Source organism: Kocuria coralli, assembly GCF_008831305.1.
Classification (GTDB): Bacteria; Actinomycetota; Actinomycetes; order Actinomycetales; family Micrococcaceae; genus Kocuria; species Kocuria coralli.
Genome location: NZ_ML708611.1, coordinates 1 through 56,369, shown reverse-complemented (window position 1 = coordinate 56,369; position 56,369 = coordinate 1). Strand labels below are relative to the sequence as shown.

Here is a 56,369-nt window from a genome sequence, read left to right as displayed (position 1 = left end):
CGCCCGGACGGTGCCTGGCATGCCGAATGGCCTGCGGTGCGCGGCCTCCTGCGACTGGTGAGCTCGGGCGTGCTGCACTGCCAGGAGCTGGTCGAAGGGCTGCAGGTCTTCCCGGAGGCCATGATGAGAAACCTCGAGGCCGCAGGGCCGGGGGTGGTCGCCGAGCGCATCTCGGCGGTCCTGGCTCCCGTGGTCACCACCGCCGATCCCGGGATCAGCGGTAAGAGCGCGGTGCAGCGGGCGATCGGCGAGGGCGCGGGCGACACGACCTCGACTGTCGAACTCCTCCTGGGGCTCACAGAAGGGGCGCGGCTGCCGGACGGGCGCGCGGTGACCCGCGAACTCGTCGATGGGCTGTGCGATCCCGGCAGCTATACGGGGCTGGGCGACCACTTGATCGACGCGGCGCTGCAGCGATATGACCAGGACTGAAGGCGGGACGTCGCCCCGAGCCATGCGGGCCGGCGCCTGCGCATCACGAAGGAGAGAGAATCGATGACCGTTCCGGATATTCGCATCGTGGCCATGGAGGACGGAGGACAGCCGGGCTTGCCCACCGTCCTGATGGGGCCGTCGCTGGGGACCTCCGTGAGCAATCTCTGGGGGCCGGTAGCCGCGCGGCTGAGGGGGAGGGCCCGCGTCCTGGGCTGGGAACTGCCGGGCCACGGCGGCCGGCCGGCCGCCGTGGGGGGCTTCACGATCTCTGAGCTGGCGCAGGGGATCGTGTCCGCGCTGGACGGGATCCCGGAGCCCGACGGCGGAAAAAATGTAGAACATTCGTTCATTTATGCAGGCTGCTCCGCGGGAGGCTGCGTCGGGCAGCAGCTCCTCCTGGACCACCCGGACCGTGTCCGGGCCGCGGTGCTCGTGGCCACGGCGCAGCGGGTCGGGACGCCGGAGGGGTGGCGGGAGCGGGCCGAACTCGTCGCCACGGCCGGGACGCCCACCCAGGTCATCGGCAGTGCGAAGCGGTGGTTCGCCGAGGGGTTCATCTCCCGCGACGCCCAGGCCGGAACCGGCATCACCACCGCCCTGCTGCACGACCTGCAGGAGGCCGACCGGCACGGGTACGCCCAGGTCTGCGAGGCCCTGGCCCGGTTCGACGTCCGTGGCAGGCTGGGTTCCGTGGGGGTCCCGGTGACCGTGCTGGGCGGGGCGCAGGACGTCTCCACCACGCCGGAGGACCTTCAGGAGCTGGCCGCGGCCATCCCCGGAGCACGACGTGTCGAATACGACGGCGTCGCCCACCTCCCACCGGCCGAGGTCCCCGGCGAGGTCGCCGGTGAGATCGCCGCCATCATCGATACCGTGAGCTCCAGCGCAGCAGAGATCCAGGAAGGCGACCTCCGATGAACCAGGACCGTACCCGAGCCGAGACCCTCGCGGAAGGCATGCGAGTCCGCCGCGAGGTGCTCTCCGATGCCCACGTGGACCGAGCGGAGGGCGCCAAGAACGACTTCACCGAGGACTGGCAGGACTTCATCTCCCGCTACGCCTGGGGTGAGATCTGGACCCGGCCGGGGCTCGACCGGCCCATGCGCAGCGCGATCACCCTGACCGCCCTGATCGCCGGAGGCCACTGGGGCGAGTTCGAGATGCACGTCGGGGCGGCCCTGCGCAACGGGCTGACCCGCGAGCAGATCAAGGAGATCCTGCTGCAGTCGGCGATCTACCTCTCGGTTCCCGCCGCGAACAACGCCTTCTCCCATGCCCGGCGGGTCTTCGACGCCCTCGACGACGCCGAAACGGCGGACGCGCGGGACGACAACAGCACGCAGGAGTCCTGAGCCATGAGCCCTTCCTATCTCTACGACGCCGTACGGACGCCCTTCGCCAAGATCGGGGGCGGGCTGTCGACCCACCGCCCGGACGATCTCGCCGCCCATGTGCTCCGGGCGATGCTCCAGCGCGCCCCGTCGGCCGACCCCGCTGCGATCGACGAGGTGGTCTTCGGCAACGCCAACGGCGCGGGCGAGGAGAACCGCAACGTCGCCAGGATGGCCGCACTGCTGGCCGGTCTGCCCACCTCGGTGCCGGGCACCACGGTCAACCGCCTGTGCGGCTCCTCCCTGGACGCGGCCATGATCGCCTCGCGCCAGATCGAGGTGGGCGAGGCCGACCTGATGCTCGTGGGCGGCGTCGAGTCCATGTCGCGCGCTCCCTGGGTACTACCAAAAACCGAACGTCCGTTCCCGATGAAGGACCTTCAGCTGGCCAACACCACCCTCGGCTGGCGCCTGGTCAACCCGGAGATGCCGGGGGAGTGGACGGTCTCCCTGGGGGAGGCCACCGAGCAGCTGCGCGAGAAGCACGGCATCACCCGTGAGGACCAGGACGCCTTCGCGGCTCGCTCCCACCAGCTCGCGGCCCGGGCCTGGGAGGAGGGCCGCTACGACGATCTGGTGGTGCCCGTGGCGGCCAACACCAGACGCGGCACGGACATCGTCCGCGACGAGACCGTCCGGGCCGACTCCACGGCCGAGACGCTCGCAGGACTGCGTACGGTCTTCCGTGCCGAGAACGGCACCGTGACCGCGGGTAACGCCTCGCCCATGAACGACGGCGCATCGGCCGCCTGGCTGGGGTCGGCGGCGGCCGAAGAACTCCTGGGGATCTCGCCCCTGGCCAGGATCGCCGGCCGCGGGGCAGCGGCCAACGATCCCCAGTACTTCGGCGAGGCCCCCGTGGCCGCCGCCAACATCGCGCTGGAACGGGCGGGCATCGGCTGGGGCGAGGTCTCCGCCGTCGAGCTCAACGAAGCGTTCGCCGCCCAGGCCCTGGCCTGCATCCGGCAGTGGGAGATCGACCCGGGCATCGTGAACGCCTGGGGCGGCGCCATCGCGATCGGCCACCCCCTGGGAGCGTCCGGGCTCCGAGTCCTCGGCACGCTGGCCCGCCGCCTCAAGGCGCAGAACTCGCGCTGGGGAGTCGCCTCGCTGTGCATCGGCGTCGGCCAGGGCCTCGCGGTCGTCCTCGAGAACGAAGAGGCCGCCGGCTGAACCGGCCAGATCCACGGGCTCCCGCCGGGACGCTCACACCCGGACGCGGAGCCCATCCACCGACCAGAACGGACTGAAGAGGCACAGATGCTCAATATCGTCGAATCGGCGGCTCAGGCCGTCGCCCCCATCACCGATGGCGCCACCGTGATGATCGGCGGCTTCGGGGTGGCCGGTCAGCCCGTCGAACTGATCGACGCCCTGATCGACCAGGGGGCCACGGGCCTGACCGTCGTCAACAACAACGCGGGCAACGGTGACGTCGGCCTGGCCAAGCTGATCCAGCTGGGGCGGGTCCGCAGGATCATCTGCTCGTTCCCCCGCCAGGCGGACTCCCATCATTTCGACGCCAGGTACCGGGCGGGGGAGATCGACCTGGAGGTGGTCCCGCAGGGCAACCTCGCGGAGCGCATCCGTGCCGCCGGGGCCGGCATCGGCGCCTTCTTCACCCCCACCGGCTACGGCACGCCCCTGGCGGAGGGCAAGGAGGTGCGCGAGTTCAACGGCAGGATGCAGGTCCTGGAGCTGCCCATCACCGCGGACTTCTCGCTGACCAAGGCGGCCACCGCGGACGAGGCGGGGAACCTGGTCTACCGCAAGACCGCCCGCAACTTCGGGCCGATCATGGCGGCTGCCGCGGAGACCTCGATCGTCCAGGTCACCGACATCGTCGAGAGGGGCCGGCTGGACCCCGAGGCGATCGTGACCCCCGGTATCTACGTTGACACCGTCGTCCGGGTTCCCGGCCCGGCAGCGGGCTCCGACTGAGATACGGCAGGCAGTGCCATCCCCGTACCCGAGCAGAATCCTGAGAGGGAGACAACCATGACGAGCATGACCAAGGACCGCGCCCTGAGCCCCGACGAGCTGGCGCAGGTGGTGGCCGCGGACATCCCCGCCGGGGCCTACGTCAACCTCGGAATCGGGCAGCCGACCTCGGTCTCCAACTACCTGACGCCGGAGGACGACGTCACCCTGCACACCGAGAACGGCATGCTCGGCATGGGTGCGCAGGCCCACGGCGAGGAGATCGACCCGGACCTGATCAACGCCGGCAAGATCCCCGTCAAGGAGACGGACGGGTGCAGCTATTTCCACCACGCCGACTCCTTCGCCATGATGCGAGGCGGGCATCTCGACTGCTGCGTGCTGGGCGCTTTCCAGGTCGACCGCAACGGGAACCTGGCCAACTGGCACACGGGCAAACCCGACGCCATCCCGGCCGTCGGCGGCGCGATGGACCTGGCCACCGGCGCCAAGCAGACCTTCGTGATGATGACCCTGACCACCAAGAACGGCCAGCCCAAGCTCGTCGGGGAATGCACCATGCCGCTGACGGGGGTGGGCTGCGTCAACCGGGTCTACACCGATCAGGCCGTCTTCCTCATCGAGGGCGACGGCAGGGTCGTGGTCCGCGAGACCTTCGGCTGCGACGTCGAGGAGCTGCAGGAACTGGTCCCCTTCCCTCTCGAGCGCTCGGCATGACTGCGGAGCATCCGGCGCGTCCGGAGGAGCCGGAGGCCCTCCGCAGCGGCGGGCACTACGTCCAGTCTCTGGCGCGCGGTCTGGCGGTCATCGCGGCCTTCGATGCCGAGAATCCCAGCATGACCCTCTCGGACGTGGCCCGGCGGACGGGCCTGACGCGGGCCACCGCGCGCCGGTTCCTGCTCACCCTGGAGGAGCTGGGCTACGTCCGCAGCGACGGGCGCCGCTTCGAGCTCACCGCCAAGGTCCTGCAGCTCGGCTACTCCTACCTCTCGGCGCTGAGCCTCCCGGAGCTGGCCGCACCGCACCTGCGCGCCCTCTCCGCCACGGTGCAGGAGTCCTGCTCCATCGCCGTGCTGGAGGGACCGGACATCGTCTACGTCGCCCGGGTGCAGATGCGCCACATCATGAACGTCGCGATCTCCGTGGGCACCCGCTTCCCGGCCCATGCCACGTCCATGGGCCGGGTGCTGCTGGCGGGCCTGCCCGACGACGAGGTCCTCGCCCTGTGCGGCGAGCAGCTCAGGACACCGCTGTCCGCCCGCACGGTGTCCACCCCGGACCAGCTGATCTCCCGGCTGCGCGAGGTCCGGGAGCAGGGCTACGCCGTCGTCGACCAGGAGCTCGAACCGGGGCTGCGGTCCGTGGCCGTGCCCCTCGAGGACGCCGCCGGGAGGACCGTGGCCGCGGTCAACGTCTCGATGCGGGTGGGGGCCAGCCCGGCCGCGGAGGACCCCGGAAGGCTGATCCTTCCCCATCTGCGCGCCTGCGCCTCGGCGATACACGAGGACCTCGTGCGCGCCCCCTCGGGGTCGGGCCCCGCCCGCTGAGCGGGGGCTGGGCCGCGCGCCCGGATTCTGGTATGGTTGCCGGGATTGGCTCGATCACCCGTGTGATCGCATTCCAGTGGCAAATTGGACTCCGTCCCGAGGTACGCAGGTTGTACCTCAGTGCCACTTTTTTGTGTGTCCGCAGACGATTCATGACGGCGGTGCCCTGAAGATCGCCGCCATGATGCCTATGTGCCGGCAGGACGCCGTGCGCGGAGTGGTATCGGGTGGCGTAACTGCCGAAGACCAAACAGAGCGGTGCCGTTGAGGCCCGCCACCACCAGGAGACAAAGTGCCAACTATCCAGCAGCTGGTCCGCAAGGGCCGCAGCCCGAAGGTCGTGAAGACCAAGGCGCCCGCGTTGAAGGGCAGCCCCATGAAGCGCGGCGTGTGCACCCGTGTGTACACCACGACCCCCAAGAAGCCGAACTCCGCTCTCCGTAAGGTCGCCCGCGTGCGCCTCAACGGCGGCGTCGAGGTCACCGCTTACATCCCCGGTGAGGGTCACAACCTCCAGGAGCACTCGATCGTGCTGGTTCGCGGCGGTCGCGTGAAGGACCTCCCCGGTGTCCGCTACAAGATCGTCCGCGGCGCTCTCGACACCCAGGGTGTCAAGGGCCGCGGCCAGGCCCGCTCCCGCTACGGCGCGAAGAAGGAGAAGAAGTAATGCCTCGTAAGGGTCCCGCTCCCAAGCGCCCGCTCGTCGTCGACCCCGTCTACGGTTCGCCGGTCGTCACGCAGCTGATCAACAAGGTCCTCCAGGACGGCAAGAAGTCCACCGCCGAGCGCATCGTCTACGGCGCCCTGGCCGGTGTCGAGCAAAAGACCGGCGCCGAGCCGGTCGCCACCCTGAAGAAGGCCCTGGAGAACGTCAAGCCGGCCCTCGAGGTCCGCTCCCGCCGTGTCGGTGGCGCCACCTACCAGGTCCCGGTGGAGGTCCGCGCCGGCCGTTCCACCGCCCTGGCCCTGCGCTGGCTGGTCGGCTACGCCAAGGTCCGCCGCGAGAACACCATGACCGAGCGTCTCATGAACGAGATCCTCGACGCCTCCAACGGCCTCGGTGCCGCGGTCAAGCGCCGCGAGGACACCCACAAGATGGCCGACTCCAACAAGGCCTTCGCCCACTACCGCTGGTAATACCGGCCCCGCTGGTACCATCGGCCCGGTCTGCCGCCTGTGCAACCAGGCGACGGCGGCAGACCGCCGGCTACACCTCAGAAGGGACACACCGTGGCACTTGACGTGCTTACCGACCTCAAGAAGGTCCGCAACATCGGCATCATGGCCCACATCGATGCCGGCAAGACGACCACCACCGAGCGCATCCTGTTCTACACCGGCATCAACCACAAGATCGGCGAGACCCACGACGGCGCCTCGACGATGGACTGGATGGAGCAGGAGCAGGAGCGCGGCATCACGATCACGTCCGCGGCGACCTCTTGCTACTGGCACGACAACCAGATCAACATCATCGACACCCCCGGCCACGTGGACTTCACGGTCGAGGTGGAGCGCTCGCTGCGCGTGCTCGACGGTGCGGTCGCCGTGTTCGACGGCAAGGAGGGTGTCGAGCCGCAGTCGGAGACCGTCTGGCGTCAGGCCGACAAGTACGACGTCCCCCGCATCTGCTTCGTCAACAAGATGGACAAGCTCGGCGCGGACTTCTACTTCACCGTCGACACCATCATCTCCCGCCTGGGGGCCAAGCCCCTGGTGCTGCAGCTGCCGATCGGCTCCGAGTCCGACTTCGTCGGCGTCGTGGACCTGCTGTCCATGAAGGCCTTCGTGTGGCACGGCGACTCCAAGGGCGACGTCACCATGGGCGCCAAGTACGAGATCCAGGAGATCCCCGCCGATCTCCAGGAGCGTGCCGAGGAGTACCGCAACAAGCTCGTCGAGGACATCGCCGAGGCTGACGACGACCTCATGGAGAAGTACCTGGGCGGCGAGGAGCTGACCGTCGCGGAGCTCCAGGGCGGCATCCGGAAGCTGACCATCAACTCCGATGCCTACCCGGTGCTGTGCGGCTCCGCGTTCAAGAACCGCGGCGTGCAGCCCATGCTCGACGCCGTGATCGACTACCTGCCCTCGCCGCTGGACGTCGACGACGTCCAGGGCCACGCGGTGAACGACGAGGAGGAGGTCATGACCCGCCCGGCGGACTCGACCGCCCCCTTCTCGGCGCTGGCCTTCAAGGTCGCCACCCACCCGTTCTACGGCACCCTGACCTACACCCGCGTGTACTCGGGCAAGGCCCGGGCCGGCGAGCAGGTGCTCAACTCGACCAAGGGCCGCAAGGAACGCATCGGGAAGCTGTTCCAGATGCACTCCAACAAGGAGAACCCGGTCGACGAGATCCAGGCGGGCCACATCTACGCGGCCATCGGCCTGAAGGACACCACCACGGGCGACACCCTGTGCGATCCGGCGAACCCGATCGTCCTCGAGTCCATGTCCTTCCCGGCACCCGTGATCTTCGTGGCCATCGAGCCCAAGACCAAGGGCGACCAGGAGAAGCTGTCCACCGCCATCCAGAAGCTCTCGGCGGAGGATCCCACCTTCACCGTCTCCCTGAACGAGGAGACCGGGCAGACCGAGATCGGCGGCATGGGCGAGCTCCACCTGGACATCCTGGTGGACCGCATGAAGCGCGAGTTCAGGGTCGAGGCCAACGTGGGCAAGCCGCAGGTGGCCTACCGCGAGACCATCAAGAAGGCCGTCGCGAAGGTCGACTACACCCACAAGAAGCAGACCGGTGGTTCGGGTCAGTTCGCCAAGGTGCAGGTCTCCTTCGAGCCGATCCCCCTGGACGCCGAGGAACTCTACGAGTTCGACAACGCCATCACCGGTGGCCGCGTCCCCCGCGAGTACATCCCCTCGGTGGATGCCGGCATCCAGGACGCCATGCAGCTCGGCGTGCTGGCCGGATACCCGATGGTCGGCGTCAAGGCCACCCTGGTCGACGGCGCCTACCACGACGTCGACTCCTCGGAGATGGCGTTCAAGATCGCCGGCTCCATGGTGTTCAAGGAAGGCGCCAGGCGCGCCAACCCGGTCCTCCTCGAGCCCCTGATGGCCGTCGAGGTCCGCACCCCCGAGGAGTACATGGGCGACGTGATCGGCGACCTGAACTCCCGCCGCGGCCAGATCCAGTCCATGGAGGACGTGACCGGCGTCAAGCTGGTCAAGGCCAACGTGCCGCTGTCCGAGATGTTCGGCTACATCGGCGACCTGCGGTCCAAGACCCAGGGCCGTGCCGTGTACTCGATGCAGTTCGACTCCTACTCAGAGGTCCCCAAGGCCGTCGCCGAGGAGATCATCCAGAAGAACCGCGGTGAATGAGCCGTGAGCGGTTCGCCGGCCCGGTGAACCGCCCCCCGGACCCCGTCCGGAGCACTTGAGATCATGCCCCGTCCCGGCGGGGCGGGGCATGATCTCCAATTTCGTCCGAACCAACCACATGACTACACTTGCAGAGGTTTCTGTTCGCTTCAGCGCCTCACAGCCAGCACGAGCGGGCATGCAAGGTTTCCACTCACGTTCTAGGAGGAACAACCATGGCGAAGGCCAAGTTCGAGCGCACCAAGCCGCACGTCAACATCGGCACCATCGGCCACGTCGACCACGGCAAGACCACGCTCACGGCCGCCATCTCTAAGGTCTTGGCTGACAAGTACCCGGACCTCAACGAGGCCCGCGACTTCAGCGGCATCGACTCCGCTCCCGAGGAGCGCCAGCGCGGCATCACCATCAACATCGCGCACATCGAGTACCAGACCGAGAAGCGTCACTACGCGCACGTGGACGCTCCCGGCCACGCCGACTACGTCAAGAACATGATCACCGGTGCCGCCCAGATGGACGGCGCGATCCTGGTGGTCGCCGCTACCGACGGCCCGATGGCTCAGACCCGTGAGCACGTCCTGCTGGCCCGCCAGGTGGGTGTCCCCACCCTGCTGGTGGCCCTGAACAAGTCCGACATGGTCGACGACGAGGAGCTGCTGGACCTCGTCGAGATGGAGGTCCGCGAGCTGCTGTCCGACCAGGGCTTCGATGGCGACGACGCACCGGTGATCCGCGTCTCCGCTCTGAAGGCGCTGGAAGGCGACGCCGAGTGGGTCAAGTCCGTCGAGGAACTGATGGAAGCTGTCGACGAGTTCATCCCGGACCCCGTCCGCGAGACCGACAAGCCCTTCCTCATGCCGATCGAGGACGTCTTCACGATCACCGGCCGCGGCACCGTGGTGACCGGCCGTGCCGAGCGCGGCTCGCTGCCGATCAACTCCGAGGTCGAGATCGTCGGCATCCGCCCGATCCAGAAGACCATCGTGACCGGTATCGAGATGTTCCACAAGCAGATGGACGAGGCTCTGGCCGGCGAGAACTGCGGTCTGCTGCTGCGTGGCCTCAAGCGCGACGATGTCGAGCGCGGCCAGGTCGTCTGCAAGCCGGGCTCGATCACCCCGCACACCGACTTCGAGGCGAACGTCTACATCCTGTCCAAGGACGAGGGTGGCCGTCACAACCCGTTCTACTCGAACTACCGTCCGCAGTTCTACTTCCGGACCACCGACGTCACCGGCGTCATCACCCTGCCCGAGGGCACCGAGATGGTCATGCCCGGTGACAACACCGAGATGACCGTCGAGCTGATCCAGCCCATCGCGATGGAAGAGGGCCTCGGCTTCGCCATCCGCGAGGGAGGCCGCACCGTCGGCTCCGGCAAGGTCACCAAGATCAACAAGTGATCCGATCACTGAACGATCCCGGGCCGGGCCGCTAGCGGCCTGACACCGGAACCTCGTCCGAGGCCCCGTACCGATCCGTCGGTACGGGGCCTCGGGCGTTGCCGGGCCGCTGCGTGCGAGATGGACCACAGCGACACGCCCGGGGTTGCGGGCCCGTCGTCCCGCGTGGCAGGATAGACGCTGTTGTTCGCAAGCCGTGGCATGTCTGCGCTTGGCGGTTCCCGGTCCTGATCGGGGCCCGAGGCCAGTGCGAGAGCCGCGGACGAACCCGAGAACGACCACCCCGAAACCAGACACGGCATCGGCATGTGCATGGCACATACACGACACGCCCGAGTTCGGGGGACGGTGCTCCGGTGGGGCGAGGAACCCGGGAATCCGGATTCGGCCCATGCGGAGCGGCACTGATCGCAGTGCCACACATCAGGAGCACCCAGTGCTCCGTCACAGGGAAGTACTTGAAGAAAGAGAGTCACGACGCCATGGCGGGACAGAAAATCCGCATCCGGCTGAAGTCCTATGACCACGAGGTCATTGACGTCTCGGCCCGCAAGATCGTCGAGACGGTGACCCGTGCCGGCGCGACCGTAGTGGGCCCCGTGCCGCTGCCGACCGAGAAGAACGTGTACTGCGTCATCCGCTCGCCGCACAAGTACAAGGACAGCCGTGAGCACTTCGAGATGCGCACTCACAAGCGGCTGATCGACATCGTCGACCCGACGCCGAAGGCCGTCGATTCGCTCATGCGTCTCGACCTGCCGGCCGACGTCAACATCGAAATCAAGCTCTGATAAGGACCGCAGACGTAATGACTACGACTTACGAACGCCAGATGAAGGGCATTCTGGGCAAGAAGCTCGGCATGACCCAGGTCTGGGACGAGGACGGAAAGCTCGTCCCGGTCACCGTCGTGCAGGCCGACACCAACGTTGTGACTCAGCTGCGCACCGCCGACAAGGACGGCTACTCCGCCATCCAGATCGGCTACGGCCAGATCGATCCCCGCAAGGTCACCCAGCCGCTGGCCGGACACTTCGAGAAGGCAGGTGTCGCACCGCGCCGCCACGTCGTCGAGGTCCGCACCTCCGACGCCGGCGAGTACGCACTGGGCCAGGAATTTTCCGTTGAGCTGTTCGAGGCCGGCCAGCTGGTCGACGTCGTCGGCACGACCAAGGGCAAGGGCACCGCCGGCGTCATGAAGCGCCACGGCTTCGCCGGCGTGGGCGCCTCCCATGGTCAGCACAAGAACCACCGCAAGCCGGGTTCCATCGGTAACGCCTCCTTCGCCGCCCGCGTGTTCAAGGGAATGCGCATGGCAGGCCGGATGGGCAACGACCGCCACACGACCATGAACCTCAAGGTCCAGGCCGTCGACTCCGAGAACTCCCTGCTGCTGATCAAGGGCGCCCTGCCGGGCCCCAAGGGTTCGGTCGTCCTCGTCCGCACCGCCGTGAAGGGAGCCTGATAAGCCATGGCAACTGAGACCATCAACGTGGAACTGCCCGCCGAGATCTTCGACGCCAAGACCTCCGTGCCGCTCATGCACCAGGTCGTCGTCGCTCAGCTGGCCGCAGCCCGTCAGGGCACCCACAAGACCAAGCGCCGCGGCGAGGTGTCCGGTGCGGGTCGCAAGCCGTTCAAGCAGAAGGGGACCGGTCGCGCCCGCCAGGGCTCGATCCGCGCTCCTCAGATGACCGGCGGCGGCGTCGTGCACGGCCCCGTGCCGCGCGACTACTCGCAGCGCACCCCCAAGAAGATGAAGGCCGCCGCCCTGCGCGGTGCCCTCTCGGACCGCGCGCGCCACAACCGCATCCACGTCGTGGCTTCCCTGGTCGAGAGCGAGACGCCCTCCACCAAGGCTGCCAAGACCGCGCTGGCTGCGCTGACCGAGCGCAAGAACGTGCTGGTCGTGCTCGACCGCCAGGACGACGTCGCCGCACTGTCGGTGCGCAACCTGGAGAACGTGCACAGCCTCTACGCCGATCAGCTCAACACGTACGACGTGCTGGTCAACGACGACGTGGTCTTCACCAAGGCTGCCTACGACGCCTTCGTCGAGGCCGCTCAGACCGGCAAGAAGCAGGAGGACGCCAAGTGAGCGTGACCTACAAGGACCCGCGCGACGTCATCATCGCCCCGGTCGTCTCCGAGAAGGCCTACGGCCTGATCGACCAGGGGCAGTACACCTTCTTCGTCGCCCGCGATGCCAACAAGGTTGAGATCCGGCACGCCGTCGAAGCGATCTTCGACGTCAAGGTCGCCTCGGTCAACACGGCCAACCGCGACGGCAAGCGCAAGCGCACCCGCTTCGGGTGGGGCCAGCGCAACCGCACCAAGCGTGCCATCGTGACCCTGTCCGAGGGCAGCATCGACATCTTCGGCGGCCAGGGCTGAGGCCTGAAGCCACGTCTATCGAGGAATTTCAAAAATGGCTATTCGTAAGCACAAGCCGACGACGCCGGGCCGCCGTGGCTCGTCCGTCGCGGACTTCGCAGAGATCACCCGATCGACCCCGGAAAAGTCCTTGCTGCGCCCGCTGCCCAAGAAGGGCGGACGCAACAACCTGGGTCGTATCACCACTCGTCACAAGGGCGGTGGCCACAAGCGCCAGTACCGCGTGATCGACTTCCGTCGTCACGACAAGGACGGCGTGAACGCCAAGGTCGCTCACATCGAGTACGACCCCAACCGCACCGCTCGCATCGCACTGCTGCACTACGTGGACGGCACCAAGCGCTACATCGTGGCGCCGAACCGCCTCAAGCAGGGCGACACCGTTGAGACCGGCCCCGCGGCCGATATCAAGCCCGGCAACAACCTGCCGCTGCGCAACATCCCCGTCGGTACCGTGATCCACGCTGTGGAGCTGCGTCCCGGTGGCGGTGCCAAGCTGGCGCGTTCCGCCGGTGCCTCCGTGCAGCTCGTCGCCAAGGAAGGCAGGTACGGCCAGCTCCGTCTGCCCTCCGGCGAGATCCGCAACGTCGACGTCCGCTGCCGCGCCACCATCGGCGAGGTCGGCAACGCCGAGCAGACCAACATCAACTGGGGCAAGGCAGGCCGTAACCGCTGGAAGGGCATCCGCCCGACCGTGCGCGGCGTGGTCATGAACCCCGTCGACCACCCGCACGGTGGTGGCGAGGGCAAGACCTCCGGTGGTCGTCACCCGGTCAACCCGAACGGCAAGCCCGAGGGTCGCACCCGTCGCCCCAACAAGGAGAGCGACAAGCTCATCGTCCGCCGTCGCCGTACCGGCAAGAACAAGCGCTAAGGGAGCCCGAACCATGCCACGCAGCCTGAAGAAGGGCCCTTTCGTCGACCAGCACCTTTTCGTGAAGGTGGCCAAGGAGAACGAGAAGGGCAGCAAGAACGTCATCAAGACGTGGTCGCGCCGCTCGATGATCATCCCCGACATGCTCGGGCACACGATCGCCGTGCACGACGGCCGTAAGCACATCCCGGTGTTCATCACCGAGTCCATGGTTGGCCACAAGCTCGGCGAGTTCGCTCCGACGCGCACTTTCCGCGGCCATGTGAAGGACGACAAGAAGGGCAAGCGCCGCTGATCTCCCGATCAGCAGCGTCTAGCACTTCGTCAAGAGACGAGAAGAGGAAAGCAATGGAAGCCAAGGCATCCGCGCGCTATGTTCGCGTGACGCCGATGAAGGCCCGGCGCGTCGTCAACCTGATCCGTGGCCAGCAGGCACACGAGGCACTGGCCATCCTGAAGTTCGCCCCCCAGGGCGCTTCGGAGCCGGTGTTCAAGGTTCTGTCGTCCGCGGTGGCCAACGCACGCCAGACGGCCGATCGCCAGGGTCTGCCCTTCCGCGAAGAGGAGCTCGTAGTCTCCGAGGCCTTCGTGGACGAGGGACCGACCATGAAGCGGTTCCGTCCGCGCGCCCAGGGTCGCGCCTACCGGATCAACAAGCGCACGAGCCACATCACCTTGGTCGTGGCCACCCCGGAGAACGAGGAGGTCCGCTAAGTGGGACAGAAGATCAACCCCAACGGTTTCCGTCTGGGCGTCACCACGGACCACGTTTCGCACTGGTTCGCCGACTCCAAGAAGGAAGGCCAGCAGTACAAGGACTACGTCCGCGAGGACGTCCAGATCCGCAAGCTGATGGACACCGGCATGGAGCGCGCCGGCATCTCGAAGGTGGAGATCGAGCGCACCCGTGACCGCGTGCGCGTCGACATCCACACCGCCCGCCCGGGCATCGTGATCGGCCGCCGCGGTGCGGAGGCCGACCGGATCCGCGGCGAGCTCGAGAAGCTCACCGGCAAGCAGATCCAGCTGAACATCCTCGAGGTCAAGAACCCCGAGGCCGACGCTCAGCTGGTGGCCCAGGGTGTCGCCGAGCAGCTCGCCTCCCGCGTGGCCTTCCGCCGCGCCATGAAGAAGGCCATCCAGTCCGCACAGCGTGCAGGCGCCAAGGGTATCCGTATCCAGTGCGCAGGCCGCCTGGGCGGTGCCGAGATGTCCCGCTCGGAGTTCTACCGCGAGGGCCGCGTGCCCCTGCACACCCTGCGGGCGAACATCGACTACGGCTTCTTCGAGGCCAAGACCACCTTCGGCCGCATCGGCGTGAAGGTCTGGATCTACAAGGGCGATCTGACCGACAAGGAACTGGCAGCTCAGGAGGCTGCAGCTCCCTCCCGCGGCCGCGGCAACGACCGTCGCGCCGGTGGCGAGCGTCGTCGTCGCAACGACCGTAATGACCGTGGGGGCCGTCGCCGCGGAGAGCGCAACGAGCGCTCCGCAGAGGCTCCTGCCGCCGAGGCCCAGGCCCCGGCGTCCAACGCAGAGGGTGGTAACTGATGCTCATCCCCCGTCGTGTGAAGTACCGCAAGCAGCACCACCCCAAGCGGAGTGGTATGGCTAAGGGCGGCACCGAGGTGACCTTCGGTGATTGGGGCATCCAGGCCCTGAGCCCGGCATACGTCACCAACCGGCAGATCGAGGCAGCTCGTATCGCCATGACCCGCCACATCAAGCGTGGCGGCAAGGTCTGGATCAACATCTACCCGGACCGTCCCTTGACCAAGCGCCCCGCTGAGACCCGTATGGGTTCCGGCAAGGGCTCTCCCGAGTGGTGGGTCGCCAACGTCAAGCCCGGTCGCGTGATGTTCGAGCTCGGCGGCGTGTCCGACGAGGTCGCGCGCGAGGCTCTGCGCCTGGCGATCCACAAGCTCCCGATGAAGGCACGCATTGTGCGTCGCGAAGGCGGTGAATGATCAATGGCTGTTGGATCCAAGGATCTGAGCATTGAGAAGCTCGATGAGCTGGACAACAACGCTCTGTACTCCGAGCTGAAGAAGGCCAAGGAGGAGCTGTTCAACCTGCGCTTCCAGTCGGCCACCGGTCAGCTCGAGTCCAACGGCCGCCTCAAGGCCGTCAAGCGTGACATCGCCCGCATCTACACGGTCCTGCGCGAGCGCGAGCTCGGCATCCGTGCCACGAACACCACTGATGAGGATGATGCCAAGTGACCGAGCAGGCACAGCAGAAGACCGAGGAGCGCGGCTACCGCAAGACCCGTCGCGGCTACGTGACCTCGGACAAGATGGACAAGACCGTCGTCGTGCAGCTGCAGGACAACGTCAAGCACGCCCTGTACGGAAAGGTCATGCGCCGTTCCAAGAAGGTCAAGGCGCACGACGAGGAGAACTCGTGCGGCATCGGTGACCTCGTGCTGATCTCCGAGACCCGCCCGCTGTCGGCAGACAAGCACTGGCGCGTCGTCGAGATCATCGAGAAGGCCAAGTGATCTTCTCCTGAATGACTCTCCGAGCCGGCTCACCACCATCGAGCCGACCGGAGCGGGCTGAAACCAGCCCGTCAGCGGCCCGTACGTTCCCGCCACCCCGGGGAGGTGCGGGCCGTTGTACTGCTCACACGCCCCGTGCGACGACGGCCCTCCCGTGCTAGAGTTGTGCTCTTGTGTGGGCACTGCTATGCCCCACCCCTCTGCTCTTTCGTGCCAGCGCATAATGCCCGTGATTCGTGTGCGCCCAGGCGGCGGCAGTTCGAACGCGAGTTCAGATGCTTCTGGCACGAATAGGCCGAGCCCCTGCCGCACCGCGCGCTCGCTGCGCGCGGAACGAGGTGGAGGGGAATCTATCCGACTAGCTGTTCCGCTAGGCCCGCCCCTGTTCATTCGAAGGGTGCTGGAACCGGCGTGACGACAGGAGACAACAAGTGATTCAGCAGGAGTCGCGGCTGACCGTCGCCGACAACTCGGGTGCGAAGGAAATCCTGACCATCCGCGTTCTCGGTGGTTCGGGTCGCCGCTACGCAGGCATCGGTGACACCATCGTCGCTACGGTGAAGGATGCCACCCCCGGCGGCAACGTGAAGAAGGGCGACGTCGTCAAGGCCGTCGTCGTTCGCACGAAGAAGCAGCGCCGCCGTCCGGATGGCTCGTACATTCGCTTCGACGAGAACGCCGCGGTGATTCTCAAGGGCGACGGCGACCCCCGCGGTACCCGTATCTTCGGGCCCGTCGGTCGCGAGCTGCGCGACAAGAAGTTCATGAAGATCATCTCGCTGGCACCGGAGGTGCTCTGATGCCCAAATTCAAGATCAAGACCGGCGATCTGGTTCAGGTCATCTCCGGTAAGAAGGACAACAAGGGCAAGCAGGGCAAGGTCCTGCGCGTCATCCCCGAGACCCAGCGTGTGGTCGTCGAGGGCGTCAACGTCGTGACCCGCCACAAGCGCGCCACGATGCAGGGTGAATCCGGAGGCATCGAGAAGATCGAGGCACCCATCCACGTCTCCAACGTGGCCCTGGTCGACCCCGAGACCAAGAAGCCGACCAAGGTCGGCTACCGCACCGAGACCGTCGAGCGCAACGGCCGTTCCAAGACCGTGCGCATCCGCGTGTCCAAGAGCACTGGTAAGGATCTGTGATGACCGAGACCATCGCCCCCAGCTTCAAGACCAAGTTCCAGGACGTGGTCGTCCCGGCGCTGCAGGAGCAGTTCGCCTACGGCAACGTCATGGAGACCCCGCGCATCGTCAAGGTCGTCGTCAACATGGGTGTGGGAGACGCCGCCAAGGACTCCAAGCTCATCGACGGCGCCGTGCGCGACCTCACCGCGATCACCGGCCAGAAGCCGGTCGTCAACCGCGCCAAGAAGTCGATCGCGCAGTTCAAGCTGCGCGAGGGCATGCCCATCGGCTGCCACACGACCCTGCGCGGCGACCGCATGTGGGAGTTCCTCGACCGCCTCGTGAGCCTGGCCCTGCCGCGTATCCGCGACTTCCGTGGGCTGTCCGACCGTCAGTTCGACGGCAACGGCAACTACACCTTCGGCCTCACCGAGCAGTCCATGTTCCACGAGATCGATCAGGACAAGATCGATCGCGTGCGCGGCATGGACATCACCGTGGTGACCACCGCCAAGACCGACGACGAGGGCCGCGCGCTGCTGAAGGCGCTCGGTTTCCCCTTCAAGACCAACTGACGACTACGTCTCAGGTCCCCCGCGAGCTTCCGGCCCGCCGGGGAAACCGTGACGAGGAAGGGCACGAGCCCACATGACCATGACAGATCCTGTCGCAGACATGCTGACCCGTCTGCGCAACGCAAACTCTGCCTACCACGAGACCGTGAGCATGCCGTACTCCAAGCTCAAGGCACGTGTTGCAGAGATCCTGAAGAACGAGGGCTACATCGGCGACTGGTCGGAGGAGCCGGCCAAGGTCGGCAAGACCCTGGTCCTGACCCTCAAGTTCGGCCCGCAGCGCGAGCGTTCCATCGCCGGCGTGCGCCGTATCTCCAAGCCGGGCCTGCGCGTCTACGCCAAGTCCACCAACCTGCCGCGCGTTCTGGGCGGCCTGGGCATCGCCATCCTCTCGACCTCCTCGGGTCTGCTCACCGACAAGCAGGCCGCGAAGAAGGGCGTGGGCGGCGAGGTCCTGGCCTACGTCTGGTGATCCGGTAGCAGAGAAAGGAAGGAAGAGAACATGTCACGTATTGGACGTCTCCCCATCTCTGTGCCCGCCGGCGTCGAGGTGAAGATTGACGGCCCCCTGGTGTCCGTGAAGGGCCCCAAGGGCGAGCTGAACCACACGGTGTCCGCCCCGATCGAGCTGTCCCAGGAGGACGGCGCGATCACGGTCACCCGTCCCAACGATGAACGCGACTCCCGGTCGCTGCACGGCCTGACCCGCACCCTGATCCAGAACATGATCACGGGCGTGACCGATGGCTATAGCAAGGGCTTGGAGATCGTCGGCACCGGTTACCGCGTGCAGGCCAAGGGCCAGAACCTGGAGTTCGCCCTGGGCTACTCGCACCCCGTCACCTTCGAGGCGCCGGCAGGTATCGAGTTCGCCGTCGAGGGCACCAACAAGGTGACCGTCAAGGGCATCGACAAGCAGCAGGTCGGCCACGTGGCCGCCAAGATTCGCGGGCTGCGCGCTCCCGAGCCCTACAAGGGCAAGGGCGTCCGCTATGCGGGCGAGCAGATCCGCCGCAAGGCCGGAAAGGCAGGTAAGTGATCATGGCTCTGAGCATCAAGGGCAAGTCCAAGGCCGCACAGCGTGCGCGCCGGCACGCCCGCGTTCGCAAGTACGTCACGGGCACTGCCGAGCGTCCGCGCCTGGTCGTCACCCGTTCGACCCGGCACATGTTCGTGCAGGTCATCGACGACGCCCGCGGTGTCACCCTCGCTTCGGCCTCCACCATGGAGGCGGAGCTGCGGGGCGCCGAGGCTGACAAGTCCGAGAAGGCAAAGCGCGTGGGCGAACTGGTCGCCGAGCGTGCGAAGGCCGCTGGCATCGACGCCGTCGTGTTCGACCGCGGGGGCAACAAGTACCACGGTCGAGTGGCTGCCGTCGCCGACGGCGCCCGTGAGGGAGGTCTGGCACTGTGAGCGAGCAGAACACCGAGAACACCGAGAAGAACGTGGCCGCCGAGGCGACCACGTCCAGCACCGAGCAGCGCTCCGGCGGTCGTGGCGACCGCAACGAGCGCGATGGCCGCAACAACGATCGCGGCGGCCGTGGTGGCCGCGGCGAGCGGGGTGGCCGCGGCCGTGACCGCGACGACGACAAGGACAAGTTCCTCGAGCGCGTCGTGACCATCAACCGCGTGGCCAAGGTCGTCAAGGGCGGCCGGCGCTTCAGCTTCACCGCCCTCGTGGTCGTGGGCGACGGCGACGGCATGGTGGGCGTCGGCTACGGCAAGGCCAAGGAGGTCCCGGCCGCTATCTCCAAGGGCGTCGAGGAGGCGAAGAAGAACTTCTTCCGCGTGCCCCGCGTCGAGAAGCGGACCATCCCGCACCGTGTGCAGGGCGAGGCCGCCGCAGGCGTCGTCATGCTGCGCCCGGCCACCCCGGGTACCGGCGTTATCGCCGGCGGTCCGGTGCGTGCCGTGCTCGAGTGCGCGGGCATCCACGACGTCCTCTCGAAGTCCCTCGGGTCTTCCAACCAGATCAACATCGTGCACGCGACCATCGAGGCTCTTCGCCAGCTCGAGGAGCCGGCGGCCGTCGCGGCTCGCCGTGGCCTGCCCATGGACGAGGTCGTTCCCGCCCCGCTGCTGCGCGAACTCCAGCAGAAGGCAGGTGCGTGATGACGCAGAAGCGAATCCAGGCCGACGGCCGGGAGCTGAAGATCACCCAGATCCGCTCCCAGGTCGGCCAGAAGCAGAACATGCGCGACACCCTTCGTTCCCTGGGCTTGCGCAAGCCCGGCAACGTCGTGGTTCGCAAAGCCGATGAGGCAACCGCGGGCATGATCAACACCGTGGCCCACCTCGTGACGGTTGAGGAGGCCTGAGCATGGCTGAGAACACTGAGAACGTTGCCGTCGACGGCAGCACCAAGGACGCCCTGAAGATCCACCACCTCAAGCCGGCTCCCGGCGCGAAGAAGGCCCGCACCCGCGTGGGCCGTGGTGAGGGCTCCAAGGGCAAGACCGCAGGCCGCGGTACCAAGGGCACCAAGGCCCGCTACCAGGTGAAGCCCGGCTTCGCCGGTGGCCAGCTGCCCCTGCACATGCGCCTGCCCAAGCTACGCGGTTTCACCAACCCGTTCCGCGTGGAGTACCAGGTCGTGAACCTCGACCGTCTCGGCGAGCTGTTCCCCGAGGGCGGCACCGTCGGCGTCGAGGATCTCGTGGCCAAGGGCGCCGTTCGCAAGAACCAGCCCGTCAAGGTCCTCGGCGACGGCGAGATCTCCGTCGCGGTCAACGTGACCGCCGACAAGTTCTCGGCCTCCGCCGCCGAGAAGATCTCCGCCGCGGGCGGGTCGACCACCACCCGGTGACGATCCTGAGGCTCCGTGGAACCGGCCCCGGCCGGTGACTGAGCGACGTAGAGGCCTTCCTTCCCGATGCGGGAGGGGAGGCCTCTCGTCGTCGGTGCCGGCCCGCGTCGGGAGCCACGGATCGCGAGATGCGACTTGAGCCGCCCATCGGCCGCGACGAGCGGCTCAAGCGGCCGTTGAGCCGTCATAGGCCCTCGGATCGCCCGTTCGCCGGAGTGTGATACTTCCCTCCGGCCCCGGAATGCTGCGATCCATCATCATTTCGTTAGACTTGCCGGGGCCAAGACGGCCCCCACCACCTGTAGGACCGACGCCCGCCCGGAGGACTCCGGAGCGACCAGCCCGGAAGGGCTCAGGGGATCGGCGGGGTGACCGGCCGGTCCACGGCCGACCTCAAGACCCAAGGAGAGATCTGTGCTCAGCGCTTTCGGTCGGGCATTCACGACCCCCGAGCTGCGGAACAAGATTCTGTTCACCATCGGGATCATCGTGATCTACCGCCTGGGCACCTTCGTGCCCGCCCCCGGCGTGGACTACGGCAACGTTCAGCAGTGCCTGGCCCTGGGCAACACGTCCGGCGGCGTCTACGACCTGGTCAACCTGTTCAGCGGCGGCGCGCTGCTGCAGGTCTCGATCTTCGCGCTGGGCGTGATGCCCTACATCACGGCCAGCATCATCGTGCAGCTGCTGCGCGTGGTGATCCCGCGGTTCCAGGAACTGCACGAGGAGGGCCCTCAGGGCCAGTCCAAGCTCACCCAGTACACGCGCTATCTGACCATCGGCCTGGCGCTGCTGAACGCCACCACGGTGGTCTCCCTGGCGCGCAGCGGCCAGCTCCTGGCGGGCTGCCCCCTGCCGGTGATCCCCAACGACACCATCCTGACCATCCTGGTCATCATCCTGACGCTCACGGCGGGCACCACGGTCATCATGTGGCTCGGCGAGAGGATCACGGACAAGGGCGTGGGCAACGGCATGTCCCTGCTGATCTTCACCTCGATCGCCGCGACCTTCCCGTCCGCACTGGGTCAGATCTTCAACACCCAGGGCTGGGGCCCCTTCGCGCTGGTGCTGCTCGTGGGGCTGGTCGTGATCGTGTGCGTGGTCTTCGTCGAGCAGTCGCAGCGGCGAGTGCCCGTGCAGTACGCCAAGCGCATGGTCGGCCGGCGCACGATCGGCGGCTCGACCACCTACATCCCGCTCAAGGTCAACATGGCGGGCGTGATCCCGATCATCTTCGCCTCCTCCATGCTGATGCTGCCGGGCCTGATCTCGCAGTTCGCCATGCCCACGGACGGCTCGCCGGTTCCGGCCTGGATCAACTGGATCAACACCTACCTGGCCTCGGGGGACCACCCGGTCTACATGGTCGCCTACTTCCTGCTGATCGTGTTCTTCACCTACTTCTACGTGTCGATCACCTTCAACCCGGAGGAGGTCGCCGGCAACATGAAGCGCTACGGCGGTTTCATCCCGGGCATCCGTGCTGGCAGGCCCACCGAGTCCTATCTGCGCTACGTCATCAACCGGATCACCCTGCCCGGCGCTCTCTACCTGGGTATCGTGTCCATGATCCCGCTCATCGCCCTGGTCCTGTTCAACGCCAACCAGAACTTCCCGTTCGGCGGCCCCTCGCTGCTGATCATGGTGGGCGTGGGCCTGGACACGGTGAAGCAGATCGACGCCCAGCTGCAGCAGCGCAACTACGAGGGCCTGCTGCGCTGACCCGGCCCGCCCGGCCACCACATGATTCCGGGCCATGGGCCGCCACCGAGCCACCACCCAGCCCCTAGGAGAGAAGAACATGACCCGTATGCTGATCATCGGCCCGCCCGGAGCGGGCAAGGGCACCCAGGCCGAGCGCCTCTCCGGCCGCCTCGGGATCCCCGCGATCTCCACCGGAGACATCTTCCGGTTCAACATCAAGAACGGCACGGACCTGGGCAAGGAAGCGCAGTCCTACACCGACGCCGGCAACCTCGTCCCGGACTCGGTGACCAACCGCATGGTCCGCGACCGCCTGGCCGAGGCCGACGCGCAGGAGGGCTTCCTGCTCGACGGCTACCCGCGCAACGCAGCGCAGGCCGACGAGCTCGACGCCATCCTGGCGGAGCGCGACCAGAACATCGACGTCGTCCTCCAGCTCACCGCCGACACCGATGAACTCGTCAGCCGCCTCCTGGGCCGTGCCGCCGAGCAGGGCCGCGCGGACGACACGGAGGAGGTCATCCGCCACCGCCTCGAGGTCTACGAGAAGGAGACGGCCGTCGTCGTCGACATCTATGCGGCCCGCGGCATCGTGCGCGAGGTCGACGGCCTGGGCGGGATCGACGAGGTCACCGAGCGCATCGTCGACGCCCTGTCCTGACCCACCGCCCCGGTGCCCGGCACCGGCAGGTGCACGAGGCCCCCGACGACGTTGGGGGCCTCGGCCGTGGCACCGAGTACCACCCGGCCTCCGGCACGGAGCATCCGGGCCAGATCGCAATCGCAGGAGAACGTGAGCATGTTTGGTCGCCGTCGCATCGAGTACAAGACCGACGAGCAGCTGCGGACCATGGTCCAGGCCGGCCTGGTGACCTCCCGTGCCCTGGATGCGGCCGTGGCCGCCGCGCGCCCCGGAGCAACGACCGCCGATCTGGACGCCGCCTTCCGGGAGGTGCTGGCGGCCCATGAGGCCACCTCCAACTTCCTCGGCTACTTCGGCTACCCGGCCACCGTGTGCGTCTCCGTCAACGACGAAGTGGTCCACGGCATCCCCGGGGAAAGGGTGCTGGAGGAGGGCGACATCCTCTCGATCGACGGCGGAGCCATCGTGCACGGGTTCAACGGCGACTCCGCGCGCACCGTCATCCTGGGGAGGCCGTCGGAGGCGGACCAGCTGCTCTCGGACGTCACCCGGGACGCGATGTGGCACGGCATCGCCGCCATGGCCACCGGAACCCGCGTCGGGGATATCGGTGCGGCGATCGAGGACCGGGTGCGCTCCAGGGTGGGGGACCGGCTCGGGATCCTCGAGGACTACGTGGGCCACGGCATCGGGTCCCAGATGCACATGGCCCCCGACGTGCTCAACTACCGGACCGGCGACAGGTCTCCGGCGCTCAGGCCCGGCATGTGCCTGGCCATCGAGCCCATGCTGGTCACGGGCGCCATCGAGACCAAGGTGCTCGAGGACGACTGGACGGTCGTGACCACCGACGGCGGCCGGGCCTGCCAGTGGGAGCATTCCGTGGCTCGCCACAAGGGCGGTATCTGGGTCTTGACCGCGGAGGACGGGGGCGCCTCCGAACTCGAGCCGCTCGGCGTCACGCCCGTGCCGGTTCCCGGGGCCTGAACCGGCTGTGTAGCCTCGGATCAGGCGCACCGGGCCCGCCCCATGGCCGGGCCCTGATGCCGCCGACTGCCCTCCCCATCCGCCCGTCCGGCCGACCTCCGGAACCCCAAGACCCGCGACTCATGACCAGGAGAACCCGTGAGCGAGAACCGCACCCCTTTGCCCGACCCCACGGTGGGCCCGGCCGGACCGGACACCGCGCCCGCAGCGGATGTCCAGAACACGGATCCCGACGCCGGTACCCCTGACACTCCTCGCCCCGTCCCGGGGCAGCTGGTCTTCAAGGCTGCCCGGCGCGGGAAGCCGCCCCGGCACATCGCCGACACCGACATGGCCGGTCGTCGTCAGATGCTCCAGGACATGGGCCACAAGCCGTTCCGCGCCCAGCAGCTGTCGCGCCACTATTTCGAGCGGTTCGCCTCCCGTCCCGAGGACATGACCGACCTGCCCAAGAACGGCCGTGAGCAGCTGGTCGGCGACACCATGCCCGAGCTGCTCAACACGGTGCGCACCCTGCACGCGGACGACGGCGACACCGTCAAGCGCGTGCACCGCCTCTTCGACGGCGCGCTCGTGGAGTCCGTGATGATGCGCTACCCCAACCGCGTCACCATGTGCATCTCTTCGCAGGCCGGATGCGGCATGAACTGCCCGTTCTGCGCCACGGGCCAGGCGGGCCTGACGCGGAACCTGTCGGCGGCCGAGATCGTGGGCCAGGTCGTCGAGGGCATCAGGATGCTGCGGGACGGCGAGGTCGGCCGCAAGGAGCAGGACCCACTGAGGGTGTCCAACATCGTGTTCATGGGTATGGGGGAAGCCCTGGCGAACTACAAGGCGACCATGGAGGCCGTCCACCGTCTCATCGACCCGGCCCCCGAGGGACTCGGGATCTCCGCCCGCGGCCTGACCATGTCCACCGTGGGGCTGGTGCCGGGCATGCGCAAGTTCACCCAGGAAGGCCTGCCCATCACCCTGGCGCTGTCCCTGCACGCCCCCGACGACGAACTGCGCGACGAGCTGATCCCGATCAACACCCGCTGGAAGGTCGACGAGGCCCTGGACGCCGCCCGGGACTACTTCGACGCCACCGGCCGCCGGATCTCGATCGAGTACGCCCTGATCCGCGACATCAACGACCAGGGCTGGCGGGCCGACCTGCTGGGGGAGAAGCTCAACGCCCGGGGCCGCGGCTGGGTGCACGTCAACCCCATCCCGCTCAACCCGACCCCGGGGTCCAAGTGGACGGCCTCGCGTCGAGGGGTCGAGCAGAACTTCGTGGAGCGGCTGCGCGCCCACGGCATCCCCACGACCGTCCGGGACACGCGCGGCTCCGACATCGACGGGGCGTGCGGGCAGCTGGCCGCGGCCAGCTAGCAAGGTCACAGTCCCCGGCGGGAAGCCGGCCTTGTTCAACACGCCCGGGACGCGTACTATTGACTGCTGGTTGTCTGCGTCCACTCATGCGTTCTGCCGGGTCGCCCAGCTCACCACACCACCCTCTGACCTAGGTGGTACTCGGTGTGCACGGGAGGCCCTGGCGATCCGGAGCCGGGCGCCACTTGAACCGAACCCCGCCCGGAGATTCGCCGGGCACAGAAGTGAGCGGAGTACATGGCTAAAAAAGACGGAGTCATCGAGATCGAGGGCGCTGTGGTCGAGGCTCTCCCGAACGCAATGTTCCGGGTCGAGCTGGATAACGGACACATCGTTCTTGCCCACATCTCCGGAAAGATGCGCCAGCACTACATCCGGATCCTCCCCGAGGACCGCGTGGTGGTGGAGCTGAGCCCCTATGACCTCTCACGGGGTCGGATCGTCTACCGCTACAAGTGAGCTGGTGCGCAACGGGAGGCTCCGTTGCGCGCTCATCTCGAAGAGCCAACGCGAAGGAATGCGATGAAGGTCCAGCCGAGCGTGAAGCAGATCTGCGATAAGTGCAAAGTGATTCGCCGTAACGGGCGCGTCATGGTGATCTGCGAGAACCCGCGCCACAAACAGCGTCAGGGCTGATTCAGCCTCGAACGCGAACCCGCGTCAGCGGGTGACATTGCACCGCTCCCGACCGGAGAGATCCAGGCGGGCACCCCCGGACGACAGAGGCCGGGGACCACTTAGGTCCAGAGGGCCGAGGTGGGCAGCGATGCTACAGACCTCTGGATGAACAAGGAGAACCGCCACTATGGCACGTCTCGCAGGCGTCGATCTGCCCCGTGAAAAGCGGGTAGAGATCGCCCTTACCTACATCTACGGCGTTGGCCGCACTCGTGCGCTCGCCACCCTTGAGGCCACGGAGATCTCGGGCGATATCCGAGTCAAGGACCTCACCGATGCCCAGCTCGTCCAGCTGCGCGACTACATCGAGGGCAACTACAAGGTGGAGGGTGACCTTCGCCGTGAGGTGGCCGCTGACATCCGCCGCAAGGTCGAGATCGGCAGCTACCAGGGTCTGCGTCACCGCCGGGGTCTGCCCGTGCACGGTCAGCGCACCAAGACGAACGCTCGCACCCGCAAGGGCCCGAAGCGCACCGTCGCCGGCAAGAAGAAGTAAGTCACCGGATTGCTCTAGGGCGCGGTCCTGCGCCCCAGCACAGACCATCACGGTTTCAGACCACCTAGCAGGAGAAGCTCAATGCCCCCAAAGACTCGCGCGACGGCCGCTCGCAAGCCGCGTCGCAAGGACAAGAAGAACATCACCTCGGGCCAAGCCCACATCAAGTCGACGTTCAACAACACCATCGTCTCGATCACCGACCCCAGCGGCGCAGTGCTGTCCTGGTCCTCGGCCGGTGAGATGGGTTTCAAGGGATCGCGCAAGTCGACCCCTTACGCCGCGCAGATGGCCGCGGAGGCCGCTGCCAAGCGCGCCCAGGAGCACGGTGTCCGCAAGGTCGACGTCTTCGTGAAGGGCCCGGGATCGGGCCGCGAGACCGCGATCCGCTCCCTGCAGGCCACCGGCCTGGAGGTCGGCTCGATCCAGGACGTCACTCCCAGCGCGCACAACGGCTGCCGTCCTCCGAAGCGCCGCCGCGTTTGATCGCTCGCACGGTTCCGCCCCCTTCTCCTCGGACCGAGGGGGAGGGGCGGACCGTGCCTCACGCGGTTGACAGGCGGCCGATGCCTGGATCCGCATATTCGAGAGTGCTCCACCACCTGCGTGCGTCATATAGCGGAGGCACGCTGAAAGGAACCATCAGTGCTCATCGCACAGCGCCCCACCCTTTCCGAAGAGGTCGTGGCTGACAACCGCTCCCGGTTCGCCATCGAGCCGCTGGAGCCGGGTTTCGGCTACACCCTCGGTAACTCTCTCCGTCGCACCCTGCTGTCCTCGATCCCCGGCGCTGCTGTCACCAGCATCCGCATCGACGGCGTTCTCCACGAGTTCTCAACCGTGGAGGGTGTGAAGGAGGATGTCACCGAGATCATCCTGAACATCAAGAAGCTCGCCTTCTCCTCGGAGGAGGACGAGCCGGTGGTCGCCTACCTGAACAAGCAGGGCCCTGCCGAGGTCACCGCGGCCGACATCCAGGTTCCCGCCGGCGTGGAGATCCACAACCCGGATCTGCACATCGCGACCCTGAACTCGAAGGGCAGCCTGGAGCTGGAGCTGACCATCGAGCGCGGCCGCGGCTACGTGACCGCAGCGCAGAACAAGTCCGGTGACGCAGAGGTCGGCCGTATCCCGGTCGACTCCATCTACTCGCCGGTCCTCAAGGTGACCTTCCGCGTGGAGGCCACCCGTGTGGAGCAGCGCACCGACTTCGACCGCCTGATCCTGGATGTCGAGACCAAGGAGGCCATCTCGCCGCGCGACGCCGTCGCATCAGCGGGCACCACCCTGGTCGAGCTGTTCGGTCTGGCCCGTGAGCTCAACGCCGAGGCCGAGGGGATCGAGATCGGTCCTTCGCCGACCGACGCCGCGGTGGCCGCCGACATGGCACTGCCCATCGAGGATCTCGAGCTGACCGTGCGTTCGTACAACTGCCTCAAGCGCGAGGGCATCCACACCGTGGGTGAGCTCGTGACCCGCTCCGAGGCGGACCTGATGGACATCCGGAACTTCGGCGCCAAGTCCATCGACGAGGTCAAGGTCAAGCTCGTGGAGCTCGGCCTGGCCCTGAAGGACTCGCCCCCAGGCTTCGAGGCCGCCGCGCGTCCCGCGTCGATCGACGACGAGAACCCGTTCGACGTCCAGCAGTAATTCTTTCGACCTTTCCCGCCCAGCGGCGCCCGGGTGACCGGGCACCGCGTACGGGTGAGTAATCTCCAGGAGACCAACCACTATGCCTACTCCCACGAAGGGCGCCCGCCTCGGCGGCAGCCCGGCCCACGAGCGCCTCATGCTGCGCAACCTCTCGCAGCAGCTCTTCGAGCACAAGCGCGTCACCACCACGGTGACCAAGGCCAAGCGCCTGCGCCCGCACGCCGAGCGCCTGATCACGTTCGCCAAGCGCGGCGACCTCGCCGCCCGTCGCCAGGTGCTCAAGCAGCTGACCGACAAGGGCGTCGTGCACGAACTGTTCACCACCATCGCCTCGGCCATGGAGGACCGTCCGGGTGGCTACACCCGGATCACCAAGATCGGCAACCGCAAGGGCGACAACGCCCCGATGGCCGTCATCGAGCTGGTCATGGAGCCGGTCGCCACCAAGGCCACCCTCGCCGAGGCCGAGGCTGCCACCCGGGCCCAGGCTCCTGCGGAGCCGGCTGAGGAGAAGGCTCCCGTCGAGGACGTCGTCAGCGATCCCGCGGCTTCCCTGGCCGAGGAGGGCGGCGCTTCTGCAGCGCAGGCCGGCGACGAGACCTCGGCGGCGGACGCTCCCGCAGCGGCTGCGGAGGCCGACGAGTTCACCGGTTCCGCCAAGCCCCTGGAGTCCGGCGAGGCCCCCGAGGGCTTCACCATCAAGGGCAACAAGCAGTCCAAGAAGTACCACGTGCCCGGTTCGCGCTGGTACGCCGGCACCAAGGCCGAGGTCTGGTTCGACACCAAGGCCAACGCCGAGGCCTCCGGGTTCTCCCCGGCCGGTGGCGCTGCCGCCCAGAAGATCGACGGCGAGTGAGCCTGCTCCCGCGTTGATCGACTCGCGCCGATCGACTGAGATCGCCTTGTCGCCTGTGGCCCCTGGATCGTCTGCATTCAGGGGCCACAGGCCTATTCTTGTGCCGTAACCCCGCAGCCTTTCCAGAAAGCACCCTCCCCAGTGCCCGAATCCACGACCTCCTCCCATGCCTCCGCCTCCGCCGAGGGAGGCCAGGGGGAACCGCGTCCCGTCAGGCTGAGGATCGACGTGAGCTACGACGGCGGCCCGTTCGACGGATGGGCCCGCCAGCCGGGCCGTGAGACCGTCCAGGGCGCCGTCGAGGACGCGCTGTCCATCCTGATCCGGCGCGAGGTGCGCACCGTCGTCGCGGGACGGACCGATGCCGGTGTCCACGCGCGCGGCCAGGTGCTGCATCTGGACCTGACCGACCGGGAATGGAAACAGCTGGGCGGCGCCCGCGCCGAGGACCCGGCTGCGGTGCTGACCCGGAGGGCCAACGGGGTGCTCGCCCGGGTACTCGGGACCGAGCGGAAACAGCGAGGACTGCCGGAGATCCCCGGGGCGATCGTGATCAGGAGCTCGCAGCGGGCCGCGGAGGGCTTCGACGCCCGGTTCTCGGCCATCGCCCGGCGGTACACGTACCGCATCCGAGACGGCGCGGCCGGGCACGATCCGCTGACCCGGACCTCGACCTGGTGGGTACGGGAGACCCTGGACGTCGAGGCCATGAGCGCGGCCGTCGCCCCCGTGCCCGGGCTGCACGACTTCCTGAGCTTCTGCAAGCCCCGTGCGGGCTCCACCACGGTGCGCGACGTGCGGGAGATCGCCGTCGAACGGACCGCCGGCGGCTTGATCGAGCTGCGGATCGAGGCGGACGCGTTCTGCCACAACATGGTGCGCGCGATCGTGGGCGCCGCCGTGCGCGTGGGGAAGGGCGAACGGCCGGCCGGGTGGCTCGGGCAGCGCCTCGCCGAGCGCGAGCGGAGCTCGGACATGCTGCTGGCCCCGCCCCAGGGGCTGGTCCTGGAACAGGTCCTCTATCCCGCCGAAGCGCGGCTGGCCGAACGCGCCGAGCAGACCCGCGCCCGGCGCAGCGAGCTGCCCGCCTGATCCTCTCCTCGTCCCCGCCTGGCCCGTTCGCGCCGGACGCCCCCGAATGTGAGATTGATCAGGACACCGGCCCTCGCTGGCAACGGGGGAGTTTCTGCGGTATCTTTGACTGCTGTTGTGCATGTCCCACCTCGGTTCACGTGTACCCTGATCCGCCGCCCAGTTGCAGGGCTCATGGCGATCTGGTGCTCCGGGGCCTGTGGACCCGGATGCCGCTCGGCCCTCACCCGAGCCCCGGTGCAAGGCACACAGGACCCGACCTGAGGCCTGCTCAGGTCCATGGAATCGAACCGAAACGAAGGCAGATCAACGTGCGTACGTATACTCCGAAGCCCGGTGACGTCCAGCGTGACTGGTACGTCATCGACGCCAGCGACGTCGTCCTCGGCCGCCTGGCTAGCCACGCCGCAACCTTGCTGCGCGGAAAGCACAAGGCGACCTTTGCTCCCCACGTGGACACCGGCGACTTCGTGGTCATCGTCAACGCGGACAAGGTCGCCCTGACCGGCGACAAGCTGCGGAAGAAGATGGCCTACCGCCACTCGAACTACCCCGGCGGGCTGACCGCGACCTCCTACGCGGAACTGCTCGAGAAGAACCCCGTGCGCGCCGTCGAGAAGGCCGTGCGCGGGATGCTGCCCAAGAACAAGCTGGCCGCTCAGCAGCTGTCCAAGCTCAAGGTCTACGCGGGTCCCGAGCACCCGCACGCTGCGAATCAGCCCAAGACCTTCGAATTCAACCAGGTCGCCCAGTAATTCCGGGCCTTTCGAGATCGACTTAAAGGAGACATCGTGGCTCAGAACACTGAAGAGAACTACGCCGCAGAGGGCGAGGAGATGACCTCCTACACCTCTGAGTCGGCTCCGGCCTCCGAGGCGGCTGCCGCTTCCGATCGCCCGGCCCTGACCGTTCCCGGCCAGGCCGTCGGCCGCCGCAAGGAAGCCATCGCCCGCGTGCGCCTGGTCCCCGGATCGGGCAAGTGGACCATCAACGGCCGCACCCTGGAGAACTACTTCCCGAACAAGCTCCACCAGCAGGAGGTCAACGACCCCTTCACGCTGCTGGAACTGCAGGGCGCCTACGACGTGATCGCCCGCATCGACGGCGGCGGCCCCTCCGGCCAGGCCGGTGCGCTGCGCCTGGGCGTGGCCCGCGCCCTGAACGAGATCGACACCGAGCACAACCGCCCGGCTCTCAAGAAGGCCGGCTTCCTGACCCGTGACGCCCGCGTCATCGAGCGCAAGAAGGCCGGTCTGAAGAAGGCCCGCAAGGCACCCCAGTACTCCAAGCGCTGATCCGCGCCCCAGGTGTACGACGTCGCCCCGTTGTCCACGGCCCCGTGCCGTAGATTGCGGGGCGTCGTCATGCTGGGGGATTTTTCCCTCGCAGCACCTACCATGTAGCTCAATGACAGACGGTGCCGTCCCGATCGCGCTGTGCGCTCGGCGTGCCGACACCCCGGGTCAGGCCGCCCCCCTAGGGCCTGCGCACCCGGCCATAGGATGGACGATCTATGACACGTATTTTCGGAACCGACGGCGTTCGCGGGCTGGCGAACGAACTGCTCACCGCCGACATGGCGCTGGACCTGGCGCAGGCCGCGGCGATCGTGCTGGGCCATGACCACGCCGGTGAGGGCAAGCGCCCCTCCGCGGTCCTCGCCCGTGACGGCCGCGCCTCGGGCGAATTCCTGGGGTCGGCGGTGGCCGCGGGACTCGCCGGTTCCGGCGTCGACGTGCACGACGCGGGTGTCGTGCCGACCCCCGCGCTGGCCTACCTGGTGGGGGACATGGGCGCCGATTTCGGCGTCATGATCTCCGCCTCCCACAACCCTGCACCGGATAACGGCATCAAGTTCCTCGCCCACGGCGGGAAGAAGCTGCCGGACGCCGTCGAGGACAAGATCCAGGCCGTCTACGAGGCGCGCGCCTTCCGCCGTCCGACGGGTGCCGGCGTGGGCCGTATCTCCACCCTCACGGATGCCGAGGACCGCTACGTCCTGCACCTGGTGGGGGCCATCCCCTACCGTCTCGAGGGGATCCGGGTCGTGCTCGACTGCGCCAACGGTGCTGCTGCAGGGGTCTCCCCGGACGCCTTCCGCGACGCCGGAGCCGAGGTGGTCGAGACCATCGGCAACGAGGTGAACGGCCTCAACATCAACGACGGCGTGGGTTCCACCCACCTGGGCAAGCTCAAGAGGGCGGTCGTCGAGCACGGCGCCGATCTCGGCATCGCCCACGACGGCGACGCGGACCGCTGCCTGGCCGTGGACGCCAACGGCGAGGAGATCGACGGCGACCAGATCATGGGCATCCTGGCACTGTCCCTGCACGAACGGGGCCAGCTGGAGAAGGACACCCTGGTGATCACGGTGATGTCCAACCTGGGGCTCAAGCTCGCGCTGCAGGACCGCGGGATCGGCATCCGCGAGACCAAGGTCGGCGACCGGTACGTGCTCGAGGCCATGACCCGGGAGAACTACAACCTGGGCGGCGAGCAGTCCGGGCACGTGATCATGTCCGACTGGGCGACCACCGGCGACGGCCTGCTGACGGGTCTCATGGTGGCCTCCAGGGTCGCCGAGACCGGGCTGCCGCTGTCGGAGCTGGGCAAGGTCATGACCCGCCTGCCGCAGGTGCTCATCAACGTCAAGGGCGTCGACCGCTCGGCTGCTGCCACCGACGCCGGCCTGGGGGAGGCGGTCTCGGCCGCGGAAGCCCGGCTGGGGGAGACCGGCAGGGTGCTGCTGCGCGCCTCCGGCACCGAGCCGGTCGTGCGGGTGATGGTCGAGGCGGCCACCGAGGAGCAGGCGCGCGAGGAGGCCGACTTCCTGGCCGGCGTCGTCTCGGACCGGCTCGCCCTCACGGCGAGCGTCAGTGACTGACCCGTTCCCCGCCGAATAGCGAGTTGAGCCGCCCATCACAGCTGATGGGCGGCTCAACTCGCTATTCGAGGGCGGGATCTCACACGTTGGGGTCCTTGTCCGCGGCGGAGCCCTCCCTGGGTGCCGCGCCGGTGGCGAGCAGGTCGCGGATCTCGGTCAGGAGGGCGACGTCCGGTTCGACCTCCTCCTCGTCGGGATCGATCCCGAGCCTCCTGTTGCGGGCCTCGATGACCTTGTTCATCGGCATCACGACGACGAAGTACAACGCGGCGGCGATGATCAGGAAGTTGACGACGACGGTCAGCCAGGCGCCGAAGCGGACCCAGTTGTCGCCGTCGCCGACCTGGAAGGCCAGGAACTGGTCGAAGCTCGGGAACCCGATCAGGCCCGAGATCAGCGGCATGATGACGGAATCCACGAGAGTGGTGATGACGGGGGCGAAGGCCGCGCCGAGCACGACCGCGACGGCCAGGTCGACGACATTGCCCTTCATGATGAACTCTTTGAAACCCTGAATCATGGGCAGAACATTACTCCGCTATTGGCGGGGTGACCAGGTCCTTTCCCGGGAAAGGGAAGCGGCGGGCGCTGTTGCGCCGCAGGAAAAGCGCAGCACATGGGTTTTCCGGCGGGCTCTTCTCACGGATAGTCGGGCGTCGGCCCCGTGCCGTAGTACTCCTCGAGGGTCGTGGCCTCCGACTCCTGGAACTCGCGCGCCTGGTCGACCCCGAGATAACGCAGGTGCCAGGGCTCGTAGCTGTATCCCGTGATCTCCTCACCGCCCTCGGGGAACCGCAGGACGAATCCGTAGTCGGCGGCGTTCTCCGCCGCCCACTGAGCCGCAGGCGTGTCCGCGAAGCACTCCTGCAGGTCGCATCCGGTCCCGTCCGCGAGGTCGACGGCCAGGCCCGTCTGGTGTTCCGAGTAGCCGGGCCTCGCCGACACCCGGTCGGCGGCCTCCTGGCCGTTCTGCTGGACCCAGTGGTCGTAGGTGGAGACCTGGGTGTCGTAGGAGCGGTAGGCGGAGGTCACGTTCACGGTCACGCCCTCGGCCCGCATGTCGGAGAGCATCTCCGTGAGCGCCCCGGCCGCATCCTCACGCAGCTGATGCCCCTCGACCTGAGTCAGGGGCGAGGGGACGTAATCCTGCGGCTGCAGCGGATTCTGCTTGTTGACCACGACGGACAGGGAGTCCGCGGTCGACGTGTCGGCCTCCGGCGCGCCCGCCGAGTCCCCGGATCCGTTGCCGGCCGGATCGCCCGAGGCCCCCTGCGCAACGGTCTCCTGCCCGGCGGCCCCGCTCGTGCCGGTCGCGGCGGGGGAGGCGCCGTCGTCGCCGGAGCCCGATCCGCAGCCGCTGAGGACCAGGGATCCGAGGACGAGGACTGCTGCTGCGGGGAGGTGGGGGCGCATGGTTGCTCCTGCCGTGGGGGTGCGGTGGTCAGGTCTACGGGACGGGCTCTCCGGGTCAATTCTTGCGCACCAGCACCCGGCGGATGGAGTGGTCGGGGGACTTGGAGAGGATCAGCTGCGCCCGGCCCCTGGTGGGACGGACGTTCTGGACGAGGTTGACCTCGTTGATGCGCTTCCAGATGTCGGTGGCCGTGGCCACCGCCTCCTCGTCGGTCAGGGCGGCGTAACGATGGAAATAGGAGGCCGGGTCGGCGAAGGCCACGTTGCGCAGGGCCTGGAACCGCTCGATGTACCAGCGCTCGATGTCCTGGGTCCGGGCGTCCACGTAGATGCTGACGTCGAAGAAGTCGCTCAGCGCGAGCGAGGTCCGGTCCCCGGGGCCGAGCTTGGCCGGGGCCAGAACGTTGAGGCCCTCGACGATGACGACGTCGGGACGGGTCACGACCACTTCCTCGCCGGGCAGGATGTCGTAGGTGACGTGGGAGTACTTGGGCGCGCGGACCTCCTCCGCCCCCGACTTGATCTCGGCCACGAACCGCAGCAGAGCCCGGCGGTCGTAGGACTCGGGAAAGCCTTTGCGCTGCATCAGCCCGCGGCGTTCGAGCTCGGCGTTGGGGTAGAGGAAGCCGTCCGTGGTCACCAGCTGGACCCTCGGGGTGGACGGCCAGCGGGCCATGAGCTCACGCAGGAGACGAGCCGTCGTCGACTTCCCGGCCGCCACGGAGCCGGCGATGCCGATCACGAAGGGCGTACGGGCGTGCTGCTGTCCCAGGAACTCGTTGGTCGAGCTGTTCAAGGACGTGGCCGCGGAGTCGTAGAGGGTCAGGAGACGGGACAGGGGGAGGTAGACCTCGCGGACCTCATCGACGTCCAGGTGGTCGCCGAGGCCGCGCAAGGACTCGATTTCATCTTCTGTCAGCGGGACGTCTATCTCCGTCGATAGCCGCGACCACGTGTGCCGGTCCAGTTCGATGAACGGGGAGACGCGGTTGATCCCTGGCGTTGTGCTCATTGACGGTCATTTTATGACCGGGGGCACCGGGGATCGAATTGCGGTCGGGCCGAGCCGTCGAACAAGCTGGCAAAGAGGGGACAACGGCGCATCGTCGCGCGGATTCACGACCGCCCGCGGCCACAGGCGATCTCCGGGTGCGGCCGTCGCGGATCGCGGTGCGCCATATGCGGCCGGCAGCGTGAGACTATTCACGTGTGCACGGACGGCGGGTAAAGTTCGGATCGGCATTGAAGCCACCAGACCCCCGCCGGGCGGCGGCACCCTCCAACTGCCGTCGCCGATAACTTCACCACCCATATAGTCCGCCGGGTATTGCGGAACGGCCGGGTCTCTCAAGGCGTTCGTGGTTCCTCAAGTCCCGTCGACGAAGCGATCCAAAGAGGGACGTCTTGACTACCACCACCACAACATCCGAGGAGACAAGGAAGAAGGGCGGGCTGCGGGTTGCGGTCCAGCGTTTCGGCACCTTCCTGTCCTCCATGATCATGCCGAACATCGCGGCGTTCATCGCCTGGGGCCTGATCACCGCACTGTTCATTCCCGACGGCGCCGTCAACCGCATCAACCCCGACTGGGCCCCCTTCAGCGCCCTGGTGGGCGCGATGGTCGGCCCGATGGTGACCTACCTGCTGCCGCTGCTGATCGCCTACACGGGCGGCAAGCTCGTCTACGACGTCCGCGGCGGCGTGGTCGGTGCGATCTCCGTCATGGGCGTCATCATCGGCACCTCGGACCCGCTGTTCATCGGCGAGGACGGCAACGCCTCGCCGATGTTCCTGGGCGCCATGATCATGGGCCCGCTCGGCGCATGGTGCATGAAGAAGCTGGACGCCCTGTGGGACGGCAAGATCCGCCCGGGCTTCGAGATGCTGGTCAACAACTTCTCGGCCGGCATCTTCGGCGCCATCGCGGCCCTGGGCTCGATGTTCCTGCTCACTCCGATCATGAACCTCTTCACCTACGTGGCCGGGGTCATCGTCGAGTTCCTGGTCAATACCGGCCTGCTGCCGCTGACCTCGCTGATCATCGAGCCGGCCAAGATCCTGTTCCTCAACAACGCGATCAACCACGGTCTGCTCACGCCCCTGGGCAGCGCCCAGGCGCTGGAGCAGGGCAAGTCGATCCTGCTGCTGCTCGAGACCAACCCCGGCCCCGGCCTGGGCATCCTGCTGGCCTACATGGTCTTCGGCCGCGGGACCGCGCGCGCCACGGCTCCGGGTGCCGCGATCATCCAGTTCGTCGGCGGTATCCACGAGATCTACTTCCCGTACGTGCTCATGAAGCCGCAGCTGATCATCGCGGCCATCGCCGGCGGCATGTCCGGCATCGCCGTGTTCCAGATCTTCGGAGCCGGCCTGGCCAGCCCCGCAGCCCCCGGCTCGATCATCGCGATCCTGCTGACCACGGGCCAGAACACCTATCTGGGAGTCATCCTGGGCGTGGCCGTCGCGACCGCGGTGTCCTTCGCCGTGGCGTCGGTGATCCTGCGCTTCTCCAAGCAGTCGGAGGACGCGCTGGCCGAGGCCACCGCCAAGATGGAGGGCATGAAGGGCAAGAAGTCCTCGATCTCCTCCGCGCTCGCGGGCGGGACCGCGGCCGCGCAGACCACGATCGCCAAGATCGTCTTCGCCTGCGACGCCGGCATGGGCTCCTCCGCCATGGGCGCCTCCGTGCTGCGCAACAAGATCAAGGACGCCGGCTACGGCGGTGACGTCTCCGTGGTGAACTCCGCGATCAACAACCTCAAGGACGAGTACGACCTGGTGGTCGTCCACGAGGACCTGCTCAACCGCGCCCAGACGCCCACGCCCTCCGCCATGCACGTGGCGGTGGACAACTTCATGGGCTCGCCCCGCTACGACGAGATCGTGGAACTCATCCGCGAACAGCGAGAAGGCGACGGGGGATCCGGCGACGCGGTTCCCGCCACCGCCGGAGCAGGGACAGCGGCAGCGGAAGGGTCCGCCGCACCCGCCGCCGGCTCGTCAGGGGGTGCCGCCCCGGCGGAGGAACCCGGGACCGGAGCCGATGCTGCCCCCGCCGACAGCGGGAAGCAGATCCTCTCCGCGGAGTCGATCCGCCTGGGCGCCGCTGCGAGCACGCGCGACGAGGCCATCGACGAGGCGGGCGAGCTGCTGGTCGGGACCGGCGCCGTCGACCGGTCCTATGTCGCGGCCATGCACGAGCGCGAGTCCTCGGTCTCGACGTTCATGGGCAACGGCCTGGCCATCCCGCACGGGACCAACGAGGCCAAGTCCGCGATTCACGACTCCGCCATGTCCTTCATCCGCTACGACCAGCCCGTCGACTGGGGTGGTCAGGAGGTGAAGTTCGTGATCGGCATCGCCGGTGCGGACGGACAGCATCTGGGCCTGCTGGCGAAGATCGCCAAGATCTTCTCCAAGAAGGAATCCCTTGCTCAGCTGGAGCAGGCCCAGACCCCGGAGGAGATCCTCGAGATCTTCGGAAAGGTCAACGCATGAAAGCCCTACATTTCGGTGCCGGGAACATCGGCCGCGGTTTCGTGGGAGTCCTGCTGAACGAGGCGGGCTACGAACTGGTCTTCGCCGACGTCGCCGCACCACTGATCGACGCCCTGAACGCGCAGGACTCCTACACGGTGCACGAGGTCGGTTCGGACCCGCGCGACATCGAGGTCACCGGTTTCTCCGGGGTGAACTCCGCCGAGGACCCGCAGGGACTGCTCGAGCACATCAAGACCGCCGACGTCATCACGACCGCCGTCGGGCCCACCGTGCTCAAGATCATCGCCCCCGCGCTGGCGGAGGGCCTCAGGGCCCGTGCCGAGGCCGGTGGGGGGACGGTGGCCGTGATGGCGTGCGAGAACGCGATCAATGCGACCGACGGCCTGGCGGAGTCGATCCGCGAGGCGTATCCGGAGGTCGACCGGATCGCGGTCTTCGCCAACACGGCCGTGGACCGGATCGTGCCCAACCAGGCGCCGGGTCAGGGCCTGGACGTCACGGTGGAGACCTACTACGAGTGGGCGGTGGAATCCCCGGCCTTCGGGGGCGACGCTCCCCGGATCCCCGGCATCACGTGGGTCGAGGACCTGGCCCCGTACATCACCCGCAAGCTGTTCACGGTCAACACCGGACACGCCGCGACCGCGTACTTCGGCTACCAGGCCGGGATCTCCAAGATCTCGGACGCCCTGGCGGATCCGGGCGTGCACGCCAAGGTCGAAGGGGTGCTGGCGGAGACGAAGGCCCTGCTGGTCGAGAAGTTCGGTTTCGAACCCGAGGTGCAGCAGGCCTACGTGGACAAGATCCTGACCCGCTTCGCCAATCCGCACCTGCCGGACACCGTGGAGCGCGTGGGCCGCGCCCCGTTGCGCAAGATCTCGCGCAACGAGCGCTTCATCGGCCCCGCGGCCGAGCTGGCCGAGCGGGGCCTGGACGCGACCGCGCTCGTCTCCGCAGTCTCAGCCGTGCTCGGCTTCGACGTGGCCGACGACGCCGAAGCCCAACAGCTGCAGGACAGGCTGGCCACCGCCCGCGGTGATCGCACAGCCGCCGCCGCGCTGGCGACGGAGCTGACCGGCATCGACGCGGAGCACCCGTTGTTCCCCGCCCTGGCCGAGGTCTTCGCCGAGGCATGATCCGTCGTCCCGCGACGAGCTGATCACGGGCAGCCGGTCATGCCGGCCGGGACCGGACGACAGCGGGCGGGGCACCCAGTTCACTGGATGCCCCGCCCGCTGTCGTCGTTCATGCCGCTCCGGCTGCACTGACGCGAGCCGGTGCGCGGAGGCCGGTCAGCACATCGCGGTGTACGTGGTCACGGCCTTGTCGTAGGAGGCGCCGCTGCCGGTGGCGCGGGTCTCCTGCCGGACCCCGCACCCGCGGTGGTAGGCGCGGTCGAAGGCTTCACGGTCGACGGCTCGTGCCCGGTCGAGCTCGCAGGCGATGCCCGCCAGGGGGTTCAGGAACCCCGCCCCGATGCAGGCGATCCCCGCTCCATCCATGAGCTCGCGGACCTCCGCGACCTCGCTGTGCGAGAGGTAATGGACAATCGTATTGTCCGCGTTCGCCGGGGCCGCCGAGGCGACTGTCACCCCGGTGACCCCCAGGGCCGTCATGGCCATCACGGTCGCAGCGGTCCGTGCTCTGTCTTTCAAACTCACGATCTTCAACTCCCGATATCTATCAGAATCGCTCAGATTTCTACGTCTTGAGTGGTGTTCTGTCGTATCCGGCGTAGTGGGCCGTGGCGTTATCAACTCCTCGTTTCCGGAAACGATCGTAGAAAACCGGCGAACGTAAGCCAAGTCACGTTACATTCCGCAGTGGGCTGCGAGTTCTCGTCGTGTGCGATCCGCCCGGGTGTCCAGGCTCATACCGCGCAATGTTGCGGCAGCAAGCCTGGTGAGGCCCATCGGCGGAGGGTGCCGTGGGTTAGGCTGAGCGGTATGTGTGGAATCGTTGGATATGTCGGTCTGCGGGAGACTCCCGGCCGTGAACTTTATGCCCTGGATTACGTCCTGGAGGGCCTTCGCCGCCTCGAATACCGGGGCTATGACTCTGCCGGAGTCGCCGTCGTCGCCGACGGCGCGGTGGACTGCCGGAAGAAGGCGGGCAAGGTCTCCAGCCTCGACGCCGAGCTCGCGGCCAACCCGCTCCCCGACGCCGTCCTGGGCATCGGCCACACCCGCTGGGCCACCCACGGCGGCCCCACGGACGTCAACGCGCACCCGCATGTCATCGACCACGGCCGCCTGGCCGTGGTGCACAACGGCATCATCGAGAACTTCGCCGAGCTCAAGAACGAACTGACCGGCAAGGGCTACACCTTCGAGTCCGAGACCGACACCGAGGTCGCCGGGACCCTGGTCGCCGACTACTACAACAAGGACGCCGGCCGCGACCTCACCGAGGCCGTGCGGCTGGCCTCGCAGCGCCTCGAGGGTGCGTTCACCTTGCTGGCGATCCACGCCGATCACCCCGACCGCATCGTGGCCGCCCGCTACAACTCCCCGCTGGTCATCGGGCTGGGCAAGGACGAGAACTTCCTGGGCTCTGACGTCTCCGGGTTCATCCAGCACACCAAGCAGGCCGTGGAGATGGACAACAACCAGATCGTCACCATCACCGCCACGGACTACTCGATCATCGACTTCGACGGCAACCCGGTCAGCGGCAAGCCGTTCGAGGTGACCTGGGACGCGGCCGCGGCCGAGAAGGGCGGATTCAACTCCTTCATGGAGAAGGAGATCCACGATCAGCCCTCCGCCGTTCACGACACCCTGCTGGGCCGTCTCGACGAGACGGGTCACCTGACCCTGGACGAGCTGCGCATCGACGAGTCGCTGCTGCGCTCGGTGGACAAGATCGTGGTGATCGCCTGCGGCACCGCCGCCTACGCGGGCCACGTGGCCCGCTACGCGATCGAGCACTGGTGCCGGATCCCCACCGAGGTGGAGCTGGCCCACGAGTTCCGCTACCGCGATCCCATCGTCAACGAGAAGACCCTGGTGGTCGCGCTGTCCCAGTCCGGTGAGACCATGGACACCCTCATGGCCATCCGGCACGCCCGGGAACAGGGCGCCAAGGTGATCGCGATCTGCAACACCAACGGCTCCTCGATCCCGCGCGAGTCCGATGCCAACCTCTACACCCACGCGGGTCCGGAGATCGCGGTGGCCTCGACCAAGGCGTTCCTGGCCCAGATCACCGCCGCCTACCTGCTCGGCCTCTACCTCGCCCAGCTGCGGGGCAACATGTTCGCCGACGAGATCGGCGAGGTGCTCAGCGAACTGCAGGCCATGCCCGAGAAGATCCAGACGGTGATCGACGGCGCCGACGAGATCAAGGCCATGGGCACGGAGATGGGCGACACCGAGTCCGTGCTGTTCCTGGGCCGCCACGTCGGTTTCCCGGTGGCCCTGGAGGGTGCGCTCAAGCTCAAGGAGATCGCCTACATCCACGCCGAGGGCTTCGCCGCCGGCGAGCTCAAGCACGGCCCCATCGCCCTGATCGAACCGGGGCAGAAGGTCTTCGTCGTCGTCCCGTCCCCTCGCGGCCGTAACGCCCTGCACTCCAAGGTGGTCTCCAACATCCAGGAGATCCGCGCTCGCGGTGCGGAGACCATCGTGATCGCCGAAGAGGGCGACGAGGCCGTGGCGCCCTACGCCAACCACGTCATCAGCGTCCCGGCCTCGCCCACGCTGCTGCAGCCGCTGCTGGCCACCGTGCCCCTGCAGATCTTCGCCTGCGCCATGGCCGAGGCCAAGGGGTACGACGTCGATCAGCCCCGCAACCTCGCCAAGTCGGTCACGGTGGAGTGAGCCGGCGAGCCCGCCCAGGGCTGCCCGTCCACCCGTGCTGACGCACGCCCATCATGCGGCCAGGGTCGCTGCCACAGGCAGTACCCTGGCCGCATGATCATTGGCACGGGAATCGACGTCGTGGACATCGAGCGCTTCGCTCTGCAGCTGGAACGCACTCCGAGGCTGCGCGAGCGGCTTTTCGTCCCGGCCGAACGGGTCCTCCCGGTGCAGTCCCTGGCCGCCCGTTTCGCCGCCAAGGAGGCCGCCGCGAAGGCGCTGAAGGCCCCGCCGGGGATGATCTGGCAGCACTGCTGGATCGAGAAGACCCAGTGGGGTGCTCCGGTCCTGTGCATGGAGGGCACGGTGGCCGCCGAGGCCGCCAAGCAGGGCATCGACCGGTGGCATCTGTCCATGTCGCACGACGGCGGCATGGCCATGGCCTACGTGGTGGCCGAGGGATTCCCGGTGGAGACCCTGCCCGACGGCCAGGACGAACCGATCACGGAGGCCTCGACCGCATGATCCCCGCCTGGACCGGACAAGCCGTGCGCGACGCCGAGCGGCCCTTCCTCGACGCCGGGGAAGGGCCCGCGCTCATGCGGTGGGCCGCCCACGGCCTGGCCCTGGAATGCGTCTCCGTGCTCCGGAGGGCACGTGGCTCGGTGGCCGGGGCGAAGGTGGTGGTGCTGGCCGGCTCCGGAAACAACGGCGGGGACGCCCTGTGGGCGGCCGCGGACTTGCGCCGACGGGGCGCGGGCGTGGAGGTGATCTCCACCGGAGGGCGCCTTCACGAACCGGGTGCGGACGCCGTCCGGGCAGCGGGTGGACGCTGTGCGGCGCTCCCGGATATGGGTATCGGCACCGCGGCGCGGATGTGCCTGGCCGCCGACCTGCTCCTGGACGGCGTCCTGGGCACCGGCGCGGAAGGCGGGTTGCGCGGTCCGGTCGGCGAGCTCGTGGAGCGGGTCAACCAGGGGCTTCCGGAGCGCAGCCGGCGGACGAGCCGCCGTCCGCAGGTCGTCGCCGTCGACCTGCCCTCGGGGGTCGAGGCCGATACGGGCCGCAGCCCGGGGGAGGTGCTCGGTGCCGTGAGCACGGTGACCTTCGGGGGCACCAAGGCGGCTCACGTACTCCCTCCGGGGCGCTGGCTGAGCGGCACGGTGAGCAACGTGGCGATCGGGATCGAAGGAGGGCTGCCGGTCCCGGCGGTGGTGGAGCTCGAGGACCGTGACCTGGACCTCCTGTGGCCCCGTCCCACACCGGCGGACCACAAGTACACGCGCGGCGTGGTGGGGGTCGTGGCGGGCAGCCCCCGGTACCCGGGGGCAGCGCTGCTATGCACCCGCTCCGCCGTCGCCGCCGGCGCCGGGATGGTCCGGTACCTGGGGGACGAGAACACTCGTTCGCTGGTGACCCTGAGCAACCCCGAGGTGGTCTCCAGCGATGAGGACCCGGTGGACGTGCACGTCCAGGCGTGGGTCGCGGGCCCCGGCGCCGTGGACGACGACCAGCGGCGCCGCATCGACCAGGTGCTGGCCTCGGAGGAGCCCGCGGTCCTGGACGCGGGGGCCATCGCGGCCGTCGGGCAGCTCCTGGGGGAACGCCGCCTGGACGCGCGGCAGGTCCTGACCCCGCACGCCGGGGAGCTGGTCGAGCTGCTGACCTGGTGCCACGCGTGGGGTCTGATCGAGCGGGCTCCGTCACGGGAGGAGGTCGAGGGCGACCCGGCCGGATGGGCCGGGACGGCGGCGACGGCGACGGGCGCCACCGTGCTGCTCAAAGGCGCGGTCACCGTGGTGGCCGCCCCTAGCGGCGGACCGGTCGTCGCCGTCGCCAACGGCAGCCCGTGGCTGGCCTCCGCGGGATCGGGGGACTGCCTGGCGGGCCTCGCCGGGACCCTCCTGGCCCATGTGGCCGGGCGCCCGGACCGGTTCGACCGGCAGGTCCAGGACTGGTTGGAGGCGGCTCCGCTCGAGGGCGGCGCCCTGGAAGGCTTCCGCGACCACGTCTCAGGAGACGGCCGATGGGCGCTCGCGGCCGCGCTGGCGGCGGTGCTGCACGGACGCGCCTCCACGGCCGGGGGCGAAGGGCCGGCACCGTGCAGGCCGGAGTATATCAGGGCCGCGCTCACCTCCGGAAACCCTCATCCGAGGGCATAACACACGCGGTGGCTCTCTACGGACCGACCGCGACGAGTAAGCTCGGCAGGAGTGCGTGCGCCGTCAGGGCGCAGGCATGCATGCCCCAAGACGACAGGAGAACCCGCCAGTGACCGAAGTATGGCCAGGTAACCCCTACCCCCTCGGGGCGACGTACGACGGAACCGGGACCAACTTCGCGCTCTTCAGCGAGGTAGCCGACCGCGTCGAACTGTGCTTGTTCGACGCGGACGAGAACGAGACCCGCATCGAGCTGACCGCGATGGACGGCTACGTGTGGCACTGCTTCCTGCCCGAGGTCCAGCCCGGTCAGCGGTACGGTTACCGCGTCCACGGCCCCTGGGACCCGGCCGGCGGGCACCGGTGCAATCCGGCGAAGCTGCTCCTGGACCCCTACGCGAAAGCCGTCGACGGTTTCGTCCGCGAGTGGGGCCAGACGATGTTCTCCTACAACTTCGGCGACGAGGACTCGTTCAACGACGAGGACTCGGCGGAGCTGATGATGAAGGGCGTGGTGATCAACCCGTTCTTCAACTGGGAGGGCGATCGCCCGCCCAAACGGGACTACCACAAGTCGGTGATCTACGAGGCCCACGTCAAGGGCCTGACCGAGATGCACCCCGAGGTCCCCGAGAACCTGCGCGGCACCTACGCAGGCGTGGCCCACCCCGAGGTGATCTCCCACCTCAAGAAGCTCGGGGTCACCGCGATCGAGCTCATGCCGGTCCACGAGTTCGTGCAGGACTCGACCCTGCAGGAGAAGGAGCTGCGCAACTACTGGGGTTACAACACCATCTCCTTCTTCGCCCCGCACCACGACTACAGCTCCGCGACCACGCTGGGCGGTCAGGTGCAGGAGTTCAAGGCCATGGTCCGCGCCCTGCACCGGGCGGACATCGAGGTGATCCTCGACGTCGTCTACAACCACACGGCGGAGGGCAACCACCTCGGTCCCACCCTGTCCATGCGCGGTATCGACAACCGGGCCTACTACCGCCTGGTCGAGGACGACCCCAAGTACTACATGGACTACACGGGGACGGGTAACTCGCTGAACGTGCGCCACCCGCACTCCTTGCAGCTGATCATGGACTCGCTGCGGTACTGGGTCACGGAGATGCACGTGGACGGCTTCCGCTTCGACCTCGCCTCCACCCTGGCGCGCGAGTTCTACGACGTCGACAAGCTGTCGACCTTCTTCGAGCTGGTCCAGCAGGATCCGATCGTCTCCCAGGTCAAGCTGATCGCCGAGCCCTGGGACGTCGGCCCCGGCGGCTACCAGGTGGGCAACTTCCCGCCGCAGTGGACCGAGTGGAACGGCAAGTACCGCGACGTGGTCCGCGACTTCTGGCGCGGCGAGCCCTCCACCCTGGGCGAGTTCGCCTCCCGCATCACAGGCTCGGCGGACCTCTACGAGAACAGCGGCCGCAGGCCCTATGCCTCCATCAACTTCGTCACCGCCCACGACGGCTTCACGCTGCGCGACCTGGTCTCCTACAACGAGAAGCACAACGACGCCAACGGCGAGGGCAACAACGACGGAGAGTCCCACAACCGCTCCTGGAACTGCGGTGAGGAGGGGCCCACCGACGATCCCGAGGTGCTCGCCCTGAGGGCGCGCCAGCAGCGGAACTTCATCGCCACCCTCATGCTCTCCCAGGGCACCCCGATGCTGCTCCATGGCGACGAGCTGGGCCGCACCCAGGGCGGCAATAACAACACCTACGCCCAGGACAACGAGATCTCCTGGATCCACTGGGACAACGCGGATACCCCGCTCGTGGAGTTCACCTCCGCCCTGATCCACCTGCGCCGGGACCATCCGACGTTCCGCCGCGGTCAGTTCTTCGACGGCCGTCCCGTCGAGATGGGAGAGCTGGTGGCCGGCGATCCCATGCCCGACATCGTCTGGCTGGACAAGAACGGCACGCCCATGTCCCCCTCGGACTGGGACGAGCCCCTCTCCCGCACCCTCGGTATGTGGCTCAACGGCCACGGCATCGCGGGCGTGGACAGCCGGGGCCGTCAGATCACGGACGTCGACTTCATCGTGTGGTTCAACTCCTCGCCCGAGGACGTCAGGGTCAAGGTCCCCGCCGCGGCCTACGGCAAGAAGTGGGAGGAACTGCTGGACACCGCGGGGAAGCACGGCGACGGATCCGTGCTGAGGTCCTCGCGGAGGTTCACGCTCAAGGCGAAGTCCGTGGTGGTCCTGCGCCAGTGGGAGGAGCCCGAGGACGACCCCGACGTGTCGGTGGCCGCCTCCGTCGCGGCGTACTCCGCACAGTCGCAACCCGATCAGTGATTCCCTGAGATCCGAGCCCGTCCACCTCGACAGGAGCATCCCCACCGTGCGCATCCCCGCATCGACCTACCGCCTGCAGATCACCCGAGACTTCGACCTGGACCAGGCGGCGGCGCAGATCGGGCGCCTGCGGTCGCTGGGGGCGGACTGGCTCTACCTGTCGCCCGTCCTGCAGTCCACCGAGGGCTCGGATCACGGCTACGACGTCGTCGACCCCACCCGGATCGATCCCGCCCGCGGCGGCCGTGAGGCCTTCGACCGGTTGTGCCGGGCCGCGCACGAGGCCGGGATGGGCGTGATCGTGGACGTGGTGCCCAACCACCAGGGGGTCGCCGAGCCCCGGCAGAACCCCTGGTGGTGGGCGCTGCTCCAGGAGGGCCGGGGCTCGCGGTACGCGGAGGCCTTCGACGTCGACTGGGAGGCCTTCGACGGGAAGCTCATGATCCCCGTGCTGGGCGACGACACCGGCGACGGCGGCGCTCCGCTGCCCGGCCGGGCCGAGCAGGCGCTCGCGGATCTGGCGGTGCGCGTCGACGACGGCGAACCGGTGCTGGCCTATTGGGACAACCTGTACCCGCTGGCCGAGGGCACCTATACCCTCGACGACTCGGGCCGGGTGACCGCGGACGCGGGCACCGTCCACGACCGCCAGCACTACCGCCTCGTCAACTGGCGGCTCGGCGATGCCGCGCTGAACTACCGGCGCTTCTTCACCGTTTCCACGCTGGCCGGCGTGCGGGTGGAGGACGCGGAGGTGCTGGAGCAGTCCCACACCGAGATCAGGCGATGGTTCGACGAGGGCCTGGTGGACGGGCTGCGCATCGATCATCCCGACGGGCTGCGGGATCCCGGGCGGTATCTCCAGGAGCTCCAGACCATGACCGGCGGGGCCTACGTGGTGATCGAGAAGATCCTCGAGCCCGGGGAGAAGCTCCCGCCGCAGTGGCTCGAGAACGGCTGGACGGCAGGCACCACGGGGTACGACGCCCTGGGGACCGTGGACCGGTTGTTCGTGGACCCGGCTGGCGCCTATCCGCTCACGACCCTGGATGCGGCCTTGCGCCAGGGCTCGAGCGCTCCCGGCACAGGGGAGGGCAACTGGGCCCGCATGATCCACGGGACCAAGCGGGCCGTCGTCGACGGCGCCCTGCACGCCGAGGTGGAGCGCCTGGCCCGCGAGGCCGCGGACGAGCCCGCGCTGGCGGACTTCACCCACGAGCAGGTCGTGGACGGGCTCAGCGAGATCCTGGCCAACTTCGACGTCTACCGCACCTACCTGCCCCAGGGCGCCGGGCACCTGCAGGGCGCCCTGGAGCGCGCCGTGGCCGCCCGCCCGGACCTCGCGGCCGTGGTGACGGCCCTCGGCCCGGTCCTGGGGACCGGTTCGGAGGAAGCGGACCTGAGTCCGGCCGCCCGGCGGTTCCAGCAGACCTCGGGCATGGTCATGGCCAAGGGCGTCGAGGACGCGGCGTTCTACCGCTATCCACGACTGAGCTCGCTGACCGAGGTCGGCGGGGACCCGTCCGTGTTCAGCCTGACCCCCGAGCAGGTCCACGACGAGATGGCCCGGCGCCTTCTGGAAGAGCCCCTGGCGATGACGACCCTCTCCACGCACGACACCAAGAGGTCGGAGTCCGTGCGGGCCCGGATCACCGTGCTCTCCGAGGCCGCCGAGGACTGGGCCTCGACCGTGACCTACGTCGAGAAGCAGGCCGCAGCGGCGGGCGTCGCCTCCCTGCCCGACCGCATCCTGACCAATCTCGTCCTCCAGGCGCTCGCCGGCGCCTGGCCGATCGACCGCGACCGCGCCGTGGACTACGCGCTCAAGGCGGCCCGGGAGGCGCAGACCGCCACCGCCTGGGTGGACGGGTCGGAGTCCTTCGAGGGACAGCTGACGCGGCTGGTGGAGGCCGTGCTCGGCGAGCCCTCCGTCCGCGCTGCCTTCGAGGGCTTCGCGCGCCGGCTCGAGGGGCCCGGGTATTCGAATGCCCTGGCTCAGAAGCTGGTCCAGCTGACCATGCCCGGGGTTCCCGATGTCTATCAGGGCTCGGAGCAGTGGGCTCCCGCCCTGGTCGACCCGGACAACCGCCGCCCCGTGGACCACGTCGGAATCGCTCGGCGCCTCGAGGCCCTGGACGCCCGGCGGGACGACCCGGCGGTGCCGCGTGCCCACTCGGTCCCCCCGGTCGACGACTCCGGAGACGCGAAGCTTCTGCTGACGGCACGAGCCCTGCGCCTGCGCCGGGACCGCCCGGAACTGTTCACCGGATACGAACCGTTACGGGCCGAAGGGCGGGCCGCTCAGCACCTGTTCGCCTTCGACCGGGGCGGTGCCATCACCCTCGTCACCCGGCTGCCGCTGGGACTGGCCCGGGCCGGAGGATGGGGCGAGACCTCCGTGACCCTGCCCGAGGGCACCTGGATCGACGAACTAACCGGCGGACGCTTCCAGGGAACGACCGAGGTGGCGGATCTGCTGGATCTGCTGCCGGTCGCCCTGCTGCGCCCGGCCTGAGTCCTCGCCACCGACCGACCGAATACCCGACGACCTCGAAAGCCGGCCATGAGCACTTCGCAGATCGCCCGCGCCCACCTCGACCGCTTCGACCTGTTCGCACCGCATGCCGCAGGCGTGACGGTCCGCATCGACGGCGAGGACCACACGATGATCCCCGCCACGCAGCGTGAGGACCACCGTCCCCGCGGGCTGGACCCCCGTCCCCGCTACGCAGGCGGGACCGCCGCGGGACGGGACGTGTCCGGGTGGTGGACCCTTCCGGATTCCGCCGCTGAGGACGTGCCCGCCACGACGGTGCGCTACGGGTACCTCCTGTCCAAGACCAAGGACGAGGGCACCGACGCGGAGAAGGCGTTCACCTCGGAGGTGCTCGCGGATCCCCGCTCGCCCCGCCAGCCCCAGGGCGTGCACGACCTCTCGTGCACCTTCGACGCCTCCGAGTTCCCCTGGTCCGACGGGGAGTGGACGGGCAAACCGCTCGAGGGCTCGATCCTCTACGAGCTGCACGTGGGCACGTTCACGGAGGAGGGCACGTTCGAGGCCGCCATCGAGCACCTGGACGAGCTGACCGAACTGGGTATCGACACGATCGAGCTGCTGCCCGTCAACGGCTTCAACGGGACCTACAACTGGGGTTACGACGGCGTGGCCTGGTACACCGTGCAGGAGGAGTACGGGGGCCCGATCGGCTATCAGCGCTTCGTCGACGCCTGCCACGCTCGTGGGCTGGCCGTCGTCCAGGACGTCGTCTACAACCACCTGGGCCCCTCGGGGAACTACCTGCCGCAGTTCATGGAGATCTTCACGGCCGGGGCCTCGTCCTGGGGGGACCAGATCAACCTGGACGCCTGGGGCTCCGACGGCGTCCGGGACCTGATCCTGGACAACGTCCGGATGTGGGTCGAGGACTACCACGTGGACGGATTCCGGGTGGACGCCGTGCACGCGCTGACCGACCACCGGGCACGGCACATCCTCCAGGAGATGTCGCAGGTGGCCCACGAGACGGCTGCACGGGCGGGGCGGTCCTGCTACCTGATCGCGGAATCCGACATGAACGACCCCCGCATGATCGAACCGGTGGACGGCAACGGCCTGGGCATGGACGCGCAGTGGCTCGACGACTGGCACCACGCCGCCCACTGGGCGCTCACGGGTGAGGAGCAGGGCTACTACGAGGACTTCGCCGACCTGGAGGCGCTGGCCAAGTCCTATGAAAGCGCCTACTACCACGACGGCTCGTACTCGAGCTTCCGCGGCCGATCCCACGGCCGCCCCGTGGATCCCGACCGCAACCGCCCCTGGCAGTTCGTCAGCTACATCATGAACCACGACCAGGTGGGCAACCGCGCCGCGGGGGACCGGTTCTCCCAGTTCCTCTCCGTCGACCGCCAGGTGCTCTCGGCCGCCGTCCTGCTGACCCAGCCCTTTACGCCCATGCTGTTCATGGGCGAGGAGTGGGGTGCCTCCACCCCCTGGCCGTTCTTCACCTCCCATCCGGAGCCGGAACTGGCCGAGGCCGTGCGCAACGGTCGCATCGGCGAGTTCGCGCGGATGGGGTGGAAGGAGTCGGAGATCGCCGACCCGCAGGACCCGGAGACCTTCGCCTCCGCCGTGCTGCAGCGCGCCGAACGCGACCAGGCCGACCACGCGCGGGTCTACACGGCCTATCGGGAGCTCATCGCCCTGCGCCGTTCGGTGCCGGAGCTGACCGAGCAGGACTTCCGCTCCGTCCGGGCCGTGGCCGATCAGGGGCAGGGGAGCCTGGTGCTCTACCGCGGAGGGCTGGGCCGGGTGGCCGAGGGTGAGTCCCGGGAGGGCGTGCACGGCGTGGCCGTCGTCTTCAACTTCTCCGCCACCACCGCATCGGTCCCGGTCGAGGTCCCCGAGGAGGCGGAACAGCTCTGGTCCGCGTCGGATGCGGAACTCTCCGCCGGTGCCCTGGGCGGCGCCGTCGTGAGCGTCCCGGCCTACGGCGCGGTGATCCTGCGCGCCTGAGCGGCACGGCCGCGCCCGGCGTGGCCCGATCCCGTTCGGCCGTAGTGAACGCCGTATGGCGTGGTGGCGGGCGGCCCGGTCTCCGGTGTGGAATGAGACCATGCTGATCTATGGAGACGACACCCGCTGGACACCGTCCGAGGACCGCTACGAGAAGATGCCCTACCGTCGCGTGGGCGACTCCGGGCTGAAGCTGCCCGCCATCTCCCTGGGCCTGTGGCACAACTTCGGTGACGACAAGCCGTTGCAGACCCAGAAGGAGATCCTGCGCAGGGCCTTCGACCTCGGCGTCACCCACTTCGACCTGGCGAACAACTACGGCCCGCCCGCCGGGTCGGCCGAGCTGAACTTCGGGCGGATCCTGCGGGAGGACTTCGCGGACCTGCGCCAGGAGCTGGTGATCTCCTCGAAGGCGGGCTGGGACATGTGGCCCGGACCCTACGGCTTCGGCGGCTCCCGCAAGTACCTGGTGGACTCCCTCGACCAGTCCCTCGAGCGCATGGGACTGGACCGCGTGGACATCTTCTACCACCACCGCCCTGACCCGGAGACCCCGCTCGAGGAGACCATGGCCGCACTGGACCACATCGTGCGCTCGGGTCGTGCCAGCTACGTGGGGATCTCCTCCTACAGCGCCGACCTGACGGCCCGCGCCCAGCGGATCATGCGCGAGCTGGGCACTCCGCTCACCATCCACCAGCCCTCCTACTCGATGCTCAACCGGTGGATCGAGACGCCGTCGCCGGACTCCTCGGGTCCGGCGCAGGGTCGCAACCTGGTGCAGACGCTGACGGAGCAGGGCATGGGATCCATCGTGTTCTCCCCGCTGGCGCAGGGCATGCTCTCGGACAAGTACCTCGACGGGGTCCCGGAGGATTCGCGGGCGGCGGCCGCGAAGTCCCTGGACCCCGAGTGGCTGTCCGAGGAGAACCTCGAGCACGTGCGCGCGCTGAACGAGATGGCCCGGTCGCGGGGCCAGTCCCTGGCGCAGATGGCGATCGCCTGGACCCTGCGCGAGCAGGACGGCGGCCAGGTCACCACCGCGCTGGTGGGAGCCTCCAAGCCGTCCCAGATCGAGAACAGCGTGGCCGCGATCGAGAACCTCGAGTTCACGCAGGAGGAGGTCGACCGGATCGACGAGCTGGCGGTGGACGCCGGTGTGAACATCTGGGCCAAGGCCACCGAGTCCACGGACTGACCGGGACGGTCAGCGACCGGCCGGCCCGCTGAACCCTCGTGGTTGTCCCGCATCAGCGTCTGATGCGGGACAACCACGAGGGTTCACGTGATCCGCAGGCCGGCGTGCTCCAGGATGTACCGGGTCATGGGGGCGTAGGCCTCCGGCGGGACGTTGTCGTCCAGCGGCACGACGACGTCGATCAGGCCCCGTGATTCGCCTACAAAAACCGCGGGGTCGTTGCAGTCGCCCACGGCCACGACCTGGTAGCCGCGAGCCCCGGCGGCACCGGCCATGCCGTGGTCCGCCACCACCAGGTCCGGCACCGGCTGGGCGGGGTCCTCGGCGTGGGCGGCCTCCAGGCGTTCCAGGGCGAGCTCCATGGGCTCGGGGCGGTGCGTGTGCCGCAGCCCGCCGTACTGCTCGACCATCACCAGGTCACCCACCTGGCGGACCTCCCCGGAGTCCCACGGGATGCCGCCGTGGACGGCGATGACCTCCGCGCCCGCGGCGCGGGCGGCGAGTGCCAGGGGAGCGTAGACCGCGGGCATGGCCCCGGGATGGGCCGTGCCGAAGAGAATGCGCCCGCCCGCCTGGACCACCCGGCCGAAGAGCCGCGCATAACGGTCCAGGGCGGCCACGCACAGCTCGGCGCTGATGGTGTCCTGGCCGCGGATGTGGGACCGGTCGGGGCTGATGCCGACCCTGGCCACCATGAGGTCGAAGACCGAGTCCCAGGTGTCCTCCGGAGCCGGGGGGACACCCATGTACTGGTACTCGGAACTGTCAAGGAAGCCCTGGATGTTGGCCAGGTTCGCCTCGCGCGGGGTGGCCACCTGGCCCGTGATCCTGGTGGCGTCCAGGTGCAGGGCCAGCTCGTGCGAGGTCGGGGCAGTGGCGAAGGGTTGCGCAGTCACGGCTCCCACCCTATGGCCCCGGACCGGCTCATGGAGCAGGATGACGCAGCTGCAGGTAGAGGCGCTGGTGGGCTTCAGCGGTGTGCTGCCAGGAGAATCCCCGGGCACGGCATGAGGCGCTGCCGGCGCGACGCTCGCGTTCGACGGGATCCCGGGCGATCCGGGTCAGGGCGGCGGCCCAGGTCTCCGGACGTCGATCGGCCAGCAGCCACCCGGTCTCGCCGTCGGCCACGGCGGCTGAGAGTCCGTCGACGGCCGTGGCCACGACGGGGATCCCGCAGGCCTGGGCCTCCAGGGCGACCAGCCCGAAGGTCTCCGACGATGAGGGCACGGCCACCACGTCCGAGTCCCGGAACCGCCGCGCGAGTTCCACGACGGGCACAGACCCCGTCGTCTCGACGGCCTCCGTGAGCGACAGCGACCGGATCAGCGCTTCCAGGTCGCGGGTGAACCCCGATGACCCGACGCCGGCGATCCAGAGGCGGGCATCGACCGGGTCGGGCCCCCTGCGCATGAGCGAGAGAGCCTTCACCAGGATGTCGGGCCCTTTCAGGGCCTGGAGCCGGCCCGCGAAGCCGATGGTGAACGGACGTTCGGTCGCGGAGCCACTGCCCGGGTGGAATACCGTCGTGTCGACACCCGGGGGGATCACATGGACCCGTGCGGTGTCCGCTCCGTAGAGCTCTGCCAGGGCCCGTTCTTCCGCCGTCGTGTTCACCACGACCGCCCCGGCGCCGTCGATGACGCGCTGCTCGCCGGCCTCGCGGATCGCGGGCTCCGGGGCCTCGCCCTCGCCGGCGCGGGCGTTCTTGGCCCGGGCGGTGGTGTGGAAGGTGGCCACCAGGGGGGCAGCCCAGGCTCGTGCGAGTTGCCGGCCGACGATCAGGGAGAGCCAGTAGTGCCCGTGCACCACGTCCGGACGGCCCGCCCCCTCCCGGGTGTACCCGTCCAGGAGGGCGGAGGCGATGGCGGGCAGCTCGCGGGCCAGCCCGTCCTTGCTCGCCGCTCGCGTACCGGGAAGGGAGACCGTGACCAGTCTCAGGCCGGGGGCCAGCGAGGAGAAGGTCACTGGATCGGCGGGCGCTCGCTCGCCCGGGTGCTCGGAGGAGCGCCAGAGGGTGACCAGGTCCACGGAGTGCCCCAGGACGGTCAACGCCTCGGCCAGGTGGCGGACATAGACGTTCATCCCGCCGGCGTCCCCCTGCCCGGGTTGCATCAAGGGGGAGGTGTGCAGGGCCAGCAAGGCGATGTGCAGGGATGGCGCGCTCCCCGGGCGGCCGGGCTCTGTGGCAGTCACCCCCACACTGTAGGCGCAGTGCCACAATGGAGGGCGTGAACACGGACCTCGAGACCGCGACCGACCCCGATCGCCACCGGCACCCGGCGCGAACGCTGCCGCGAACCACCCGGCGACCCGAACGATCGGCCGTCGTGGATCTGGCGGCCATCCGGCACAACACGCGGCTGCTCAAGGGGCTGGCCGCGCCGGCCGAGCTCATGGCCGTGGTCAAGGCCGACGCCTACGGCCACGGGGCGGTCGCCGTGGCCCGCGCAGCGCTCGAGGCGGGAGCGGACGCCCTCGGCGTGGCCCATGTCTCCGAGGCGATCGAACTCCGGCGTCACGGGATCCAGGCACCCCTCCTGGCCTGGCTGCACACGGTGGACACCGACTTCGGCGCCGCCATCGGCAACGACATCGCCCTGGGCGTCTCCGGCGGGGAGTTCGAAGCCATCGCCGAGGCCGCGCGTGCCCTCGGGCGTACGGCCCGGGTCCACCTCAAGGTGGACACCGGGCTGGGCCGCAACGGGTTCACCATGCAGAGGTGGCCGGCTGCCGTGCGAGCCGCCGCTTCCGCGCAGGAAGCGGGAACGATCGCCGTCGTGGGGATCATGACGCATCTGGGGGCAGCCGACGAACCCCAGGCTCCGGAGAACGAGGAGCAGCTGGCGGTGTTCCAGCGGGCGGTCGAGCTGGCCCAGGAGGCCGGCCTGAGCCCGAGCGTATGCCACGTGGCCAATACTCCCGGGACCTTCGACGCCGCGGACATGGCCGAACCGCGACGGATGCTGCGCGACATGGTCCGCGTGGGGATCGGGATCTACGGGATCTCGCCGTTCGCGGACCGCAGCGCCGCGGATCTGGGACTGATCCCGGCCATGACCCTGCGGACCACGGTCACCAACGTCAAAGAGGTCCCCGCGGGACAAGGGGTCTCCTACGGGTTCCGCTACCGCACCCCGGAGGCGACGACGCTCGCGTTGATTCCCGTGGGCTACGCCGACGGCGTCCCACGGATCGCCACCGGCGGGCCGGTGCGCATTGACGGGGTCTCCTACGCCGAGGTGGGACGCATCGCGATGGACCAGATCGTGGTGGACCTGGGGCGCCCCGGCCTGGCGGGCGAGGAGGGGCGGAACCTCCTGGGAGCGGAGGCGGTCCTGTTCGGCGCTGACGAGAACCCTTCCGTGCGGGAGTGGTCCGAGGCGGCTCAGACCATCGACTACGAGATCGTCACGCGGATCTCCCCGCGCGTGACCCGGGAGTACATCGACACCGGGCGTGACGCCGCCGACGCCTCGGGGGACGGTGTGGAGGCGAATTGGACCATCGTGCTGCACCCGGCCTCCGCCGAGGAGACGCAGCGCATCGCCCGGCGCCTGGCTGCCCATCTGCGGCCGGGGGACCTGATGACGCTCACGGGTGAGCTGGGGGCGGGCAAGACCACGTTCACCCAGGGTCTGGGAGCAGGACTGGGCGTCCGCGAAGGCATTATCTCGCCCACGTTCGTCCTGGTACGCCAGCACCCGAACGACCCCGAAGGCCCCCGCCCCGGCGGCCCCATGCTGGTCCACGTCGACGCGTACCGCCTGGCCACGGCCGCCGAGATCGACGACATCGACCTGGAGGAGACCCTGCCCGCCTCCGTGACAGTGGTCGAGTGGGGGACGGGCAAGGTGGAGCACCTCACCGACTCACGACTGGAGATCACGATCGACCGGGCGACCGGGGCGGGGGCAAGCGACGGCGGCTCGGCTCTCTCTGCGGTCCTGGCCGACCTCGAGGCCGGTTCCGGCGATGGGGCGGACGAGCCCCGGACCCTGACCATCCGCGGGATCGGCCCCCGGTGGGCCGGGGACGCTCCGCGAGAGCTTCTGCAGTGACGTGGCAGCCGGCGCTCGCGCCCTGCCGAGGCGGCGAAAGGACCTGATCCCGGTGTCGAAGAAACGGAACAGCAGCGCCCGGCGCGGCGGGAAGGCGTCACCCCGGCAGGGAGCGCACCACCAGCAGCCCGGCGCCCCGGACGACAGCGTCCAGGAGGCGCGCCGGCGTGCGATGCGGAAGACGGCCGAAGAGCCGGGGAACCCGGGCCCTTCGGAGGTGCCCCCGGAATCCGGCCGGAAGCCGCAGGACGAGGTGCGACCGGGGCTCTTCCCTCCGAGCCGCCGCCCGCCGCGAGATCCCGACCGGAAACCCTGGGAGACCTACGCATGCATGGTCATGGCCGTGGTGATCGTCTTCCTGCTTCCCGACTGGCGCGATCCGGAGAATCCCTGGCCGGCATGGTTCCGGGTGGCACCGCTGGCATTCGGCGTCCTGGGGGCGCTCTTCGCGCTGCTGGACAAACGACGGCGGCTGGCTGCGATCTCTGCGGGGACGGGCGCGGTCCTGTTCGTCGGGCTGCTGCTGGCCCTGGCGCTCCTCCGGGGCCGCTGACCTGCCCGTATCCCACGACTTGCGGGGTGACCTGCGTCACGACACGCGCCTCTCATCTGACCGTTACCTGATGTGATCTGGACTACTCTCTGAGAATCGGCTTGAGGTTCTTTCTCGAGAAACTAGTGTCGCGTTTCTGAAGTTGGTTTAG

General features: G+C 68.4%; 62 protein-coding genes (1 of these 62 running past the window's edge). 56 read left to right on the top strand and 6 right to left on the bottom strand.

The annotated features are described in order from the left end of the window. From FCK90_RS02020 to glmM, 45 genes are all read left to right on the top strand, one after another. A protein-coding gene (locus FCK90_RS02020; RefSeq protein WP_158032641.1) for a lyase family protein crosses the window boundary here: on the top strand, positions 1–432 show its final stretch. Its footprint begins 1,014 nt before the window's first position; 432 of the gene's 1,446 nt are visible here — the last part of the coding sequence; the start codon falls outside the window, past its left edge; its stop codon occupies positions 430–432. 63 nt (positions 433–495) lie between these two features. Continuing rightward, the gene (locus tag FCK90_RS02015) at positions 496–1,353 is read left to right on the top strand and encodes an alpha/beta fold hydrolase (protein ID WP_158032640.1); all 858 of its coding nucleotides are present in this window, start codon (positions 496–498) and stop codon (positions 1,351–1,353) included. After that, entirely contained in the window at positions 1,350–1,787 is a 438-nt protein-coding gene (locus FCK90_RS02010; RefSeq protein WP_158032639.1) for a carboxymuconolactone decarboxylase family protein, read from the top strand. The genes FCK90_RS02015 and FCK90_RS02010 overlap by 4 nt, the downstream gene beginning before the upstream one ends. Before the next feature lie 3 nt (positions 1,788–1,790). Beyond that, positions 1,791–2,999 carry a thiolase family protein gene (locus FCK90_RS02005; RefSeq protein ID WP_158032638.1) on the top strand — a complete coding sequence of 403 codons (1,209 nt, stop codon included), beginning with the start codon at positions 1,791–1,793 and terminating at the stop codon, positions 2,997–2,999. An 87-nt stretch (positions 3,000–3,086) separates the two neighbouring features. Further along, on the top strand, positions 3,087–3,767 hold the full coding sequence (locus FCK90_RS02000) for a 3-oxoacid CoA-transferase subunit A (protein ID WP_158032637.1): 681 nt from the start codon (positions 3,087–3,089) through the stop codon (positions 3,765–3,767). Between the two features lie 57 nt (positions 3,768–3,824). Further along, complete coding sequence (locus tag FCK90_RS01995) at positions 3,825–4,484, top strand: 3-oxoacid CoA-transferase subunit B (RefSeq protein ID WP_158032636.1); 660 nt, start codon at positions 3,825–3,827, stop codon at positions 4,482–4,484. After that, positions 4,481–5,314 carry an IclR family transcriptional regulator domain-containing protein gene (locus tag FCK90_RS01990; RefSeq protein ID WP_158032635.1) on the top strand — a complete coding sequence of 278 codons (834 nt, stop codon included), beginning with the start codon at positions 4,481–4,483 and terminating at the stop codon, positions 5,312–5,314. The genes FCK90_RS01995 and FCK90_RS01990 overlap by 4 nt, the downstream gene beginning before the upstream one ends. Before the next feature lie 292 nt (positions 5,315–5,606). Continuing rightward, a complete protein-coding gene (rpsL, locus tag FCK90_RS01985; protein WP_047691283.1) occupies positions 5,607–5,981 on the top strand; it encodes a 30S ribosomal protein S12 in 375 nt (124 codons plus the stop codon). Further along, positions 5,981–6,451 (top strand): 30S ribosomal protein S7, encoded by a 471-nt coding sequence (rpsG, locus tag FCK90_RS01980; RefSeq protein ID WP_158032634.1) that lies wholly within the window; start codon positions 5,981–5,983, stop codon positions 6,449–6,451. The genes rpsL and rpsG overlap by 1 nt, the downstream gene beginning before the upstream one ends. 93 nt (positions 6,452–6,544) lie before the next feature. Further along, positions 6,545–8,659 carry an elongation factor G gene (gene fusA, locus FCK90_RS01975; RefSeq protein ID WP_158032633.1) on the top strand — a complete coding sequence of 705 codons (2,115 nt, stop codon included), beginning with the start codon at positions 6,545–6,547 and terminating at the stop codon, positions 8,657–8,659. 215 nt (positions 8,660–8,874) lie between these two features. Beyond that, the gene (tuf, locus tag FCK90_RS01970) at positions 8,875–10,065 is read left to right on the top strand and encodes an elongation factor Tu (RefSeq protein WP_158032632.1); all 1,191 of its coding nucleotides are present in this window, start codon (positions 8,875–8,877) and stop codon (positions 10,063–10,065) included. A 482-nt stretch (positions 10,066–10,547) separates the two neighbouring features. Beyond that, the gene (rpsJ, locus tag FCK90_RS01965; RefSeq protein WP_013349689.1) at positions 10,548–10,856 is read left to right on the top strand and encodes a 30S ribosomal protein S10; all 309 of its coding nucleotides are present in this window, start codon (positions 10,548–10,550) and stop codon (positions 10,854–10,856) included. Between the two features lie 17 nt (positions 10,857–10,873). Beyond that, positions 10,874–11,530, top strand: coding sequence for a 50S ribosomal protein L3 (gene rplC / locus FCK90_RS01960; RefSeq protein ID WP_158032631.1), 657 nt, complete (start codon positions 10,874–10,876; stop codon positions 11,528–11,530). A gap of 6 nt (positions 11,531–11,536) precedes the next feature. Beyond that, positions 11,537–12,163, top strand: a complete 627-nt coding sequence (rplD, locus tag FCK90_RS01955) for a 50S ribosomal protein L4 (RefSeq protein ID WP_158032630.1) — start codon at positions 11,537–11,539, stop codon at positions 12,161–12,163. Beyond that, entirely contained in the window at positions 12,160–12,459 is a 300-nt protein-coding gene (gene rplW / locus FCK90_RS01950) for a 50S ribosomal protein L23 (RefSeq protein WP_158032629.1), read from the top strand. The genes rplD and rplW overlap by 4 nt, the downstream gene beginning before the upstream one ends. Before the next feature lie 34 nt (positions 12,460–12,493). Beyond that, positions 12,494–13,333, top strand: coding sequence for a 50S ribosomal protein L2 (gene rplB / locus FCK90_RS01945; RefSeq protein WP_158032628.1), 840 nt, complete (start codon positions 12,494–12,496; stop codon positions 13,331–13,333). Positions 13,334–13,346: 13 nt separating this feature from the next. Then, positions 13,347–13,628, top strand: coding sequence for a 30S ribosomal protein S19 (gene rpsS / locus FCK90_RS01940; protein WP_158032627.1), 282 nt, complete (start codon positions 13,347–13,349; stop codon positions 13,626–13,628). 53 nt (positions 13,629–13,681) lie between these two features. After that, complete coding sequence (rplV, locus tag FCK90_RS01935) at positions 13,682–14,047, top strand: 50S ribosomal protein L22 (protein ID WP_158032626.1); 366 nt, start codon at positions 13,682–13,684, stop codon at positions 14,045–14,047. Then, positions 14,048–14,884, top strand: coding sequence for a 30S ribosomal protein S3 (gene rpsC / locus FCK90_RS01930; protein WP_158032625.1), 837 nt, complete (start codon positions 14,048–14,050; stop codon positions 14,882–14,884). Further along, positions 14,884–15,300: a 50S ribosomal protein L16 gene (rplP, locus tag FCK90_RS01925; protein WP_158032624.1), complete on the top strand. Its 417-nt coding sequence runs from the start codon at positions 14,884–14,886 to the stop codon at positions 15,298–15,300. Before rpsC ends, rplP begins: the two co-directional genes overlap by 1 nt. A 3-nt stretch (positions 15,301–15,303) precedes the next feature. After that, complete coding sequence (gene rpmC / locus FCK90_RS01920; RefSeq protein ID WP_158032623.1) at positions 15,304–15,555, top strand: 50S ribosomal protein L29; 252 nt, start codon at positions 15,304–15,306, stop codon at positions 15,553–15,555. Next, the gene (gene rpsQ, locus FCK90_RS01915; protein ID WP_158032622.1) at positions 15,552–15,833 is read left to right on the top strand and encodes a 30S ribosomal protein S17; all 282 of its coding nucleotides are present in this window, start codon (positions 15,552–15,554) and stop codon (positions 15,831–15,833) included. Before rpmC ends, rpsQ begins: the two co-directional genes overlap by 4 nt. 431 nt (positions 15,834–16,264) lie before the next feature. Then, positions 16,265–16,633, top strand: a complete 369-nt coding sequence (gene rplN, locus FCK90_RS01910) for a 50S ribosomal protein L14 (RefSeq protein WP_158032621.1) — start codon at positions 16,265–16,267, stop codon at positions 16,631–16,633. Then, entirely contained in the window at positions 16,633–16,977 is a 345-nt protein-coding gene (rplX, locus tag FCK90_RS01905; protein WP_158032620.1) for a 50S ribosomal protein L24, read from the top strand. Before rplN ends, rplX begins: the two co-directional genes overlap by 1 nt. Next, complete coding sequence (gene rplE / locus FCK90_RS01900) at positions 16,977–17,534, top strand: 50S ribosomal protein L5 (protein WP_158032619.1); 558 nt, start codon at positions 16,977–16,979, stop codon at positions 17,532–17,534. Before rplX ends, rplE begins: the two co-directional genes overlap by 1 nt. 73 nt (positions 17,535–17,607) lie before the next feature. After that, positions 17,608–18,006 (top strand): 30S ribosomal protein S8, encoded by a 399-nt coding sequence (gene rpsH / locus FCK90_RS01895; RefSeq protein WP_158032618.1) that lies wholly within the window; start codon positions 17,608–17,610, stop codon positions 18,004–18,006. Positions 18,007–18,036: 30 nt separating this feature from the next. Continuing rightward, entirely contained in the window at positions 18,037–18,573 is a 537-nt protein-coding gene (rplF, locus tag FCK90_RS01890; RefSeq protein ID WP_158032617.1) for a 50S ribosomal protein L6, read from the top strand. Between the two features lie 2 nt (positions 18,574–18,575). Then, positions 18,576–18,947, top strand: a complete 372-nt coding sequence (rplR, locus tag FCK90_RS01885) for a 50S ribosomal protein L18 (protein WP_158032616.1) — start codon at positions 18,576–18,578, stop codon at positions 18,945–18,947. Further along, a complete protein-coding gene (rpsE, locus tag FCK90_RS01880) occupies positions 18,944–19,648 on the top strand; it encodes a 30S ribosomal protein S5 (protein ID WP_158032615.1) in 705 nt (234 codons plus the stop codon). Before rplR ends, rpsE begins: the two co-directional genes overlap by 4 nt. Then, complete coding sequence (gene rpmD / locus FCK90_RS01875; RefSeq protein ID WP_158032614.1) at positions 19,648–19,854, top strand: 50S ribosomal protein L30; 207 nt, start codon at positions 19,648–19,650, stop codon at positions 19,852–19,854. The genes rpsE and rpmD overlap by 1 nt, the downstream gene beginning before the upstream one ends. A gap of 2 nt (positions 19,855–19,856) precedes the next feature. Further along, entirely contained in the window at positions 19,857–20,342 is a 486-nt protein-coding gene (gene rplO / locus FCK90_RS01870) for a 50S ribosomal protein L15 (protein ID WP_158032613.1), read from the top strand. Between the two features lie 414 nt (positions 20,343–20,756). After that, the gene (gene secY / locus FCK90_RS01865) at positions 20,757–22,067 is read left to right on the top strand and encodes a preprotein translocase subunit SecY (RefSeq protein WP_158032612.1); all 1,311 of its coding nucleotides are present in this window, start codon (positions 20,757–20,759) and stop codon (positions 22,065–22,067) included. A 79-nt stretch (positions 22,068–22,146) separates the two neighbouring features. Continuing rightward, positions 22,147–22,710 (top strand): adenylate kinase, encoded by a 564-nt coding sequence (locus tag FCK90_RS01860; RefSeq protein WP_158032611.1) that lies wholly within the window; start codon positions 22,147–22,149, stop codon positions 22,708–22,710. A gap of 138 nt (positions 22,711–22,848) precedes the next feature. Beyond that, complete coding sequence (gene map, locus FCK90_RS01855; RefSeq protein WP_158032610.1) at positions 22,849–23,679, top strand: type I methionyl aminopeptidase; 831 nt, start codon at positions 22,849–22,851, stop codon at positions 23,677–23,679. Positions 23,680–23,853: 174 nt separating this feature from the next. Then, positions 23,854–25,053 (top strand): dual-specificity RNA methyltransferase RlmN, encoded by a 1,200-nt coding sequence (gene rlmN / locus FCK90_RS01850; protein ID WP_484498934.1) that lies wholly within the window; start codon positions 23,854–23,856, stop codon positions 25,051–25,053. Positions 25,054–25,290: 237 nt separating this feature from the next. Further along, entirely contained in the window at positions 25,291–25,512 is a 222-nt protein-coding gene (gene infA, locus FCK90_RS01845; protein WP_047691983.1) for a translation initiation factor IF-1, read from the top strand. Positions 25,513–25,575: 63 nt separating this feature from the next. Beyond that, on the top strand, positions 25,576–25,689 hold the full coding sequence (rpmJ, locus tag FCK90_RS01840; RefSeq protein ID WP_012397712.1) for a 50S ribosomal protein L36: 114 nt from the start codon (positions 25,576–25,578) through the stop codon (positions 25,687–25,689). Positions 25,690–25,858: 169 nt separating this feature from the next. Beyond that, positions 25,859–26,227 carry a 30S ribosomal protein S13 gene (rpsM, locus tag FCK90_RS01835; RefSeq protein ID WP_158032608.1) on the top strand — a complete coding sequence of 123 codons (369 nt, stop codon included), beginning with the start codon at positions 25,859–25,861 and terminating at the stop codon, positions 26,225–26,227. A gap of 81 nt (positions 26,228–26,308) precedes the next feature. Next, positions 26,309–26,713, top strand: a complete 405-nt coding sequence (rpsK, locus tag FCK90_RS01830) for a 30S ribosomal protein S11 (RefSeq protein WP_047691985.1) — start codon at positions 26,309–26,311, stop codon at positions 26,711–26,713. Positions 26,714–26,872: 159 nt separating this feature from the next. Further along, positions 26,873–27,877, top strand: a complete 1,005-nt coding sequence (locus tag FCK90_RS01825; RefSeq protein ID WP_158032607.1) for a DNA-directed RNA polymerase subunit alpha — start codon at positions 26,873–26,875, stop codon at positions 27,875–27,877. An 82-nt stretch (positions 27,878–27,959) separates the two neighbouring features. Beyond that, positions 27,960–28,736, top strand: coding sequence for a 50S ribosomal protein L17, sunset domain variant (rplQ, locus tag FCK90_RS01820; protein WP_158032606.1), 777 nt, complete (start codon positions 27,960–27,962; stop codon positions 28,734–28,736). A 141-nt stretch (positions 28,737–28,877) separates the two neighbouring features. Then, complete coding sequence (truA, locus tag FCK90_RS01815) at positions 28,878–29,828, top strand: tRNA pseudouridine(38-40) synthase TruA (protein ID WP_158032605.1); 951 nt, start codon at positions 28,878–28,880, stop codon at positions 29,826–29,828. 311 nt (positions 29,829–30,139) lie between these two features. Continuing rightward, on the top strand, positions 30,140–30,583 hold the full coding sequence (rplM, locus tag FCK90_RS01810; protein ID WP_158032604.1) for a 50S ribosomal protein L13: 444 nt from the start codon (positions 30,140–30,142) through the stop codon (positions 30,581–30,583). Positions 30,584–30,619: 36 nt separating this feature from the next. Then, positions 30,620–31,123 carry a 30S ribosomal protein S9 gene (gene rpsI, locus FCK90_RS01805; protein WP_158032603.1) on the top strand — a complete coding sequence of 168 codons (504 nt, stop codon included), beginning with the start codon at positions 30,620–30,622 and terminating at the stop codon, positions 31,121–31,123. Between the two features lie 218 nt (positions 31,124–31,341). Beyond that, positions 31,342–32,712 (top strand): phosphoglucosamine mutase, encoded by a 1,371-nt coding sequence (gene glmM, locus FCK90_RS01800; RefSeq protein ID WP_158032602.1) that lies wholly within the window; start codon positions 31,342–31,344, stop codon positions 32,710–32,712. A gap of 79 nt (positions 32,713–32,791) precedes the next feature. On the opposite strand, the gene mscL is transcribed toward glmM, so the two are convergent. The 3 genes from mscL to coaA form a co-directional block, all read right to left on the bottom strand. Continuing rightward, on the bottom strand, positions 32,792–33,232 hold the full coding sequence (mscL, locus tag FCK90_RS01795) for a large conductance mechanosensitive channel protein MscL (RefSeq protein WP_158032601.1): 441 nt from the start codon (positions 33,230–33,232) through the stop codon (positions 32,792–32,794). Positions 33,233–33,351: 119 nt separating this feature from the next. Beyond that, positions 33,352–34,125: a M15 family metallopeptidase gene (locus tag FCK90_RS01790; RefSeq protein WP_158032600.1), complete on the bottom strand. Its 774-nt coding sequence runs from the start codon at positions 34,123–34,125 to the stop codon at positions 33,352–33,354. A gap of 55 nt (positions 34,126–34,180) precedes the next feature. Then, entirely contained in the window at positions 34,181–35,137 is a 957-nt protein-coding gene (coaA, locus tag FCK90_RS01785; RefSeq protein WP_158032599.1) for a type I pantothenate kinase, read from the bottom strand. Between the two features lie 392 nt (positions 35,138–35,529). Here coaA and FCK90_RS01780 point away from each other — a divergent pair, with 392 nt between their 5' ends. Together FCK90_RS01780 and FCK90_RS01775 are read left to right on the top strand one after the other, a co-directional pair. Continuing rightward, the gene (locus FCK90_RS01780; protein ID WP_281347435.1) at positions 35,530–37,623 is read left to right on the top strand and encodes a PTS mannitol transporter subunit IICBA; all 2,094 of its coding nucleotides are present in this window, start codon (positions 35,530–35,532) and stop codon (positions 37,621–37,623) included. Further along, positions 37,620–38,762 carry a mannitol-1-phosphate 5-dehydrogenase gene (locus FCK90_RS01775; protein WP_158032598.1) on the top strand — a complete coding sequence of 381 codons (1,143 nt, stop codon included), beginning with the start codon at positions 37,620–37,622 and terminating at the stop codon, positions 38,760–38,762. Before FCK90_RS01780 ends, FCK90_RS01775 begins: the two co-directional genes overlap by 4 nt. Positions 38,763–38,918: 156 nt before the next feature. On the opposite strand, the gene FCK90_RS01770 is transcribed toward FCK90_RS01775, so the two are convergent. Then, the gene (locus tag FCK90_RS01770; protein WP_158032597.1) at positions 38,919–39,287 is read right to left on the bottom strand and encodes a hypothetical protein; all 369 of its coding nucleotides are present in this window, start codon (positions 39,285–39,287) and stop codon (positions 38,919–38,921) included. 285 nt (positions 39,288–39,572) lie between these two features. Between FCK90_RS01770 and glmS the strand changes: the two genes are divergently transcribed. The 7 genes from glmS to mgrA all read left to right on the top strand — a co-directional run bounded on the left by glmS (position 39,573) and on the right by mgrA (position 51,607). Next, positions 39,573–41,447 (top strand): glutamine--fructose-6-phosphate transaminase (isomerizing), encoded by a 1,875-nt coding sequence (gene glmS, locus FCK90_RS01765; protein ID WP_158032596.1) that lies wholly within the window; start codon positions 39,573–39,575, stop codon positions 41,445–41,447. Between the two features lie 93 nt (positions 41,448–41,540). Then, a complete protein-coding gene (locus tag FCK90_RS01760; protein WP_158032595.1) occupies positions 41,541–41,951 on the top strand; it encodes a holo-ACP synthase in 411 nt (136 codons plus the stop codon). Then, positions 41,948–43,588, top strand: coding sequence for a bifunctional ADP-dependent NAD(P)H-hydrate dehydratase/NAD(P)H-hydrate epimerase (locus FCK90_RS01755; protein WP_158032594.1), 1,641 nt, complete (start codon positions 41,948–41,950; stop codon positions 43,586–43,588). Before FCK90_RS01760 ends, FCK90_RS01755 begins: the two co-directional genes overlap by 4 nt. Positions 43,589–43,697: 109 nt before the next feature. Then, entirely contained in the window at positions 43,698–45,893 is a 2,196-nt protein-coding gene (gene glgX / locus FCK90_RS01750) for a glycogen debranching protein GlgX (protein ID WP_246179906.1), read from the top strand. A 46-nt stretch (positions 45,894–45,939) separates the two neighbouring features. Beyond that, entirely contained in the window at positions 45,940–48,408 is a 2,469-nt protein-coding gene (gene treY / locus FCK90_RS01745; RefSeq protein WP_158032592.1) for a malto-oligosyltrehalose synthase, read from the top strand. A gap of 48 nt (positions 48,409–48,456) precedes the next feature. Next, positions 48,457–50,409 carry a malto-oligosyltrehalose trehalohydrolase gene (treZ, locus tag FCK90_RS01740; protein WP_158032591.1) on the top strand — a complete coding sequence of 651 codons (1,953 nt, stop codon included), beginning with the start codon at positions 48,457–48,459 and terminating at the stop codon, positions 50,407–50,409. Between the two features lie 100 nt (positions 50,410–50,509). Beyond that, positions 50,510–51,607, top strand: coding sequence for an L-glyceraldehyde 3-phosphate reductase (gene mgrA / locus FCK90_RS01735; RefSeq protein WP_158032590.1), 1,098 nt, complete (start codon positions 50,510–50,512; stop codon positions 51,605–51,607). A gap of 83 nt (positions 51,608–51,690) precedes the next feature. On the opposite strand, the gene FCK90_RS01730 is transcribed toward mgrA, so the two are convergent. Next, positions 51,691–52,503, bottom strand: coding sequence for a phosphatase (locus FCK90_RS01730; RefSeq protein ID WP_158032589.1), 813 nt, complete (start codon positions 52,501–52,503; stop codon positions 51,691–51,693). A gap of 28 nt (positions 52,504–52,531) precedes the next feature. Next, positions 52,532–53,800 carry a glycosyltransferase gene (locus FCK90_RS01725; RefSeq protein WP_158032588.1) on the bottom strand — a complete coding sequence of 423 codons (1,269 nt, stop codon included), beginning with the start codon at positions 53,798–53,800 and terminating at the stop codon, positions 52,532–52,534. Between the two features lie 35 nt (positions 53,801–53,835). Here FCK90_RS01725 and alr point away from each other — a divergent pair, with 35 nt between their 5' ends. Both alr and FCK90_RS01715 read left to right on the top strand, forming a co-directional pair. Further along, a complete protein-coding gene (gene alr / locus FCK90_RS01720; protein WP_246179905.1) occupies positions 53,836–55,665 on the top strand; it encodes an alanine racemase in 1,830 nt (609 codons plus the stop codon). Positions 55,666–55,717: 52 nt separating this feature from the next. Beyond that, the gene (locus FCK90_RS01715; RefSeq protein WP_158032586.1) at positions 55,718–56,218 is read left to right on the top strand and encodes a hypothetical protein; all 501 of its coding nucleotides are present in this window, start codon (positions 55,718–55,720) and stop codon (positions 56,216–56,218) included. Positions 56,219–56,369: the final 151 nt, after the last annotated feature.

Bases quoted from the DNA above. Each gene is read 5' to 3' on its own strand.
- FCK90_RS02015 (WP_158032640.1), top strand. From the start codon at position 496: ATGACCGTTCCGGATATTCGCATCGTGGCCATGGAGGACGGAGGACAG.
- FCK90_RS02010 (WP_158032639.1), top strand. From the start codon at position 1,350: ATGAACCAGGACCGTACCCGAGCCGAGACCCTCGCGGAAGGCATGCGA.
- FCK90_RS02005 (WP_158032638.1), top strand. From the start codon at position 1,791: ATGAGCCCTTCCTATCTCTACGACGCCGTACGGACGCCCTTCGCCAAG.
- FCK90_RS02000 (WP_158032637.1), top strand. From the start codon at position 3,087: ATGCTCAATATCGTCGAATCGGCGGCTCAGGCCGTCGCCCCCATCACC.
- FCK90_RS01995 (WP_158032636.1), top strand. From the start codon at position 3,825: ATGACGAGCATGACCAAGGACCGCGCCCTGAGCCCCGACGAGCTGGCG.
- FCK90_RS01990 (WP_158032635.1), top strand. From the start codon at position 4,481: ATGACTGCGGAGCATCCGGCGCGTCCGGAGGAGCCGGAGGCCCTCCGC.
- rpsG (WP_158032634.1), top strand. From the start codon at position 5,981: ATGCCTCGTAAGGGTCCCGCTCCCAAGCGCCCGCTCGTCGTCGACCCC.
- tuf (WP_158032632.1), top strand. From the start codon at position 8,875: ATGGCGAAGGCCAAGTTCGAGCGCACCAAGCCGCACGTCAACATCGGC.
- rpsJ (WP_013349689.1), top strand. From the start codon at position 10,548: ATGGCGGGACAGAAAATCCGCATCCGGCTGAAGTCCTATGACCACGAG.
- rplC (WP_158032631.1), top strand. From the start codon at position 10,874: ATGACTACGACTTACGAACGCCAGATGAAGGGCATTCTGGGCAAGAAG.
- rplD (WP_158032630.1), top strand. From the start codon at position 11,537: ATGGCAACTGAGACCATCAACGTGGAACTGCCCGCCGAGATCTTCGAC.
- rplB (WP_158032628.1), top strand. From the start codon at position 12,494: ATGGCTATTCGTAAGCACAAGCCGACGACGCCGGGCCGCCGTGGCTCG.
- rpsS (WP_158032627.1), top strand. From the start codon at position 13,347: ATGCCACGCAGCCTGAAGAAGGGCCCTTTCGTCGACCAGCACCTTTTC.
- rplV (WP_158032626.1), top strand. From the start codon at position 13,682: ATGGAAGCCAAGGCATCCGCGCGCTATGTTCGCGTGACGCCGATGAAG.
- rplP (WP_158032624.1), top strand. From the start codon at position 14,884: ATGCTCATCCCCCGTCGTGTGAAGTACCGCAAGCAGCACCACCCCAAG.
- rpmC (WP_158032623.1), top strand. From the start codon at position 15,304: ATGGCTGTTGGATCCAAGGATCTGAGCATTGAGAAGCTCGATGAGCTG.
- rplX (WP_158032620.1), top strand. From the start codon at position 16,633: ATGCCCAAATTCAAGATCAAGACCGGCGATCTGGTTCAGGTCATCTCC.
- rplE (WP_158032619.1), top strand. From the start codon at position 16,977: ATGACCGAGACCATCGCCCCCAGCTTCAAGACCAAGTTCCAGGACGTG.
- rpsH (WP_158032618.1), top strand. From the start codon at position 17,608: ATGACCATGACAGATCCTGTCGCAGACATGCTGACCCGTCTGCGCAAC.
- rplF (WP_158032617.1), top strand. From the start codon at position 18,037: ATGTCACGTATTGGACGTCTCCCCATCTCTGTGCCCGCCGGCGTCGAG.
- rplR (WP_158032616.1), top strand. From the start codon at position 18,576: ATGGCTCTGAGCATCAAGGGCAAGTCCAAGGCCGCACAGCGTGCGCGC.
- rpmD (WP_158032614.1), top strand. From the start codon at position 19,648: ATGACGCAGAAGCGAATCCAGGCCGACGGCCGGGAGCTGAAGATCACC.
- rplO (WP_158032613.1), top strand. From the start codon at position 19,857: ATGGCTGAGAACACTGAGAACGTTGCCGTCGACGGCAGCACCAAGGAC.
- FCK90_RS01860 (WP_158032611.1), top strand. From the start codon at position 22,147: ATGACCCGTATGCTGATCATCGGCCCGCCCGGAGCGGGCAAGGGCACC.
- map (WP_158032610.1), top strand. From the start codon at position 22,849: ATGTTTGGTCGCCGTCGCATCGAGTACAAGACCGACGAGCAGCTGCGG.
- infA (WP_047691983.1), top strand. From the start codon at position 25,291: ATGGCTAAAAAAGACGGAGTCATCGAGATCGAGGGCGCTGTGGTCGAG.
- rpmJ (WP_012397712.1), top strand. From the start codon at position 25,576: ATGAAGGTCCAGCCGAGCGTGAAGCAGATCTGCGATAAGTGCAAAGTG.
- rpsM (WP_158032608.1), top strand. From the start codon at position 25,859: ATGGCACGTCTCGCAGGCGTCGATCTGCCCCGTGAAAAGCGGGTAGAG.
- rpsK (WP_047691985.1), top strand. From the start codon at position 26,309: ATGCCCCCAAAGACTCGCGCGACGGCCGCTCGCAAGCCGCGTCGCAAG.
- rplQ (WP_158032606.1), top strand. From the start codon at position 27,960: ATGCCTACTCCCACGAAGGGCGCCCGCCTCGGCGGCAGCCCGGCCCAC.
- glmM (WP_158032602.1), top strand. From the start codon at position 31,342: ATGACACGTATTTTCGGAACCGACGGCGTTCGCGGGCTGGCGAACGAA.
- mscL (WP_158032601.1), bottom strand. From the start codon at position 33,232: ATGATTCAGGGTTTCAAAGAGTTCATCATGAAGGGCAATGTCGTCGAC.
- FCK90_RS01790 (WP_158032600.1), bottom strand. From the start codon at position 34,125: ATGCGCCCCCACCTCCCCGCAGCAGCAGTCCTCGTCCTCGGATCCCTG.
- coaA (WP_158032599.1), bottom strand. From the start codon at position 35,137: ATGAGCACAACGCCAGGGATCAACCGCGTCTCCCCGTTCATCGAACTG.
- FCK90_RS01775 (WP_158032598.1), top strand. From the start codon at position 37,620: ATGAAAGCCCTACATTTCGGTGCCGGGAACATCGGCCGCGGTTTCGTG.
- glmS (WP_158032596.1), top strand. From the start codon at position 39,573: ATGTGTGGAATCGTTGGATATGTCGGTCTGCGGGAGACTCCCGGCCGT.
- FCK90_RS01760 (WP_158032595.1), top strand. From the start codon at position 41,541: ATGATCATTGGCACGGGAATCGACGTCGTGGACATCGAGCGCTTCGCT.
- FCK90_RS01755 (WP_158032594.1), top strand. From the start codon at position 41,948: ATGATCCCCGCCTGGACCGGACAAGCCGTGCGCGACGCCGAGCGGCCC.
- treZ (WP_158032591.1), top strand. From the start codon at position 48,457: ATGAGCACTTCGCAGATCGCCCGCGCCCACCTCGACCGCTTCGACCTG.
- mgrA (WP_158032590.1), top strand. From the start codon at position 50,510: ATGCTGATCTATGGAGACGACACCCGCTGGACACCGTCCGAGGACCGC.